At 66.0% G+C, this 52,808-nt stretch carries 48 protein-coding genes and 1 tRNA gene; 23 read left to right on the top strand and 26 right to left on the bottom strand.

Annotated elements, in window-relative coordinates; all coding sequences use genetic code 11:
* Positions 1 to 106 (bottom strand): helix-turn-helix domain-containing protein (locus ACYZGB_RS19245; RefSeq protein ID WP_462390464.1); only part of this gene is annotated, 106 nt, incomplete at its 3' end.
* 120 nt (positions 107 to 226) lie between these two features.
* Here ACYZGB_RS19245 and ACYZGB_RS19240 point away from each other — a divergent pair.
* Positions 227 to 589 (top strand): hypothetical protein, encoded by a 363-nt coding sequence (locus tag ACYZGB_RS19240; protein WP_462390463.1) that lies wholly within the window; start codon positions 227 to 229, stop codon positions 587 to 589.
* A gap of 243 nt (positions 590 to 832) precedes the next feature.
* Positions 833 to 1,669 (top strand): urease accessory protein UreD, encoded by an 837-nt coding sequence (locus tag ACYZGB_RS19235; RefSeq protein ID WP_063463087.1) that lies wholly within the window; start codon positions 833 to 835, stop codon positions 1,667 to 1,669.
* 401 nt (positions 1,670 to 2,070) lie between these two features.
* Here the strand turns inward: ACYZGB_RS19235 and ACYZGB_RS19230 are convergent, their stop codons facing one another.
* The 3 genes from ACYZGB_RS19230 to ACYZGB_RS19220 form a co-directional block, all read right to left on the bottom strand.
* On the bottom strand, positions 2,071 to 2,448 hold the full coding sequence (locus ACYZGB_RS19230; protein WP_462390462.1) for a DUF4288 domain-containing protein: 378 nt from the start codon (positions 2,446 to 2,448) through the stop codon (positions 2,071 to 2,073).
* A gap of 148 nt (positions 2,449 to 2,596) precedes the next feature.
* Positions 2,597 to 3,823 carry an alanine transaminase gene (gene alaC / locus ACYZGB_RS19225; protein ID WP_056747366.1) on the bottom strand — a complete coding sequence of 409 codons (1,227 nt, stop codon included), beginning with the start codon at positions 3,821 to 3,823 and terminating at the stop codon, positions 2,597 to 2,599.
* Between the two features lie 159 nt (positions 3,824 to 3,982).
* Complete coding sequence (locus ACYZGB_RS19220) at positions 3,983 to 5,206, bottom strand: MFS transporter (RefSeq protein ID WP_462390461.1); 1,224 nt, start codon at positions 5,204 to 5,206, stop codon at positions 3,983 to 3,985.
* A gap of 253 nt (positions 5,207 to 5,459) precedes the next feature.
* On the opposite strand from ACYZGB_RS19220, the gene ACYZGB_RS19215 reads away from it, so the two are divergent.
* Entirely contained in the window at positions 5,460 to 6,188 is a 729-nt protein-coding gene (locus ACYZGB_RS19215; protein ID WP_462390460.1) for a haloacid dehalogenase type II, read from the top strand.
* 29 nt (positions 6,189 to 6,217) lie between these two features.
* Here ACYZGB_RS19215 and ACYZGB_RS19210 read toward each other — a convergent pair whose 3' ends face one another.
* The 4 genes from ACYZGB_RS19210 to ACYZGB_RS19195 all read right to left on the bottom strand — a co-directional run bounded on the left by ACYZGB_RS19210 (position 6,218) and on the right by ACYZGB_RS19195 (position 10,471).
* Positions 6,218 to 7,300 carry an adenylate/guanylate cyclase domain-containing protein gene (locus ACYZGB_RS19210; protein WP_462390459.1) on the bottom strand — a complete coding sequence of 361 codons (1,083 nt, stop codon included), beginning with the start codon at positions 7,298 to 7,300 and terminating at the stop codon, positions 6,218 to 6,220.
* 276 nt (positions 7,301 to 7,576) lie between these two features.
* Entirely contained in the window at positions 7,577 to 8,614 is a 1,038-nt protein-coding gene (locus ACYZGB_RS19205) for a fumarylacetoacetate hydrolase family protein (RefSeq protein ID WP_462390458.1), read from the bottom strand.
* On the bottom strand, positions 8,611 to 9,444 hold the full coding sequence (locus ACYZGB_RS19200) for a cyclase family protein (protein WP_462390457.1): 834 nt from the start codon (positions 9,442 to 9,444) through the stop codon (positions 8,611 to 8,613). The genes ACYZGB_RS19205 and ACYZGB_RS19200 overlap by 4 nt, the downstream gene beginning before the upstream one ends.
* Before the next feature lie 34 nt (positions 9,445 to 9,478).
* Positions 9,479 to 10,471, bottom strand: a complete 993-nt coding sequence (locus tag ACYZGB_RS19195; RefSeq protein WP_462390456.1) for a tripartite tricarboxylate transporter substrate-binding protein — start codon at positions 10,469 to 10,471, stop codon at positions 9,479 to 9,481.
* Between the two features lie 169 nt (positions 10,472 to 10,640).
* Between ACYZGB_RS19195 and ACYZGB_RS19190 the strand changes: the two genes are divergently transcribed.
* Both ACYZGB_RS19190 and ACYZGB_RS19185 read left to right on the top strand, forming a co-directional pair.
* On the top strand, positions 10,641 to 11,384 hold the full coding sequence (locus ACYZGB_RS19190; protein WP_462390455.1) for a TetR/AcrR family transcriptional regulator: 744 nt from the start codon (positions 10,641 to 10,643) through the stop codon (positions 11,382 to 11,384).
* A gap of 298 nt (positions 11,385 to 11,682) precedes the next feature.
* The gene (locus ACYZGB_RS19185; RefSeq protein WP_462390454.1) at positions 11,683 to 12,867 is read left to right on the top strand and encodes a porin; all 1,185 of its coding nucleotides are present in this window, start codon (positions 11,683 to 11,685) and stop codon (positions 12,865 to 12,867) included.
* A gap of 80 nt (positions 12,868 to 12,947) precedes the next feature.
* Here the strand turns inward: ACYZGB_RS19185 and ACYZGB_RS19180 are convergent, their stop codons facing one another.
* A complete protein-coding gene (locus tag ACYZGB_RS19180) occupies positions 12,948 to 13,742 on the bottom strand; it encodes a metallophosphoesterase family protein (RefSeq protein ID WP_462390453.1) in 795 nt (264 codons plus the stop codon).
* Between the two features lie 12 nt (positions 13,743 to 13,754).
* Positions 13,755 to 14,819, bottom strand: coding sequence for a diacylglycerol/lipid kinase family protein (locus ACYZGB_RS19175; RefSeq protein WP_462390452.1), 1,065 nt, complete (start codon positions 14,817 to 14,819; stop codon positions 13,755 to 13,757).
* A 280-nt stretch (positions 14,820 to 15,099) separates the two neighbouring features.
* Here ACYZGB_RS19175 and ACYZGB_RS19170 point away from each other — a divergent pair, with 280 nt between their 5' ends.
* Positions 15,100 to 15,966 carry a phosphatase PAP2 family protein gene (locus ACYZGB_RS19170; protein WP_462390451.1) on the top strand — a complete coding sequence of 289 codons (867 nt, stop codon included), beginning with the start codon at positions 15,100 to 15,102 and terminating at the stop codon, positions 15,964 to 15,966.
* 13 nt (positions 15,967 to 15,979) lie between these two features.
* Here the strand turns inward: ACYZGB_RS19170 and urtE are convergent, their stop codons facing one another.
* From urtE to urtA, 5 genes are all read right to left on the bottom strand, one after another.
* Positions 15,980 to 16,672, bottom strand: a complete 693-nt coding sequence (urtE, locus tag ACYZGB_RS19165; protein WP_094286779.1) for an urea ABC transporter ATP-binding subunit UrtE — start codon at positions 16,670 to 16,672, stop codon at positions 15,980 to 15,982.
* 1,025 nt (positions 16,673 to 17,697) lie between these two features.
* Complete coding sequence (gene urtD, locus ACYZGB_RS19160) at positions 17,698 to 18,573, bottom strand: urea ABC transporter ATP-binding protein UrtD (protein ID WP_462390450.1); 876 nt, start codon at positions 18,571 to 18,573, stop codon at positions 17,698 to 17,700.
* On the bottom strand, positions 18,570 to 19,697 hold the full coding sequence (gene urtC, locus ACYZGB_RS19155) for an urea ABC transporter permease subunit UrtC (RefSeq protein WP_462390449.1): 1,128 nt from the start codon (positions 19,695 to 19,697) through the stop codon (positions 18,570 to 18,572). The genes urtD and urtC overlap by 4 nt, the downstream gene beginning before the upstream one ends.
* Positions 19,698 to 19,851: 154 nt before the next feature.
* The gene (gene urtB, locus ACYZGB_RS19150) at positions 19,852 to 21,435 is read right to left on the bottom strand and encodes an urea ABC transporter permease subunit UrtB (RefSeq protein WP_462390448.1); all 1,584 of its coding nucleotides are present in this window, start codon (positions 21,433 to 21,435) and stop codon (positions 19,852 to 19,854) included.
* Between the two features lie 101 nt (positions 21,436 to 21,536).
* Positions 21,537 to 22,799 (bottom strand): urea ABC transporter substrate-binding protein, encoded by a 1,263-nt coding sequence (gene urtA, locus ACYZGB_RS19145; protein ID WP_063463070.1) that lies wholly within the window; start codon positions 22,797 to 22,799, stop codon positions 21,537 to 21,539.
* Positions 22,800 to 23,144: 345 nt separating this feature from the next.
* On the opposite strand from urtA, the gene ACYZGB_RS19140 reads away from it, so the two are divergent.
* Together ACYZGB_RS19140 and ACYZGB_RS19135 are read left to right on the top strand one after the other, a co-directional pair.
* Positions 23,145 to 25,415: a xanthine dehydrogenase family protein molybdopterin-binding subunit gene (locus ACYZGB_RS19140; protein WP_462390447.1), complete on the top strand. Its 2,271-nt coding sequence runs from the start codon at positions 23,145 to 23,147 to the stop codon at positions 25,413 to 25,415.
* 19 nt (positions 25,416 to 25,434) lie between these two features.
* A complete protein-coding gene (locus ACYZGB_RS19135; RefSeq protein ID WP_462390446.1) occupies positions 25,435 to 25,899 on the top strand; it encodes a (2Fe-2S)-binding protein in 465 nt (154 codons plus the stop codon).
* Positions 25,900 to 25,908: 9 nt separating this feature from the next.
* Here ACYZGB_RS19135 and ACYZGB_RS19130 read toward each other — a convergent pair whose 3' ends face one another.
* Positions 25,909 to 26,949 carry a sensor domain-containing diguanylate cyclase gene (locus ACYZGB_RS19130; protein WP_462390445.1) on the bottom strand — a complete coding sequence of 347 codons (1,041 nt, stop codon included), beginning with the start codon at positions 26,947 to 26,949 and terminating at the stop codon, positions 25,909 to 25,911.
* Between the two features lie 87 nt (positions 26,950 to 27,036).
* Positions 27,037 to 28,221, bottom strand: a complete 1,185-nt coding sequence (locus ACYZGB_RS19125; protein ID WP_462390444.1) for an S-methyl thiohydantoin desulfurase domain-containing protein — start codon at positions 28,219 to 28,221, stop codon at positions 27,037 to 27,039.
* A 188-nt stretch (positions 28,222 to 28,409) separates the two neighbouring features.
* Between ACYZGB_RS19125 and ACYZGB_RS19120 the strand changes: the two genes are divergently transcribed.
* Positions 28,410 to 29,096, top strand: a complete 687-nt coding sequence (locus tag ACYZGB_RS19120) for a DUF3334 family protein (RefSeq protein WP_063463065.1) — start codon at positions 28,410 to 28,412, stop codon at positions 29,094 to 29,096.
* Between the two features lie 261 nt (positions 29,097 to 29,357).
* Here the strand turns inward: ACYZGB_RS19120 and ACYZGB_RS19115 are convergent, their stop codons facing one another.
* Together ACYZGB_RS19115 and ACYZGB_RS19110 are read right to left on the bottom strand one after the other, a co-directional pair.
* Positions 29,358 to 30,425 (bottom strand): response regulator, encoded by a 1,068-nt coding sequence (locus ACYZGB_RS19115; protein WP_462390443.1) that lies wholly within the window; start codon positions 30,423 to 30,425, stop codon positions 29,358 to 29,360.
* A 17-nt stretch (positions 30,426 to 30,442) separates the two neighbouring features.
* Positions 30,443 to 34,063: a hybrid sensor histidine kinase/response regulator gene (locus tag ACYZGB_RS19110; RefSeq protein ID WP_462390442.1), complete on the bottom strand. Its 3,621-nt coding sequence runs from the start codon at positions 34,061 to 34,063 to the stop codon at positions 30,443 to 30,445.
* Between the two features lie 414 nt (positions 34,064 to 34,477).
* Between ACYZGB_RS19110 and ACYZGB_RS19105 the strand changes: the two genes are divergently transcribed.
* The 9 genes from ACYZGB_RS19105 to ACYZGB_RS19065 all read left to right on the top strand — a co-directional run bounded on the left by ACYZGB_RS19105 (position 34,478) and on the right by ACYZGB_RS19065 (position 40,319).
* Positions 34,478 to 34,780 carry an urease subunit gamma gene (locus tag ACYZGB_RS19105; RefSeq protein WP_044397060.1) on the top strand — a complete coding sequence of 101 codons (303 nt, stop codon included), beginning with the start codon at positions 34,478 to 34,480 and terminating at the stop codon, positions 34,778 to 34,780.
* A gap of 36 nt (positions 34,781 to 34,816) precedes the next feature.
* Complete coding sequence (locus ACYZGB_RS19100) at positions 34,817 to 35,431, top strand: HupE/UreJ family protein (protein WP_462390441.1); 615 nt, start codon at positions 34,817 to 34,819, stop codon at positions 35,429 to 35,431.
* 22 nt (positions 35,432 to 35,453) lie between these two features.
* Positions 35,454 to 35,759, top strand: a complete 306-nt coding sequence (locus tag ACYZGB_RS19095) for an urease subunit beta (RefSeq protein WP_462390440.1) — start codon at positions 35,454 to 35,456, stop codon at positions 35,757 to 35,759.
* Between the two features lie 92 nt (positions 35,760 to 35,851).
* The gene (gene ureC / locus ACYZGB_RS19090) at positions 35,852 to 37,570 is read left to right on the top strand and encodes an urease subunit alpha (protein WP_462390439.1); all 1,719 of its coding nucleotides are present in this window, start codon (positions 35,852 to 35,854) and stop codon (positions 37,568 to 37,570) included.
* A 7-nt stretch (positions 37,571 to 37,577) separates the two neighbouring features.
* Positions 37,578 to 38,066 (top strand): GNAT family N-acetyltransferase, encoded by a 489-nt coding sequence (locus tag ACYZGB_RS19085; protein WP_462390438.1) that lies wholly within the window; start codon positions 37,578 to 37,580, stop codon positions 38,064 to 38,066.
* Between the two features lie 88 nt (positions 38,067 to 38,154).
* On the top strand, positions 38,155 to 38,811 hold the full coding sequence (gene ureE / locus ACYZGB_RS19080) for an urease accessory protein UreE (RefSeq protein WP_462390437.1): 657 nt from the start codon (positions 38,155 to 38,157) through the stop codon (positions 38,809 to 38,811).
* A gap of 10 nt (positions 38,812 to 38,821) precedes the next feature.
* Positions 38,822 to 39,532 carry an urease accessory protein UreF gene (locus ACYZGB_RS19075; protein WP_462390436.1) on the top strand — a complete coding sequence of 237 codons (711 nt, stop codon included), beginning with the start codon at positions 38,822 to 38,824 and terminating at the stop codon, positions 39,530 to 39,532.
* On the top strand, positions 39,529 to 40,212 hold the full coding sequence (ureG, locus tag ACYZGB_RS19070; RefSeq protein WP_462390435.1) for an urease accessory protein UreG: 684 nt from the start codon (positions 39,529 to 39,531) through the stop codon (positions 40,210 to 40,212). The genes ACYZGB_RS19075 and ureG overlap by 4 nt, the downstream gene beginning before the upstream one ends.
* A 19-nt stretch (positions 40,213 to 40,231) precedes the next feature.
* Positions 40,232 to 40,319 (top strand) — tRNA-Ser (locus ACYZGB_RS19065).
* Positions 40,320 to 40,428: 109 nt separating this feature from the next.
* Here the strand turns inward: ACYZGB_RS19065 and ACYZGB_RS19060 are convergent.
* Together ACYZGB_RS19060 and ACYZGB_RS19055 are read right to left on the bottom strand one after the other, a co-directional pair.
* Positions 40,429 to 40,617, bottom strand: coding sequence for a hypothetical protein (locus tag ACYZGB_RS19060; protein ID WP_063463045.1), 189 nt, complete (start codon positions 40,615 to 40,617; stop codon positions 40,429 to 40,431).
* Positions 40,618 to 40,921: 304 nt separating this feature from the next.
* Positions 40,922 to 42,658, bottom strand: a complete 1,737-nt coding sequence (locus ACYZGB_RS19055; protein ID WP_462390434.1) for a diguanylate cyclase domain-containing protein — start codon at positions 42,656 to 42,658, stop codon at positions 40,922 to 40,924.
* Between the two features lie 283 nt (positions 42,659 to 42,941).
* Here ACYZGB_RS19055 and ACYZGB_RS19050 point away from each other — a divergent pair, with 283 nt between their 5' ends.
* Complete coding sequence (locus ACYZGB_RS19050; protein WP_462390433.1) at positions 42,942 to 43,277, top strand: I78 family peptidase inhibitor; 336 nt, start codon at positions 42,942 to 42,944, stop codon at positions 43,275 to 43,277.
* 149 nt (positions 43,278 to 43,426) lie between these two features.
* Here the strand turns inward: ACYZGB_RS19050 and hemW are convergent, their stop codons facing one another.
* The 5 genes from hemW to ACYZGB_RS19025 all read right to left on the bottom strand — a co-directional run bounded on the left by hemW (position 43,427) and on the right by ACYZGB_RS19025 (position 48,336).
* Positions 43,427 to 44,674, bottom strand: coding sequence for a radical SAM family heme chaperone HemW (gene hemW, locus ACYZGB_RS19045; protein ID WP_462390432.1), 1,248 nt, complete (start codon positions 44,672 to 44,674; stop codon positions 43,427 to 43,429).
* Positions 44,675 to 44,822: 148 nt separating this feature from the next.
* A complete protein-coding gene (gene rdgB / locus ACYZGB_RS19040; protein WP_462390431.1) occupies positions 44,823 to 45,425 on the bottom strand; it encodes an RdgB/HAM1 family non-canonical purine NTP pyrophosphatase in 603 nt (200 codons plus the stop codon).
* 49 nt (positions 45,426 to 45,474) lie between these two features.
* Positions 45,475 to 46,209, bottom strand: coding sequence for a ribonuclease PH (gene rph, locus ACYZGB_RS19035; RefSeq protein WP_462390430.1), 735 nt, complete (start codon positions 46,207 to 46,209; stop codon positions 45,475 to 45,477).
* Positions 46,210 to 46,334: 125 nt separating this feature from the next.
* On the bottom strand, positions 46,335 to 47,237 hold the full coding sequence (locus tag ACYZGB_RS19030; protein WP_063463039.1) for a PP2C family protein-serine/threonine phosphatase: 903 nt from the start codon (positions 47,235 to 47,237) through the stop codon (positions 46,335 to 46,337).
* Positions 47,238 to 47,319: 82 nt separating this feature from the next.
* Positions 47,320 to 48,336 carry a serine/threonine protein kinase gene (locus tag ACYZGB_RS19025; RefSeq protein WP_063463038.1) on the bottom strand — a complete coding sequence of 339 codons (1,017 nt, stop codon included), beginning with the start codon at positions 48,334 to 48,336 and terminating at the stop codon, positions 47,320 to 47,322.
* A 75-nt stretch (positions 48,337 to 48,411) separates the two neighbouring features.
* Between ACYZGB_RS19025 and ACYZGB_RS19020 the strand changes: the two genes are divergently transcribed.
* The 4 genes from ACYZGB_RS19020 to ACYZGB_RS19005 all read left to right on the top strand — a co-directional run bounded on the left by ACYZGB_RS19020 (position 48,412) and on the right by ACYZGB_RS19005 (position 52,584).
* The gene (locus tag ACYZGB_RS19020) at positions 48,412 to 49,329 is read left to right on the top strand and encodes a YicC/YloC family endoribonuclease (RefSeq protein ID WP_462390429.1); all 918 of its coding nucleotides are present in this window, start codon (positions 48,412 to 48,414) and stop codon (positions 49,327 to 49,329) included.
* Between the two features lie 36 nt (positions 49,330 to 49,365).
* The gene (gene gmk, locus ACYZGB_RS19015) at positions 49,366 to 49,986 is read left to right on the top strand and encodes a guanylate kinase (protein ID WP_462390428.1); all 621 of its coding nucleotides are present in this window, start codon (positions 49,366 to 49,368) and stop codon (positions 49,984 to 49,986) included.
* Positions 49,987 to 50,002: 16 nt separating this feature from the next.
* Entirely contained in the window at positions 50,003 to 50,206 is a 204-nt protein-coding gene (gene rpoZ, locus ACYZGB_RS19010) for a DNA-directed RNA polymerase subunit omega (protein ID WP_005794722.1), read from the top strand.
* A 98-nt stretch (positions 50,207 to 50,304) separates the two neighbouring features.
* Positions 50,305 to 52,584, top strand: coding sequence for a RelA/SpoT family protein (locus tag ACYZGB_RS19005; RefSeq protein WP_462390427.1), 2,280 nt, complete (start codon positions 50,305 to 50,307; stop codon positions 52,582 to 52,584).
* Positions 52,585 to 52,808 lie beyond the last annotated feature (224 nt).

Here is a 52,808-nt window from a genome sequence, read left to right as displayed (position 1 = left end):
GCCACTTCGACACCGTGTTGCGCGACAGCCCCGTCATGCGCGCTATCTCGCGCTCCGACAGCTTGTCCCTCACGTGCAGCCGTCGGATCCTGCCAATCATGTCCATGGTGATCACTCCTCGAACCCCGCTGCTTAAATAAACAGCAGGGTAGGTTGAACACCTGGCTCATTTTTACTTCGGCCCTACCTACAAAACTGGCTCAGTTTCCGGTCGGCGCCAACACCCATGCACCGCCTCAAGCAGGTGAAGGCGCTGGAGGCTGCGCTGAAAGGCGAGGTGATGATGCACCTGGAGTTCTTGCGCACCAAGGAAGGCGCCTTCAACTGCAGCGGCCTGCAGATCATTCGCTACACCACCGAAGAGCGCCTGAACCAGATCATGCAGATCTACCGCGACCACGGCGTGCAGATCAACAACCCACACGTGTACATCGTGGAAGACGGCAAGCAGAACCAGCTGGACCCTGCCGTGGTGGGCATGAAGCGCCGCTTTGACCCCCAGGGCCTGCTCAACCCGGGCAAGCTGCGCAGCTGGTATGCGGCCATGCCTCAGGCTGCAACCCCCACACCCGCGCTCCAGACCGCCTGAGCCCTTACAGCCACGTCTCAACGCGCCCCGGTATTCCTCCCTCTCCCCTCGCGGGAGAGGGCCGGGGAGAGGGGGCAGCTCCCCAAAGTAGCGCCCCAACCCCCTCTCCCCCCGCCCTCTCCCACAAGAGGCGAGGGTGCTGCAAACCGATCCCGCCCAGCGCGAACATCGGGTCAAAAATGCCCCTTGCGCTTATCCACGGGGCATAATCAGCTACTCATTTAATAGCAAATTACCCGCACCATGCCCTGGCACGCCCGCCTTCAGCTCGACTACACGGCAGAACATAACGCCCGCACGGTAGCCCGCTACGAGCACAACGGCCCGCTGCGCATTCTGCAAAGCCTGTACCCCGAGGGTGACGCCATCTGCCACAACGTGTTGGTGCACCCCCCCGGCGGCCTGGTGGGCGGCGACACGCTGGACATCACCACCACCGTGGGCCCCGGCGCCCACGGCCTGGTCACCACGCCCGGCGCCACGCGCTTCTACCGCTCCACCGGCCCGCTGGCCTTGCAGCGCAGCCACCTCACCCTGGCCGAAGGCGCACGGCTGGAATGGCTGCCGCTCGAAGCCCTGTGCTACAGCGCCTGCCACGCCGAAAACCACCTCACGCTGAACCTCGCCCCTGGCGCCGAATGCATTGCCTGGGACGTGACGGCGCTGGGCCTTCCGCACGCGGGCCAGCCGTTTGAACAAGGCCGCTTCACCCAGCACCTGGAAGTGCCCGGCCTGTGGCTGGAGCGCGGCGTCATCGACGCCGCCGACGACCGGCTGCTGAGCAGTCCCTTGGGTTTGGCAGGCCACCGCTGCATGGCCAGCATGTTTTTTGCCGCAGGCACGCCCCTGGACCGCACCCGCCGCGACGCCGCCTTGGACGCGGCCCGCGCAGTGATGGATCAGCACCCCCAGGTCAAGGCGACCGCAGGCGCCACCAGCCCCAACGACCGCATGGTGGTGGTGCGCGTGCTGGCGCCGCAGGTGGAGCCCGCGATGAAGCTGCTCAAGGCCGTGCGGGTGGCTTGGCGGGAGGTGTTGTGGGGGTTGGAGGGGGAAGCGCCTAGGATTTGGGCGATGTAGGTGAGTGGCCTATCGCCGAGTGCACAGTTTCTCAGCCCCCTGCAAGCGATCTATTCACCAACCTTAGACACAGCCCGTCATGAGCAGAACTTGCGGATCCACGTTACATCGTGCAGCGCTCCTCACTAGCGAGGTTGCTGCGTACTACTACTGTCTGGAGACATATTCCCCCAGCACTATTTCTGAGTGGTGTGATGGCGACAATCAGGATCAAACTGCCATCTGTCCTCGGTGTGGCGTAGATGCCGTAGTTGGTTTCAACGGACCACCCGACCATGCCTGGCTGAAAGCGGCTCGCGCACGCGCCTTTGGTTCAGACTGAGCCTCAGCTTGGAGCTTGAAGGCGCGATACATTTATCTCGAAAGCTGACGGCTCGCTGCCACTTCGCCGGCGTTGGCATCTACTGCCGGAAAGAGCCCTTCGGTCTCACCATCTGTTTGAGATTTTTGAGCTTTCGAGGAGAGCGCTCTGTCCAGATGATTTCTGCCCCATCTCCCAGTTCTTCGTAGATGGGAAGGATATCGGTAATGCCTACCAACTTCCATTGAACAGGTACACCTTCAGGCCCACCCTTGTATGGTTTCGAACTCTCGCGAGCAACCGACATACCCTTTTTATAGGCTTCATCGAGAGTCGATGCGCGTACAAGTATTGTGTTTTCCCAGGACAGGAATCGAGCTTCATCATCGTCTTTCCTGTCGTCATTCAACTCCACGAAGCGCAGCAGGTAGGAAACGACGTACCAGCCCACAGGTGAAATATTCTTGTCGTATTCCATTGAAGAATTCCATGTATGGGGCCGCTGCAGCCTGTCAATTGAAATGCCCTGCAGCGGTTTATTCGGACCCCGAACGGTGGCCTCGTTCAATGCCAACCGCTCGGAGTACGTGTGTCGTGTGATCCTCAACCCGGCAGTTCTAGCTGGCTCACACCGGCGCCACAGTTGGCACCTTCAGTAAGCCATCGGCCTTGAACATCCCCCGAATCCCCCGCACCGCCTGCCGAATCCGCGCCTCGTTCTCAATCAGCGCAAAGCGCACGTACTCGTCCCCCTGGTCGCCAAACCCGATGCCCGGCGACACACACACCTTGGCCTTGTCCAGCAGTTGCCGCGCAAATTCCAGCGAACCCAGCGCGCGGTAGGGCTCGGGGATGCGGGCCCAGATGTACATGCTGGCCTTGGGGCAGTCCACGGCCCAGCCCGCTTCCGTCAGGCCTTTGTAGAGCACGTCGCGGCGGCGCTGGTACTGGGCGGCGATGTCTTTCACGCACTGCTGGTCGCCCTCCAGTGCGGCAATCGCCGCGACCTGCAGCGGCGTGAAGGTGCCGTAGTCGTGGTAGCTCTTGATGCGCGCGAGCGCGGCCACCAGGTCAGGGTTACCGACCATGAAGCCCACGCGCCAGCCCGCCATGTTGTAGCTTTTGCTCAGGGTGAAAAACTCCACCGCCACGTCCTTGGCACCGGGCACTTCCATGATGCTGGGGGCGCGGTAGCCGTCGTACACGATGTCGGCGTAAGCCAGGTCGTGCACCACCAGGATGTCGTGCTTCTTGGCCAGGGCGATCACGCGCTCGAAGAAGCTTAGGTCCACGCACTGCGCCGTGGGGTTGCTCGGGAAGCCAAAGATCATCATCTTGGGCTTGGGGTAGCTGCCGCGGATGGCCTTTTCCAGCTCGGCAAAAAAGTCCACATCGGGCGCCACGGGTACGCTGCGGATGTCGGCACCGGCAATCACCGCACCGTAGATGTGGATGGGATAGCTCGGGTCGGGCACCAGCACGGTGTCGCCCCGGTCCAGCGTGGCCAGCATCAGATGGGCCAGGCCTTCCTTGGAGCCGATGGTGACGATGGCCTCGGTGTCGGGGTTGATGTCCACCGCGTAACGGTCTTTGTACCAGTGGCTGATGGCGCGGCGCAGGCGCGGGATGCCTTTGCTGGCGCTGTAGCCATGGGTGTCGGGCCGCTGGGCCACTTCGGTGAGCTTGGCGACGATGTGCGGTGGCGTGGCCCCGTCGGGGTTGCCCATGCTCATGTCGATGATGTCTTCACCCCGGCGGCGGGCGGCGAGTTTGAGCTCGGCCGTGATGTTGAAGACGTAGGGAGGGAGGCGATCGATGCGCGCAAAACGGCGCTTGCCCTGCGATGCAGACATGCGGTGTGACTTTCACGTAAGCGCCCGGAACCGTCCGAGCGACGTGGCTGGCAGAAAGGCCAGCCCGCAGCCAATGTAACGCACAAGACAGCGCGAGCCCGCCAACCTGCGCGCGGCTGTCGCAAAGCCGCTACAGAGCGGCCGACCCGTGGGGTTGGGCTATGCGGTGGCCGAGGCGCGTGCGGCCGTTGCCTTTTCGGTGCCCATCGACCACGCAAAAATAGCCACACCACCCAGGCCCAGCACCACACCCACCCAGCCGGTAGACGTCCAGCCCATGCCTGCCGAGATCGCCACGCCACCCAGCCAAGCGCCGAGCGCGTTGGCGGCATTGAAGGCCGAGTGGTTGAGTGCAGCGGCCAGGGTCTGCGCGTCGCCCGCCACGTCCATCAGGCGGATCTGCAGCGCGGGGCCGATGGCCACCACGGTGCCCAAAAGGAACGTGGCCAGCGCGGCGCTGGCGGGGTGGTGTGCGGCGGGCACAAACAGCGCCATAACCACGATAGACCACAGCAGCACCTTGCCGATGGCGGGCATGAGCGCCTTGTCGGCCATGCGCGAGCCGACGATGTTGCCCGCCACCATGCCCAGGCCAAACAGCGACAGCACAAAGGGCATGAGTGCGGGTGGCATGCCTGCCACCTCCAGCAAGGTGGGCTTGATGTAGCTGAACACCGCAAACATGCCGCCAAAGCCGATGGCGCCAATGCCCAATGTGAACCACACCTGCTTGCGCGCCAGCGCGCCCAACTCACGCAGCGGGCTGGCGCCGTGCGATGCGGGCATGGCGGGCACCCACAGGCGCACCATGACGACGGCGGCCACGGCAATGAGCCCCACAAACACAAAGGCCGCGCGCCAGCCAAACGCCTCGCCCAGCGCGGCGGCTATGGGCACGCCCACCAGCGTGGCGGTGGTCAGCCCCAGCATGACCCAGCCCACAGCGCGTGCGCGGCGGCCGGGCGGGGCCAGCGCTGCGGCCACCAGTGCGGCCACGCCAAAGTAGGTGCCATGGGGAAGGCCGGTAAACAGCCGCATGGCAGTGAGCGAGCCATAGCCCGGCGCCAGCGCCGATGCGAAATTGCCCAGCGCATACACCACCATCAGCGCCATGAGCAGCGCGCGCCGCCCCCAGTGGGCGCACAGCACGGCCAGCACGGGTGCGCCCACCACCACGCCCAGGGCATAGGCGCTGATGACGTGGCCCGCCTGCGGAATGCTCACGCCAATGTCGCGCGCCACCTCGGGCAGCAGGCCCATGATGACGAACTCACCGGTGCCGATGGAGAAGCCGCCCACCCCCAGGGCCAGCACGGCGCGCACCAGCGTGTGGTCGTCGGTGGGGGTGGAATCGATGGACGTGGAGGGCAGGGGCGCAGTCATGGCAAGGACAACAACACGGCAAGCGGCCCCGGCAGATGACGGCGCAGCGCAAGAAACAAACAGGGTTTGGGGCGGGAACAGGCCCGAAGAAGAAACGCAGTTACGAGGGTAAACCCGAATTTGGTAACCATAACATGCCCTGCGCGGCCTTGCAGGTGCGGGGGCATGCGTCGCCTGGGGGAACCCACCAGCCGCCGGGGCTGCTAGGCTGGCACTCCCACTCGCTCCCTCCCCCTTTTTGCAAGGACGGCCAATGAGCATCAGCCCGAGCACAGCAGACACCATTGCCAGCACCGTCCAGGTGCTGGCCTTTGACATCTTTGGCACCGTGGTGGACTGGCACGGCAGCATCGTGCGCGAGATGCAGGCGCTGTACCCGGCGGTGGATGGCGATGCGTTTGCGCTGGCCTGGCGCGCGGGCTACCAACCCGCCATGGCGCAGGTGATGCGGGGCGAACGGGGCTGGACGCTGGTGGATGACCTGCACCGCAGCATCCTCGACGAGATCCTGCCGCGCTTTGGCCTGGCGCACCTGCCCGAGGCCGAGCGCTGCCACCTCAACCGCGTGTGGCACCGGCTCCATGCCTGGCCCGACAGTGTCGAAGGCCTGACGCGGCTGAAAAAACGCTTCACCATCACCTCGCTGTCGAACGGCAACATCGGCCTGCTGACCAACATGGCCAAGCACGCCGGCCTGCCGTGGGACTGTGTGCTGAGCGCCGAGGTCTTCAAGGCCTACAAGCCCCACCCCGACACCTACCTGGGTGTGGCCCGCGTGTTTGATGTGCCGCCCGAGCAGGTGGCGCTGGTGGCCACCCACCATGACGACCTGGCCGCCGCGCGGGCCTGCGGCCTGCGCACCGCCTACATCGAGCGCCCCCTGGAGCTGGGCGCCGCCCGGCCCAAGGACGGCACGCCACAGCCGGGCAATGATCTGCATGCCAAAGACCTGAACGATCTGGCGCAGATGCTGGGCTGTTGAATGTGCCCCCGGGGGCGCACCCGCGTGGGTCAGTGGGCCACCAGCAGCTGCACGAACATCTGCACCTTGGCATGGCATTCGGCGCTGATGGAGGTGAACTCCAGCCCCGCCACCCACTCGTCGCCCTCCTGCTTGAGGGTGATGACCCGCGCATACACGTCGGCCACGCGGTAGTCCACCAGCGGCAGCTCAAACTCCAGCTTGATCTCGCTGTGCGGCTCCAGCGGCTCGATCAGCTCCACCAGAAGGCCGTGGTAGCCGATGTCGCGGATGGCGCCGTGCACGATGTGGGGCACCACGATCTTGTCCTGCATGCGCTGGCACAGGCAGGGCAGGCGCGCATCCACGCGGTGGCTGCGGCGAAACTCCTGGCGCGGCACCTTGAGCTTTTGCGAGGGGATGGCGATCAGCTCGCGCAGGCTCACGGGCTGCGTGCGGCCCTTGACGTAGACCTGCATGGGCGCCGACGCCGACACCAGGCCCCAGCAGCGCTGGTACGTCGTGTCGCTGATGAGCACCTGGCCACGCAGGCTCAGCGCCTCGATGCGCGAGGCCAGGTTGACGGCCTCGCCGATCACCGTGTACTCGGAATACACGTCCGAGCCAAAACGCCCGGCCATCACCGTGCCCGTGTTCACGCCAATGCCCAGGAAGACCTCGGGCAGCCGCTCGCGCAGGTGCGCGAGGTTCAGCTCGCGCATGGCGATCTGCATCTCCACGGCGCATAGCAGTGCGCGGTCCACATCGTCGTCGCGGGCCACGGGTGCGCCAAACAGCACCATGATCGAATCGCCCATGAACTTGTCGATGCTGCCCTGGTACTTGAACACCACCTCCGACAGCCGCGCCAGGCAGCGGTTGAGCGCCGCAATGACCACGGCTGCGGGCTGAGAGCCCGACAGCGCGGTGAACCCGCGCAGGTCAGCCAGCAGGATGGTGACCTCGCGCGGCACCACGTCCAGGCCCTCGCTGGCCCCGCCATCGGGGCTTTGCATGCCGTGCAGGATGCTGGCCATCTCGGCCTGCGCCGCATCGGAAAGGGTCGTACCGGTTTCGCGCTCGATCAGCGACTGCAGCCGGCGCACGGCGTCGTGGTGGAATTCTTTGTGCATGGCGCGGGGGAGGTGGGGGAGTGTGTTGGTATAGGGGGGCCGTCACCGGCCCCTGCCAGCCAGAATAGGCGCCGCCCACCGGCTGGTCAACCAGTGAAAACACCCCGGGGCCGTGTGGCAGAAGCTGACTTGGCGCCCCATCTCCCCAACCCTCTCCCGCAGGGGGAGAGGGGAAAGACCCAGCACTACGGGCCATGGAAACAGAGGCGGCCAACCCAAGGCCGGATGGGCTGGAGCGAGAAAATTCAAGGTTTTTTGGCCTCTACCGCGCGACCATCATGCCTGAATAGCTATCAAATTTGCAGCGTCTGCAATGTTCACCCGCCCCGGGCCCGCAGCGCCGCCCGGCACCACTACCTGGTCGATCACGCCAAACGGCCCGGGATGGCCCTGCCCGTCCAGCGCCACCATGCGCACCCGCTCGCCAAAGCGCAGAAACGGCGTGTGCGGCGCGCCGTCGGCCAGGGCTTCGGCCATGCGGCGCTCGGCGATGCAGGACGAGCCCACGGCCACATCCGCATTCGACACGGTGCCCGAGCCAATCAGTGTGCCTGCCGACAGCGTGCGCGCTGCATGGGCGATCAACTGGCCGAAGTCAAAGTGCATGGCGCCGCCGTGCGGGTGGCCAAACCATTCGCCGTTGCGCTGCGTCTGCAGCCGCAGGTGCACGCGGCCGCCGTTCCACGCCGCGCCCAGTTCGTCGGGCGTGACGGCGATGGGCGCGAATGCGGTGGACGGCTTGGCCTGCACAAAGCCGAAGCCGCTTTTGGCCTCGCGCGGGCCGAAGGCACGCAGGCTCCAGTCGTTGATGAGCACGATGAGGCGCACATGCTGCAGCGCCTCTTCAGCGGTGACGCCCAGGGGGGTTTCGCTGAGCACCACGCCAAACTCGCCCTCAAAGTCGATCTGGTCGGCCTCGGACGGCAGGGCCACATCGTCGTGCGGGCCCAGAAAGTCGTCGGCCGCGCCCTGGTACATGAGCGGGATGGTCTCGAAGTCGGGCACGGGCGGCACCTTGAAGGCGCGCTCCATGAGGTGGCCGTGGTTCAGAAAGGCCGAGCCGTCCAGCCACTGCCAGGTGCGCGGCAGCGGGGCCAAACACTGGCGCGCATCAAAGGGCATGGCGCCCGGGGCGGCGGGCGCGTTCACGGTGCGGGCCAGGTCTTGCAGCGCAGGCTCCACCACACTCCAGCGCTCCAGGGCATCGAGCAGCGTGGGGGCCACGGGGCTGGCGTCGATGCAGCGGCGCGCATCCGTCGACACCACCACCAGGCGGCCATCGCGCAGGCCGTTACGCAGGGTCGCAAGCTTCATGGCGCCACTCCGGCCGCCGGCTGCAGCGGCAGCACCGGGTCGAAGATGGCGACGGCCCGTGTCCAGCCTGCCGAGGCGCCGCGCACCTTGACCGGAAAGCACGAAATATAGAAGCCGCTGGCGGGCAGCGCCTCCAGGTTGTGCAGTTTTTCGAGGTGGCAGTAGCCAATGTCGCGCCCGGCCTTGTGGCCCTCCCAGATCAGCGATGCGTCGCCGCTTTCGGCATAGCGCTGCGCGGTGTAGGCAAAGGGGGCGTCCCAGCTCCAGGCGTCGGTGCCGGTCAGGCGCACGCCGCGCTCCAGCAGGTACATGGTGGCCTCGTAGCCCATGCCGCAACCCGCGCGGGTGTAGCCCGCCGTGCCGTAGGCGCTGCCAGCGCGGGTGTTGACCACCACGATCTCCAGCGGCTGCAGCGTGTGGACGATGCGGGCGAGTTCGGCCTCCACATCGGCGGCCTGCACCACGTAGCCGTCGGGCAGGTGGCGAAAGTCCAGCTTCACGCCGGGCTGGAAGCACCAGTTCAGGTCCACCTCGTCGATGGACAGCGCGCGCTGCCCGCCGTCCATGGTGGACGCAAAGTGGTAAGGCGCATCCAGGTGCGTGCCGTTGTGGGTGTTGAGCTGCACGTCCTCCACCGCCCAGGATTCGCCGTCGGGCAGGTCTTCCTTCTGGAGGCCTGGAAAGAACTGCGCCAGGTCCGCAAAGCTCATCTGGTGGTCGATGTAGTTGATGCGCGGGCCGAGGCCCGGCGGGTCAGAGACAACATCGTTTTCAAGGTGCATCGAGATATCGACGATGCGGCGCGCAGGTGTGGCGAGCGTGGTGGTCATGGCGGGGTCGGGTGGAAAGGTCGAAACAAGGCGATCAGGATTCGGCCGTGAAGCCGGTCTGCTTGATGAGGCCGCGCCACTGGTCGGCGTCGGCCTTGAGCATCTGCGCCAGCTGCGCGGCGGTAGAGGGCTTGACCTCCAGGCCGTACTGCTTGCCGTACTCCACCACCTCGGGCTGGTTCAACGCAGCCTGCAGGGCATCGGATGCGCGCTTGATGGTCTCGGGCGTGGCCTTGCCGGGCAGAAAGAAGCCGTACCACTCGCTGACCTTGAGGGGGTAGCCCAGCTCCGTCAGCGTGGGCACCTGCGGCAGGAACGGTGAGCGCTTGCTGCCCGCAATGGCCAGCACGCGCAGCTTGCCGCCCTTGCCATGCTGCAGGTAGTCGCCAATCGGCCCCCAGAACGCAGGGATCTGCCCGCCCAGCAGGTCTTGCATGCCGGGCACCGTGCCCCGGTAGGCGATGTGGCGCATGTCGATCTTGCTGAACTGCCCCAGCAGCACGCCCACCATGTGCGGCATGGAGCCTGCGCCGGGGCTGCCGTAGTTGGCGCTGCCGGGGTTGGCGCGCAACCAGTCCAGCAGGTCGGCCAGCGTGCGCACGCTGTCGGGCACACCGGGGCCCAAGGCCAGGCCGTGGTCGAACATGGCGCCCAGTGACACGGGCGCCACATCGTCCAGCGTGTAGCGCAGCTTGGGGTAGGTGTAGGGGTAGATGGACAGCATGGACGACGGCGTGATGAGCAGGCTGGTGCCATCGGCCGGGCTGTCGCGCAGGTTGAGGATGCCGATCTGCCCACCTGCGCCGGGCTTGTTGTCCACCACCAAGGACGCTGCGTAGTGGCCGCGCATGCGGTCGCCCACACGGCGCGCCAGCGCATCGGCCGTGCCCCCGGCCGGAAAGCCCGAGATGATGCGCGCCATGTCGGGCATGGCGTCTTTGCTGGCCTGCGCCCAGGCGGCAGGAGCACCGCCCACGGTGGACAGCAGGGCGGCAGAAAGCTGGGTGAAACGGCGGCGGGTGAACATGGTGTCTGTCTCCTGTTGGAATGGATGGAAGTTGCAGCGACACCCCGCAAGCCAGATCTGACAGGGCCTGCAGCGGGTGGCATGAAAAAATTATACGAACGTACAAATTCAAATCGACTGGGGTTTGTACGAGTGCTCAATAAATTTATACAACCGTATAAACCAACCTATGCCCAAATCCCGATCCACCCCCCAGACTGCGGCCACCCGGCCCGCCGCCCCTGCCGCGAAAGTCCCGGCGCGCAAGCGTGCTGCCGCCCGCAGCGCCACCAGCGAAGAAGCGCTGGCTCCCAATCGCCAGGCCAACATCCTGCAGGCGGCTGAACGGCTGTTTGCCACGCGTGGCTTTCATGGCGTGTCGATCCGCGACATTGCCGACGAAGCCGGTGTGCCGCTGGCGCTGGTGGGCTACTACTACGGGCCCAAGCTCTCGCTGTACCACGCCATCTTTCGCGCGCATGCGGGCTACATCGATGTGCGCCTCAAGTCGCTGGCCGACGCCCAGCAGAAGGCACCGCCCGGCCAGTTGCTGGACGAAATCGTCAAGGCCTTCGTGCTGCCCGTGCTCGAAGTCGCCCGCCAGCCTGCGGGCCACCACTTTCTGCGCCTGCTGTCGCGCGGCATGAACGACCACCTGGAAGAAGACGAGCCCATCATCCGCGAGCTGTTCGACCCCCTGGCCCATGCGTTCATTGATGCGATTGCCGCCGCCCTGCCCCAGGCCACGCGCAGCCAGGCCGCGTGGTGCTACCAGTTTGCACTGGGGGCCCTGCTGCACCATGTGAACGACCAGCGCATCGAGCGCCTGTCGTACGGCCAGAACCAGCCCGGCGACGAAGCCACGGCCGGGCCACTGCTGGTGCGTTTCATCGCGCAAGGCATGCGTGGCGCCTGTGAAGGCGCGGTGCACTGACGCCGAACCGCTGACACGCCCACCCCCACCACCCGCACTGCCGCGCGAGCGCCGCATGCCAGGCTCAGCCACGCCCTTTTTTCTGGTCCCTGCCCACCGCCACCCCAGGTGGCTGGGGCCCTGCGCTGCCGCCCCACCCTGGGCATCGGCACGCCAGACCGGCGCACCCTAGCCGCACCGCTTTCGGCGCACACAACGCGCTGACGCCCTCCCCCGTTGAACTGCGTTTTCGGAACAGCCCTGGCTGCGCCGTGGACCGGTTCGCCCTCCGCTTGCCCCTCACCCATCGAAAGACACCATGAAACCTCGCACCTCTCCCGCACCCCAACCCTTCCACCCTCGGGCCAGCCTGCATTGGGCACGCGCCCTAGGCACCGCTGCAGCCCTGTCTGCCACCACACTCGCCGCACAAGCCCAACCCGCCGCAGGCCCCGGCCTGCAGCTGTATGGCCTGGTCGATGCCGCCGTAGGCCGCTTTGCGGGCCCCGCCGCCGGCATCAACGCGCAAGACCGCGCCATGACCAAGCTGGACGGTGGCGGCATGTCCACCAGCCACTGGGGCGTGCGCGGCACCGAAGACCTGGGCGGCGGGCTGTCGGCACAGTTTGAGCTGTCGTCCTTTGTGCGCAACGACTCCGGCGCCACCGGCCGCAGCGATGCGCTGCCCGCACCCGTGAACGTGGCGGCCGACCCCGTGTTCTCGCGCGCGGCCTGGGTGGGCGTGTCGCACCGCGACTGGGGCCGCGTGCGGCTGGGCAATGTCACATCGCTGCTGTTCCTGAACTCCATTACCTCCAACGCGTTTGGCGACTCCACCGTGCTGGGGCCGCTGAACCTGGTCACCTTCATCGGCAGCCCGCTCACGGGTGGCACAGCATGGGCCAACTCGGTGGTGTATGACAGCCCCAGCATTGCGGGCTTCAATGGCTCGGTGGCACACGCCATCTCTGAAGGCCAGGGCGGCGGCAACAGCGCGGCACGGCTGGCCTATGCCCAAGGCCCGTGGGCCGCATCGCTGGCGTGGCAGAGCGTGAAGAAGAACCCCGGTACCTTTGCCGACGGCACCTCGCCCAACGACACACGCGCCTGGCAGCTGGCGGCGTCGTACGACTTCGAGGTGGTCAAGCTGTTTGCCCACCTGGGCCGCATCAACAACCGGGGCACGGCCGCTGCGCCGCTCAACCTGTCGTATCGGGTGTGGGATGTGAGCGCCGCTGTGCCCGTGGGTGCAGGCCGTGTGCTGGCGGGCTACGCGGTGCGCCGCACCAGCGACACCGTGGGCCCCGTGCCCGCCACGGTGGCAGGCGGCAATGTGGAACGCAAGGTGTTCACCATGGGGTATGACTATTTCCTGTCCAAGCGCACCGACCTCTATGCCATGGTGATGCGCGACAGCACCCAGACCCGCACGCTGCCTGCGCCGCCATCGGTGGTCAGCGCTCAAGGAACCAGCTTTGCCGTGGGGTTGCGACACCGGTTCTAAGCCACATCACAACGGTTGTCTCCAAGTTTCAGGGCACCTTCGGTGCCCTTTTTTTTGGGGTGGCAGCACTGAAGACCGCTTCAACCGGGCATCACAGGCTGGCGCAGCACACAGGCGAACTCTCCGATGGTGCTGTCGTAGTCCCAGCGCTCGGCCACCCGCCGGCGCTGGCTGGGTGCCTCGCCCGACACTTCTTCGCGCAGCACCACCAGGCTGTTGGGACAACCGTGCCGCAGGCGGCGCGACACCGCCGTGCCCGCACGGCTGGCCCACAGGCCTGGCAAGGGCTGCAGCAAACCGGGGTCGTGCACATGGCCCGACAGCAGCATCTGCGCACCGGCTGCGCGCCAGCGCTGCAGGGCCTCGTCGGCACGGTGCGGGCGGTGGGCACGGTCATTGGCATCGCGCGCCACCAGGGGGTGGTGGCTGGCCACGATGCACCATGCGTCGGGCGGGGCACGCGCCAGCAGGGCCGCGACATGATCGATCTGCGCAGACGACAGGCTGCCGCGCTCGTGCCGCCAGGCGCGCGTGGTGTTCACGCCCACCACATAAAAGGGGCCCATCTGCCGCACGGGCTCCTGGTCCACGCCAAACTGCTCGGCAAACCGCTCGTAGGCCCGACCCCAGCGCAGCCACCAGGCAAACAGCGGCAGGTCGTGGTTGCCCGCCAGCACCAGGGTGCTGCGCGCATGCAGGCCCTGCACAAACCGCGCGGCCTGCGCAAACTGGCTGGCGGTGGCGCGCTGGGTGAGGTCGCCCGACACCACGGCCAGGGCCACGCCCAGCCGCTGTGCCAGGCGCTGCGCGGCCGCACACACCCCGGGGTCGTGCGCCCCGAAGTGCAGGTCGGACAGGTGCATCAAGGCGTGCATGGCGGTGGGTGGTCAGGCAGGTATCAGCCCGGGGGCAGGCGGTGCGCCGGTCTCGGCCACTGCTGCTGCCAGTGCAGGCTGCGCCGCATCATCGCGCACCAGCGGCGACGGCGCCACCAGCCAAAGCGGCCTGGTGCCGACGCGAAAGTGCAGCGGCGGCGCCATCCATTCGCGCTCGCCATCAAACGCCACCTTGACCTGCGGCGGCCGCCAGCTGGCCGGGGCCACCGTCAGCTCGGTGCAGGCAATGCTGGTCACGGCGTTGTCTTTGTCCAGCTGGCCGGTGGCGGCGTTCCACACCGTGCGGGCCGTGGCCCAGCGGCCCTGGGGCTTGAGCATCACCACCGCCAGATGCCCACCGTCGGCCACCTGCTGCGCCTGTGGCAGGCCCATGCGGTCGAGCTGCAGCGGGTTGTTGCCCACAAACAGGGTGGTGACCAAATGCTCCTCATGCCGCACCTCCGCGCCATGGTGGGTGCTCATCACCACCCTCCAGCGCCGGCCTGCTGCGGGCCGGAACAGGCTCCACACCGCCGAGGCCACCGCCACCCAGCGTGAGCGGCCAAACCGCTGGGAGGCCCGCTCGCGCTCGGCCAGCAGCTTGGGGTACAGGCCCACGCTGGCGTTGACGATGAACATGCGGCGGTTGACATGGCCCACCTGCACGGGGCGCATGTCCCCGGAGTGCAGCGCCTGCAGCAGGTCTTGCACCGCCTGCTCCGGGTCCAGCGCCAGACCGTGCTCGCGGCTGAAGTAGTTGAAGGTGCCCATGGGCACCACCCCCATGGGCACGCCCGCGTGCAGCGCGGCCGCCGCCACGGCGTTGATGGTGCCGTCGCCACCGGCGGCCACCACCAGGCCACCATCGGTGCGCGCGGCTTCAGCGGCGTCGCGGGCCAGTTGCACGATGTCGCCGCGCTGGTGGGGCACATGCCACACCACGTCGTGCGCCTGCAGCGCCGCCACGCCTTCGAGCTTGGCCCGCAGCAGGTCCAGGTCGGCCCCCGGCCGCTTGGGCACCACCAGGTGGATGGGGCCACGGGGTTTTGGAGGATGGGGGTGGTCGGAAGGAGTCATGCGAAAACTCTGCAACAAACAAGAACAGCCCCACACCACAAAGGGGCAGGAGCCGCAGGGTCGCCCATGGTCGCAGCCAGGCGCGGTGCCCGCAGCCGGTCGCAGCGCCATCGCCGTGTCAGCCTGCGCCGACACATGCCTGCACCGTGCGCGCAATACACCCACCACAGCGCGGGATGCTGGGAACTTCGGTACAACCTGCGGCTTCTTTCCATGGGTGGTGCAGGCAACTGCATCTGAAAAAAATTGGAAACCGAAAGAGAAAGGACCACTCCGCACCATGACGATGATCGTCCCTGCCGCCCCATCCACTGCATCCACCGCATCCGAGCTGGGCACCCTGCTGGCGCAGCACCCCGTGGGCTGGTGGCTGGCGGGCATGCTGGCCCTGTCGCTGCTGGGCGCCGCCGCGCTGGCGGGCCTGCGCGCACTGCGCCACCACGCAGGCCCGCCGCTGAACCGCTTCTTTCCTGCACAGGCCCCCACCCTCATGCTGGTGGCCATGGCCGCATCGGCCTGCGTGCTGGTGCTGGCGGGCGCCACGATGGCCGAACTGGCCGAGAGCGGACGCACCCAGGGCCCCTGGGGAGTGCTGGATGACACCATCGCTGCGGGCTTGCGGGCCCAGGCCGACACCGCCGTGCTGCAGGTGTTTGCCGCCCTCACCCACCTGGGCGACACCTGGGTGCTGACGGCCCTGGCGCTTGCCGTGGCTGCCGCCCTGTGGTGGCAACAGCACCGCCTGCTGGCCATGGGCTGGCTGGTGGCCATGGCGGGCAATGGCGCGCTGACCAAGGTGCTGAAAAACCTCTTCGAGCGCGTGCGGCCCGAGCACACGCATGGCCTTGCCGAGGCCAGCGGCTACAGCTTTCCCAGCGGGCACAGCAGCGCGTCGATGGTGGCGTATGCCATGCTGGCCTACCTGGCCACGCGGCTGCTGCCGCGTGGGTGGCACCTGCCCGCCGCGATGGTGGCCGGTGCGCTGGTCTTCACCACCGGCTGGAGCCGCGTGGTGCTGCAGGTGCACTACGCCAGCGACGTGCTGGCCGGGTGGCTGCTGGGTGGCACCTGGATGGTGTGCACGGTGCTGATCATGGAGAGCGTGTCGCGCTGGCGCAGTCCATCCCTCGCCACGGCGGTCCGGTAACCGCCATCGGCATTCAGATCGCCACGAGGTTGCGAATGCCCTTGGCTTCCATCTCGCTGCCCGGGCCGCGCGCGATGACTTCGCCGCGCTCCATCACCAGGTACTCATCAGCCAGCTCCTGCGCGAAGTCGTAGTACTGCTCGCACAGCAGGATGGCCATCTCGCCCTTGTCAGCCAGCATGCGGATCACGCGGCCGATGTCTTTGATGATGCTGGGCTGGATGCCTTCGGTGGGCTCGTCGAGGATGAGCAAACGTGGGCCGGGGGCCAGGGCGCGGGCGATGGCCAGTTGCTGCTGTTGCCCGCCCGACAGGTCGCCGCCCCGGCGCTTGAGCATCTGCTTGAGCACGGGAAAGAGTTCGTACAGGTGCGGCGGCACGGGCGTGGAGCCACTCTTGTAGGCCAGGCCCATGCGCAGGTTTTCTTCCACCGTCAAACGCCCGAAGATTTCGCGGCCTTGGGGGACGAAGCCGATGCCTGCGCGGGCGCGGTCGTAGGGGGTGGCCTTGTCGATGGCTTTGCCGTCGAACTGGATGCTGCCGCTTTTGATGGGCACGAGGCCCATGAGGCTTTTGAGCAAGGTCGTTTTGCCCACGCCGTTACGGCCGAGCAGGACGGTGACTTTGCCGGGGGTGGCGGTAAGGCTCACGTCGCGCAGGATGTGGGAGCCGCCGTAGTACTGGTTGATGTTTTGGACGGTGAGCATGGTGGTTTTTTGAGTTTTTTGGCCGTTTGCGCCTGTCTAGCAAGCGCTTTTAGCTATTGATTTGAGAGCATCTCTTGCCATCGCAGGAAGGGGCGTTGCGATGCTGTGGCGCGACGTGTAGCTGCTCGGGCTGAGCTTGTCGAAGCCTTGGCGTGCTGGTTTGGGAGGCGTGTTTGAGTTAGGGGCGGGAGCCGGGGTGTGCGCCCGGCGGCGCAGTAACTTTCTTTCGTCTCGCCGAAAGAAAGTCACCAAAGAAAGGGCGACCCTACGCGCTGCGTCCCTTCGCTTCGCTGCGGGCAACCTGCGGTGCTCGTGCGTGGGGCGCGCTGCGGAACTCGCTACGCGCTGCGCGCTTCGCTCGGACAACCGCAGCGAGTCAGAGCACGAAGCACGGGCGCTAAGGCGCCCGTGCCGCCCCACGCCCTGCGCTCCTCGGCACATCGTGAAGGGGACCCGCGAATCGGACATCCACACGGGCCATTGCTTCGCTCGGCCCCATCTCACGGGCGCAAGCGCCACGCGCTGCGCAGGCGGTGCCGAGCGAAGCAAAGGCCCGTGGGGTTGTTCGGCTGTTTGGGTGTTTAGGTGTTCGGCTGCCCACCCCCTGCTGGCTGCGCCTGCGGCGGGGCGGTTGTGGGGTGGCATGGGCGTCGAAGCGCCCATGCTTCGTGAACTGACTCGCCGCAGTTGTCCGAACGGAGCTGCGAAGCAGCGCAGTGAGTTCTGCGGCGCACCCCGCAACCGCCCCGCCACAGGTCTGCCCCGTAGCGCAGCGAAGGGGTCGCAGACTGGGGGTCGCCTTTTCTTTGGTGACTTTCTTTTGGCGAAGCAAAAGAAAGTTACTCGCACGCCGGGCGACTCCCGGCTCCCGCCCTGAACCCCAGCACGCCCTCCAAACCAGCACCCCCCAGCTCCGACAGGCTCAGTCCGAACGGCTCCGAGGCAGCGCCCAGCCTTCGACAAGCTCAGCCCGAACGGATAGCGGACGCTCACGAGTTCCAAACAGCTAGGGCGAAAAGACACCATCACCGCCCCAAATAAACCTCAATCACCCGCTCATCCGCCTGCACCTGATCCAGCGTGCCCTCGGCCAACACCGAGCCATCACACAACACCGTCACCTTCTCGGAAATGGTGCGGATGAACCCCATGTCATGCTCCACCACCATGAGCGAATGCTTGCCCTTCAAGGTCAGGAACAGCTCCGCCGTCCGCGCAGTCTCGTCATCCGTCATCCCCGCGACCGGCTCGTCCAACAGCAACAGCTTCGGGTCCTGCATCAGCAGCATGCCAATCTCCAGCCACTGCTTCTGCCCATGGCTCAGATTGCCCGCCTGCCGCGTCACCCCATCGGCCAGATGAATCGTGTGCAGCACCTCCGCCAGGCGGTCTGACTGCGCGGAATCAAGGCGGAAGAACATGCTCGACTTCACGCCCTTGTGCGTCTTCAACGCCAGCTCCAGGTTTTCAAACACCGTGAGCTGCTCGAACACCGTGGGCTTCTGGAACTTGCGGCCAATGCCCAAGCTGGCAATCTCGGGCTCGTTGTGGCGCAGAAGGTCAATCGTCGAGCCGAAGAACACCGTGCCTTTGTCGGGCCGCGTCTTGCCCGTGATGATGTCCATCATCGTCGTCTTGCCCGCACCGTTGGGGCCGATGATGCAGCGCAGCTCGCCGGGCGCAATGTCCAGGCTCAGGCCATTGATGGCCTTGAAGCCATCAAAACTCACATGCACGTCTTCCAGGTACAGGATGCGGCCATGGGTCACATCCACTTCGCCCGGTGTGGCAATGCGCGAAAAACCTGCAGCGCGGCCGCCGGATTCAGTTTGGCCCAGAGCAGCAGGCGCCAGCGTCTTCTGCAAACGCCGCGCGCCTTCTTCCATCAGGTCGGGCGTCATTGCGCAGCTCCCTTTTTGTTGTTGTCTTTCAACTTCTTGACCAGGCACACCACGCCGTTGGGCAGGAACAGCGTGACCGCAATGAACAGCGCACCCAGAAAGTACAGCCAGAACTCGGGCGCCGTCACCGTGAGCCAGCTCTTGGCGCCGTTGACGATGAACGCCCCGGCGATGGGCCCGATCAGCGTGGCACGCCCGCCTACGGCTGCCCACACTGCGATCTCGATGGAGTTGGCGGCGCTCATCTCGCCGGGGTTGATGATGCCGACCTGGGGCACATACAGGGCGCCCGCCACGCCGCACATCATGGCGCTGATGGTCCAGATGGTGAGCTTGTAGGGCAGCGGCGAATAGCCCGAGAACATGACACGGCTCTCGGCATCGCGCACGGCCTGCAGCACGCGGCCGAACTTGCTGCGCACCAGCCAGCGCGCCAGCAAAAAGAAGCCCAGCAGCGACAACCCCGTCAGCACAAACAGCGTCATGCGCATGTTCTGCGTGGCAATGGGCGTGCCCAGGATGCGCTTGAAGTCGGTAAAGCCGTTGTTGCCGCCAAAGCCGGTTTCGTTGCGGAAGAACAGCAGCATGGCCGCATAGGTCATGGCCTGGGTGATGATGGAGAAGTACACACCCTTGATGCGCGAGCGGAAGGCGAAGTAGCCGAACACAAACGCGATCACGCCCGGCACGGCCACGATGAGGATCAGCGTGGCGATGAAGCTGTCGGACAGCGCCCAGTGCCAGGGCAGCTCCTTCCAGTCGAGGAACACCATGAAGTCCGGCAGGTCGCTCTTGTAGTTGCCGTCGCGGCCGATCTGGCGCATGAGGTACATGCCCATCACGTAGCCGCCCAGCGCAAAGAACAGGCCGTGGCCCAGGCTCAGGATGCCGGTGTAGCCCCAGATCAGGTCCATGGCCAGCGCACAGATGGCGTAGCACATGATCTTGCCAAGCAGCGCCACGGCGTAGTCCGACAGGTGGAACATGCTGCCTGCGGGCACCCACAGGTTGAGCACGGGGGCCACGGCGCACACCACGATGAGCGCCACGATGAAGGCCGACCAGCCGCCGCGCGTGAGCAGCGGCGCGGGTGCGGGCAGTTGGAGTGAGTTTGGATTCGTCATGTTTTCTCTGCTTTACGCATGGCCAGCTTCCGTAGCAACCGTCATGGCGCGGGCCAGCGGACGCCGCGCAAGGGCCGCCCCGCCGCGCTGGCGGCGTCCCCCCTCCCGCAGGAGAGGGGGGAAGGAGCGGAGCGACACAGGGGGGTGTTCCATATCAATCGGCCGTACGCCCTTTGACCGCGAAGATGCCCTGGGGCCGCTTCTGGATGAAGATGATGATGAACACCAGCACCGCAATCTTGGCCAGCACCGCGCCCGCCCAGCCTTCGAGGAACTTGTTCAGGATGCCCAGGCCCAGCGCGGCATACACCGTGCCTGCCAGCTGACCCACGCCACCCAGCACCACGACCATGAAGGCATCGACGATGTAGCTCTGGCCCAGATCCGGCCCCACGTTGCCCACCTGGCTCAGCGCGCAGCCCGCCAGGCCCGCAATGCCCGAGCCCAGTGCAAAGGCCATGGTGTCGATGCGCGCGGTGTTCACGCCCATGCACGAGGCAATGGGGCGGTTTTGCGTCACGCCACGCACGAACAGGCCCAGGCGCGTGCGGGCAATCAGGTAGCCCATGCCCAGCAGCACGGCGATGGCAAAACCGATGATGACCAGGCGGTTGTAGGGCAGCGTGAGGTTGGAGAGCACCTGCACGCCGCCGCTCATCCACGCGGGGTTTTCCACGCCCACGTTCTGCGCGCCGAAGATGGTGCGCACCAGTTGCATCAGCACCAGGCTGATGCCCCAGGTGGCGAGCAGTGTCTCCAGCGGGCGGCCGTACAGAAAGCGCAGCACGCCGCGCTCCAGCACCGCGCCCACGGCGGCGGATGCGCCAAACGCCAGTGGCAGCGCGGCCACCAGGTACCAGTCGAACGCACCCGGAAAATACTTCTGGAAGATGCCTTGCACCACATAAGTGGCATAGGCGCCGATCATCATCAGCTCGCCATGGGCCATGTTGATCACGCCCATGAGGCCGTAGGTGATGGCCAGCCCCAGTGCGACGAGCAGCAGGATGGAGCCCAGGCTGATGCCCGAGAACGCAGCGCCCAGGCGCTCGCCCCAGGCGAGCTGGCCGTCAATGGCTTTGAGCGCGGCTTGCAGTGCGGCCTTGACCTTGGCATCTTCTTCGACGGTAACGCGTTCGTTGAGCAGCAACCGTGTGTCGGGTGTCGCGCTGAGCGACAGCGCCTGCGCGGCAGCGATGCGCTGTGCGGCATCGTCGCTGCCCAGCAGCGTGGCGGCGCGGGCCAGCTCCAGCTGGGTCTTGATCTTTTCGTTGGTCTCCTGCGCCAGCGCCTTGTCGAGCAGGGGCAGACGGCCTGCATCAGGCTCTTTGGTCAGGGCCTTGGCGGCGGCCATGCGCAGCGCTTCATCCTTGCCAAACAGCGCCAAGCTCGCCAGGGCCGTGTCGATCTCGCCGCGCATGCGGTTGTTGTTGATGATGTCTTCGGCATCGGCGGGCACGGGCACCTCGGTACCCGTCACGGGGTCGATGCCCTTGTCGCCCTTCACGATCAGCGCCTTGCCGCCCGCCACACGCACTGCGTCGTCGGCCAGGGCCTGCAAAAAGGCGGCGACCCGATCACTGGGCTCGACCACTGCCTGCTGCACGGCCGCCACACGGTCGTCGGTCTCACCCGCCGCCATGGCCAGGGCCTGCTCGGCGGTGAGGGCGTGGGCGCTGCCCGCCAGACACAGCAGGCTGACCAGGCACCAGCGCATGGCCAGAAAACATCGCAACATAAGAAGAATTCCGTTCGGCCTGCTCTCGGTGGCAGGCGGGTGTCAAAGAAAAAGGGAGGGCGCACACAGGCGCCCTCCCCTCTTGGGCACACTGCAGGTGCTTACTTCTTTTCGGGCTCGTCCTTCTTCTTGTCGTTGCCTTCGATGTAAGGGCTCCATGGCTTGGCCTTCACAGGGCCAGGCGTCTTCCACACCACGTTGAACTGGCCGTCGGCCTTGATCTCGCCGATGAACACGCTCTTGTGCAGGTGATGGTTCTTTTCGTCCATCTTGCTCACGATGCCCGAGGGTGCCTTGAAGGTCTGGCCGGCCATGGCGGCGATCACCTTGTCCACGTCGGTGCTCTTGGCTTTTTCCACGGCCTGCTTCCACATGTTGATGCCGATGTAGGTGGCTTCCATCGGGTCGTTGGTGAGTGGCTTGTCCTTGTGGCCGGCGATGTTCTTGGCCTTGGCGTAGTCCGCCCACTTCTTCATGAAGGCCGTGTTTTCGGGGCTCTTGATGGACTGGAAATAGTTCCAGGCGGCCAGGTGGCCCACCAGCGGCTTGGTGTCCACGCCGCGCAGTTCTTCTTCACCCACGGAGAACGCGACGACCGGCACGTCCTTGGCCTTCAGGCCCGCGTTGCCCAGTTCCTTGTAGAAGGGCACGTTGGAGTCGCCGTTGATGGTGGAGACCACGGCCGTCTTGCCGCCCTGGCTGAACTTCTTGATGTCGGCCACGATGGTCTGGTAGTCCGAGTGGCCGAAGGGGGTGTACTTCTCGTCGATGTCCGAATCCTTCACGCCCTTGCTCTTGAGGTAGGCGCGCAGGATCTTGTTGGTGGTGCGGGGGTACACGTAGTCGGTGCCCAGCAGCACCCAGCGCTTGGCGCTGCCGCCGTCCTTGCTCATCAGGTAGTCGACCGCGGGGATGGCCTGCTGGTTGGGCGCCGCGCCGGTGTAGAACACGTTCTTGGAGAGTTCCTCGCCCTCGTACTGCACGGGGTAGAACAGCAGGCCGTTCATTTCTTCAACCACGGGCAGCACCGACTTGCGGCTCACGCTGGTCCAGCAGCCGAAGATGACCGAGACCTTGTCCTGGCCCAGCAGCTGCTTGGTTTTTTCGGCGAACAGGGGCCAGTTGGAGGCCGGGTCCACCACCACGGGTTCGAGCTTCTTGCCCAGCACGCCGCCCTTGGCATTGATTTCGTCGATGGCCATGAGCACGGTGTCTTTCAGCACGGTCTCGGAGATGGCCATGGTGCCCGACAGGCTGTGCAGGATGCCGACCTTGATGGTCTCCTGCGCATGGGCTGGCAGTGCAGACAGGCCAGCGAGCGTAGCGACAGCCGCGAGGGCCTTGAGGGAATAACGACGTTGCATGTGTGCTTCTCCGGTAGGTAAGGGTTCAAACCGCTTCGCCCTGGCCCCGGTGAACTCCCGAGGGCTGTGTGGTGCGATGGAATGGATTCTGGAGAGCAGGGCCTGCTTGGGAAATACGCCGGGTGGCGTACGCGCTGGCGTCGCCGCTGAAGGCGCGGCCGGCAAGCAACGCCTGTGTCGGGTAGGCGAAACGCTATGCATTTAATAGCTATTAGGGCATACCCAATGCGCGGTAACGGCCAAAAATAGTCAAAATCTTCGGCAATTACAGCGCAGTGGGGGAAATGCCTGCCCCGTCTACGATGGCGGCCACAGCCCCACGCTCAGCCACAAAGGACCCGACCCATGGTGAAACGACGCACAGTGCTTCTCGGCGGTGCCGCAACAGCGGGCGCGCTGGTCATCGGCTGGGGCGTGATGCCCCCGCGCCAGCGCCTGCACCCCGCAGACCCGTTGCCCGCCACACCGGGACAGGCCGCGCTCAACGGCTGGCTCAAGGTGGGCACCGACAACACCGTGACGGTGATGATGGCCAAGTCCGAAATGGGCCAGGGCACCCACACCGGCCTGGCCGCCATCCTGGCCGAGGAGCTGGACGCCGACTGGGCCCAGGTGCGGCTTGCTATGGCGTCCATCGACGACATCTACAACAACCTGGCCACCGTGGTGGACGGCCTGCCCTTCCACCCCGACAACGACGGATCAATGAAGGCCGTTGCGGGCTGGCTCACGGCCAAGACCATGCGCGAGGTGGGCGTGATGATGACGGGCGGCTCCAGCAGCATCAAAGACCTGTGGCTGCCCATGCGCGAGGCCGGAGCCCATGCACGTGCCATGCTGGTCCGCGCCGCCGCCGCGCAGTGGAAGGTGCAGGCCGCCGAGTGCACAGCCAACGCGGGCTGGGTGGAGCATGCCGCAGGCCAGCGCGCCACGTTTGGCGAACTCGCTGCGCTGGCCGCGCAGCAGCCCATGCCAGGCAAGGTGGCACTGAAGGAGCCCGCGCAGTTCAAGCTGATCGGCAAACCCCTCACGCGCATCGAGGCGCCCAGCAAACTCGACGGTAGCGCCGTGTTCGGCATCGACGCGAACCCGCCCGGCCTGCTGCACGCCAGTGTGGTGATGTGCCCCACGCGCGGCGGCAAGGTGGCGCGCTTTGATGCAGCCGCCGCCCAGAAGCTGCCGGGCGTCAAGCAGGTGCTGGCTGTGGCGCCCTACCACGGCGGCACGGGTGGCGTGGCCGTGATTGCCGACACGCCCTGGCATGCAAAGAAGGCAGCGGCCGCCGTCACCGTGGAATGGGACCACGGCCCCGCCGCCACGCTGTCGAGCGACACCGTGATGGCACGCCTGGCGCAGGCGCTGGACGAAACCAAGGGCTTTGGCTACCACAGCGCCGGCGATGTGGACCAGGCCATGCAGGGCGCGGCCACCACCATCACCGCCGACTACCGCGCGCCCTACCTGGCCCACGCGGCGCTGGAACCCATCAACTGCACCGTGCAGGTCAAGGACGGTGCCGCCCAGGTGTGGACATCCACCCAGGTACCGGGCCTGGCGCGCATGGCAGCGGCCAAGGCGCTGGGCATTGACGAGGAGAAAGTGACCGTGCACCAGCTGCTGCTGGGCGGCGGTTTTGGGCGGCGGCTGGAGGTGGACTATGTGGCCCAGGCCGCCGCCATTGCCCAGGCCGCAGGCGGCGCGCCCGTGCAGACGCTGTGGAGCCGCGAGCAGGACACGCAGCACGACTTCTACCGCCCCGCGTGCATGGCGCGATTCAAGACGGGCTTTGATGCGCAGGGGCAACTGGTGGCATGGCACAACCTGTCGGTAGGCCAGGCCATCGTGCCGCAGGTGCTGGCGCGCACCTTCGGGCTGCCCGGCGCGGGGCCCGACAAGACGGCGTCCGAAGGCGCGTTTGACCAGCCCTACGAATGGCCCCACGCGCGCATTGCGCACGAGATCATCGACCTGCCGCTGCCCGTGGGCTTCTGGCGCTCGGTGGGGCATTCACACCAGGCGTTCTTCAAGGAAAGTTTTGTGGACGAGGCGGCCCACGCGGCCAAGAAAGACCCGGTGGCCTTCCGCGCCGCGCTGCTGCAAAAGCACCCGCGCCACCTCAAAGTGCTGCAAAAGGCCGCCGAGCTGGCGGGCTGGGGGCAGCCCCTGGCTGCCCATGCCAGTGGTGCACAACGCGCGCGCGGCGTGGCGCTGCACCAGTCGTTCGGCTCCATCGTGGCGCAGGTGGCCGAGGTATCGGTGGGTGCTGACAAGGCCATCCGTGTACACCGCGTGGTCTGTGTGATTGATTGCGGCGCGGCCATCAACCCGAACCTGATCGCGCAGCAAATGGAAAGCGCCGTGGTGTTTGGCCTGACGGCGGCGCTGCATGGCGAGGTCACGCTGAAAGATGGGCAGGTGCAGCAGAGCAATTTTCACGACCTGCCGCTGCTGCGCATGGCCGACTGCCCGCGCGTGGAGACCCACATCATCGCCAGCGCCGAGCCCCCTGAAGGCGTGGGCGAGCCCGGCGTGCCACCGATTGCACCGGCGGTGGCGAATGCCCTCTTCACGCTCACCGGCCAGCGCCTGCGCGCCCTGCCGCTGAAGCTGGCCTGAATCGATTCAAGGAACCACCATGTCCACCACCCTGCGCATCAACGGCAAAGCCGTCTCCGTCGCCGCCGAACCCGACACCCCGCTGCTGTGGGTGCTGCGCGGCGAGCTGCACATGAACGGCACCAAGTTTGGCTGCGGCATGGCGCTGTGCGGCGCCTGCACCGTGCACCTGAACGGCGAGCCCGTGCGCGCCTGCATCACGCCGCTGTCGGCCGTGGGTGGCGCCGACGTGACCACCATCGAGGGCCTGCAGGGCCCCGAAGCCACCGCCCTGCGCGCGGCGTGGACGGCGGTGGACGTGGCGCAATGTGGCTACTGCCAGAGCGGGCAGCTCATGTCGGCCTGCGCACTGCTCAAGAAGACCGCCAAACCCAGCGATGCAGACATCGATGCCGCAATGTCGGGCAATGCTTGCCGCTGCGGTACGTATCCGCGCATCCGGGCGGCCATCCACCAGGCGGCCCAGGCACCGCGCCAAGGCTAGAGATCCTCTCTAGATCCCGCCGCCCAGGTCCAGCTGCGTCGGTGCAGCCATGCTTCCGTCATCGGTCTGCGCATCCGCGACATACACGGCGTTGCGCCCTGTGCCCTTGGCCTGGTAGAGGGCCTTGTCGGCGCGGTTCACGAGTTCTTCAAAGTCGAGTCCCGAGCCTTTGTACAGGGTGGCCACCCCGATGCTGACGGTGACCGCCACATCCTGCCCCGCGTCGCCCACGGCCACCCGCAGGGCCTCAACGTCCTGGCGCAGCGTTTCGGCCACGCGCAGTGCGCTCGGGCCATCGGTCTCCGGCAGCACAATGACAAACTCCTCGCCACCAAACCGCGCCACGATGTCTACGCCGTTGCGCTTGCGCACGGCACAGGCCTGGGCCACGGCGCAGATCACGCGGTCGCCCGCGAGGTGGCCATAGGCGTCGTTGACCGCCTTGAACAGGTCGATGTCCACCACCAGCAGCGACAGCGGGTGGCCAAAACGCTCGGTGCGCTTGTACTCCTTGGCGCCCAGCTCCATCAGCGTGCGGCGGTTGGACAGGCCGGTGAGCGAGTCGTTGGCGGCCAGCCGCTCCAGCGCGGTGTTGAGCTGCTGCAGCAGGCGGTTCTGCTCGGTAAGCTGCTGGTTGATCTGGGCGATCTCGGTCTCGCGGCACTTGCGGTCGTGGATGTTGAACGTGACCCCAATCAGGCGCTTGCCCGGCGTGGCGCTGTGGCCGTCCATGATGCGGCCGTAGTTCGCAAACCAGACCCATTCACCGCTTTTGGAGCGCAGCCGAAATTCGCAGCGGTACTGCGGCGTGACGCCCGTCAAATGGTCGGCCACCGCCTGGCGCACGGCGTCGATGTCGTCGGGGTGGAACAGGCCGTAGATGTCCTGCACGCCCGAGACGATTTCCTCTTCGGTAAACCCCAGCTCCTCGAAAGTCTTGGTGGCCTTGCGCGTGACGTTGCCCGTGATGAGATCGTTCTCCCACAGGTCCAGCCCGGCAGCCTCCAGGGCCAGTTCCAGCCGCTCCTTGTTCAGGTCTACTTCACCCATACCCGTGGCCATTTTTCACAGCGTTCCGTTTCGTTCAGATATCTTGCGCCAGGCGCCAGGCTTCGGGTTTTTGTCTTGCACCCAGGTTCAGGCCGGGGGCATGCCACCTGCGTAGCCAATGTTGCGCAGCAGCGCCGCAAACGACGCCACCACGCCGGGGGTGTTGTAGAGCTGGGGAGCCGTCTGCACCGCGATCACGCTCACCATATTGCCGGTGCTGCGGCCCGAGGCGGCATCGAAATACTGGGCCAGGTCGTCGCTGGCGTTCGAGAACCCGCGCCCCGTGCTCTCGGAGTAGTAGCAGATCGAGTCGGGCGCAATGATGTCGGGGGTGGTGCTGGCCGCCGAATACATGATCAGGTTCTCGTTGAGGTTGTAGAGGTAATGCGTTTCGGTGCTCTGGGCCGGGTCCGGTGCATTGTCCAGCCGGATGATGCCCGAGTCCAGTGACGCACTGGAGGTGGACTGCGTGACCGAGGTGATGTAGAAGTTGCTGACCACGGCACGCGCGGCGCGGCCGGTGATCTCCTCTATGCCCGCCGCCACCGCCTGGGTGCTCAACGGCGTGACGGCCTGCAAGAGCTGCAGGCCCAGCTGGCGCGCCTGCTCCAGCGTGCCCGGGATGTAGCTGCCCGACAACGCAAACTGGTTGCCAGCGTTCGAAGGCCACATGGCAATGCCCGAATACCCGCCAAAACCGCCCACCACCCCACCCGCCAGTGACTCGATGCCCGACGCCGTGGCGGAGCCCAGCACCGCATATTCCGCCGCCACGAGCGTGGACGCATCGCTGGCCAGCACGGCGGGGCTGGGCGCTGGCCCGGTGGGGGCAGTGAAAGTGGTCTGGGGTAGTTCGGGCACGGCACGGCCCGCCCCGTCGCCATTGACCACCCAGATGCTGCCGCCCGACATGGCCGCACCGATCAGCGGCACCAGCGAATTGATGGGCCCGATCTCCACCGGAATGAAGGCGCCCGGCTGCATGCCGGTGTACGCCTGCATCACGGCCACGGTGTTGCTGATGGAGTTCTGCACCGCCGTGAGGGTGAGGTTGTCGGCCGCGTCGGGCGAGCCCATGATGGCCAGCACACAGGCGTTGGTGGCGCCGTCGTAGTCCTGCACCTGCACCGTGCCGGTGTAGCCCTGGTCTGCCAGCTGCTGCACGATGGCGCAGGCGTCGTGGTAGCTGCCGCCACCACCGCTGGCCAGCACGGCCGCCCCGGTGGCAATCGCCTGGAAATCGGTCAGACCATAGGAATAGACATTGCCCATCAGGCGCCCCTCTCTGTTGTTGGATGGAAAGCACGATACCCAAGCCGGGTCGAAAGTCAATTGGCGTTGTGCTACCCCCGAACCAGTTGGCGGCGCGCGCCACGGCAGGGCCAACACTCTGGTTTCCGGGGGCGTCATCGCCTATGCTGTGCAACAAGTCGTTTTCTGGCCGACCGCCACACCCCATCATGAGCACCCCCGAAAAACCCTCCGTCTACAGCACCGAAGACCTCTTGATCAGCCTGTGCAACTCCGTCACGCGCGTGCTGGGCGTGGCCACCCACAGCCAGATCCACTACTCCGGCATGGTGCAGCGCATCAGCAAGACCTGCCTGCGGCCCGAAATCGGCTGTTTTGTGCTGTTCGACGGTGGCTTCTCGGGCCTGGTGATCATCAACTTCTCGGGCCAGGCGGCCATGGAGCTGTATGCCAACTACCTGCTGAACATGGGCATGTCCAAGGACGACCTGGTCAGCTCCTATACCTCGGACGAAGTGAGCAACGTGATGGGCGAGTTGATGAACCAGGTGGTGGGCGACTTCACCGGCAAGGTGCGGCGCGAGCTGCAGACCCACATCACCCAGAACCAGCCCAAGATGCTGGTGCTGAACAAGCAGGTGCAGCTCAGCGTGGACGCCAACCTGGACAAGCCCGAAGCCCGGCGCGTGACCTTCTACACCGCCAACAACAACATCTTCTACCTCGAACTGGCGATTGACCGCACCGAGTTCATCAAGCTCTACGACTTCGAGGCCCAGGAAGCCCCGGACCCGGACGCCCTGATGGCCCAGTCGCAGGAAGGCCCCCCGGTGCCCGCGCCACCGCCCGCCGGGCAGGACGACACCGACGCGCTGCTCAAGTCGCTGGGGATGTAAAAAGCAGGAAGCACCAGCGCCAAGGTGCCGTCTATTCAAAATAGATAGCTAAAAACCTTTTACCAGCGCGCGCAGAAGGCCAAAAAAGCTTCAAAAACTCAGAAGATGCGAATGAATCCGGCGTGCCCGAGCAGGCAGCCAAAACGCGCCCGATCCAGGCGCAAAGCGCAGCCATAACTCGGGCTGTGGCGAGCATTGGCTTGCGGCGTGCGGGTGTGTTTTGGCGGGATGAGCGGGCATGGCGGGTTCGTTCACACCTTCTCAGCCCTCGAACTGCGGGTGCAGCTGGCGGATGCGGTTCATCGCCATCCCCGCTGCCGCCGTGCGCGTCTCCACCCCCAGCTTGGCAAACACGCGCTCCAGGTGTTTCTTCACCGTGGCGGGGCTGGCCCCCAAAATGTCGCCGATGTCGCGGTTGATCTTGCCCTTGACGACCCAGTACAGCACCTCGGCCTCGCGCGCGGTGAGCTTGAAGGACAGGCTCATGGATTCGATGATCTTCGCGTCGGACACCTCGCGCATCACGATCAGCCAGTCGCCACCGCCCGCGCTGTCGCCCGCCTGCTGGTGCAGGCGGAAGGTGAGCCTGCGGGCGCCCTGCTCAACCGCCAGGCGCGGGGGCTCGGCCAGCGATGCGGCCAGCAGCTCGGCGGCGTTGTCGGCCAGCACATGGCGGCGCAGCCAGGCCTGCACCGGTTCGGGCGCCCACTGGCCAAAGGCGGTGGGTGTGCCATCTGCGTCCACCTCGCCGAAGTAGCTTTGCAGCAGCTCGCGCGCCAGCGGGGTCTGCCACACGATGCGGCCGTCCACCGCGCGCACGGTGATGCTGGCGTAGCCGAAGGCATCGAGCGCGTTGCGCGCCTCACGCGCCTGGCGCGCATCCTGCCGGGCCTTGCGCGCTGCGCCCAGGTGCACCCCCATGCGCGCCATCACCTCACGCGGCTTGATGGGCTTGGTGACGTAGTCCACGCCACCCGCCTCCAGCGCAGCCACCAGATGTTCGGTTTCGGTGAGGCCGGTCATGAAGATGATGGGGATGTGCGCCGTGGCGGGCGATGCCTTCAGGCGCCGGGCGACTTCAAAGCCGTCCATGCCGGGCATCATGGCATCGAGCAAAACAATGTCGGGCAGCGCCTGCGCGGCGCGCTGCAATGCGGCCTCGCCATGCATGGCCACCAGCACGGTGTAGCCCGACTCATCGAGCGCGTCGTGCAGCACGGCCAGGTTGTCGGGCACGTCGTCCACGATCAGCACCACGTCGCTGTCGCTGCGGTCCAGTGCGGCCAGCGCGGGGGTCGCCGGGGTGGAAGGTGACAAGGTCGCGGTCATGGGGGTGGGGATGGTCGTCACGAGGGGGCCTGCTCCAGGATCTGGCCCATGGCGTCGAACTGGAACTCGCGCGCCATCTGCCGCATGGTGTGGACAAACGCCTGGTGTGCGAGCTGGCTGCGCTCGATCTCGTCCAGGGTGTTGAGGATGCCCCGGTAGTAACCCAGCGCCACGGCCTGGGCCAGCGCGGCCAGGGCCGCAGCGCTGGGGTAGCTCAACGGCTCGGCCGTGGGGAATGCCTGGTGCGGGGACTGCGGTGCTGTGGGCAGCGCCAGCGCATCCCCCTCGTACCACCACTGCAACCCAATGCGGCGCTCCAGCCAGTCCAGCAGCTCGGTGTGGCGCACAGGCTTGACGATGAAGTCCTCGGGGCGGATGTCCACGTCGTTGTCCAGCGCCTTGTCGAAGGCATTGGCGGAGACGATGGCGCACTGGACATTCGGCAGTTGCATCTGCCGCACCCGCCGCAGCGTCTCCCACCCGTCGATGCCGGGCATGGCCAGGTCCATGAAGATGGCATGCGGCCGGTAGCCGGCGGCCAGCAGGTCCAGCGCGTCGTGGCCGCTGGCGGCCTGGCGCAACTCGAAGCCCAGGGGTTCGAGCAGCTGCACCAGCAGCTCGCGGTCGGGTTCTTCGTTGTCCACCACCAGGATGCGGCGGCGCTCGCCCGCGTAGCCCTTGCGCGCCCGCCGGGCCTGCACGGCCACGGGCGCTGCGGCCTTGCCCAGGGCCTCGGCATGCACCTCGGGCAAAAACAGCTTGACCTGGAACACCGAGCCTACGCCGGGTGTGCTGCTCACCGTCAGTTCGCCGCCCATGAGCGCGGTGAGCATCTTGGCGATGGTGAGCCCCAAACCCGCACCGGGAGCCGACGGCGCACCGGCCGAGCCGCCGCGAGCAAACGGCTCGAAGATGTGTTCGATCTCGCCGGGCGTGAGGCCCGGCCCCGTGTCCTGCACCTCGATGCGCGCCATCTCGCGCGCATAGCGCACCCGCAGCGTGACGGTGCCCTGCACGGTGAACTTGACGGCATTGCCCAGCAGGTTGATGAGGATCTGGCGCAGGCGCTTGTCGTCGGCGCGCACGACTTCAGGAATCACCCCCTGCACATCGAACGTGAACGCCAGGCCCTTGGCGGCGGCCTGCAGCTCAAACAAAGCGGCCATCTCATGCAGCCCGTCGGCAAAGCGCATGGGTGCCACATCCAGCGTGAGCTTGCCCGATTCGATGCGTGCGATGTCCAGCGTGCCTTCGATGAGCGAGAGCAAATGCTCGCCACCGCGTCGTATCACATGCACCGCCTGCTTGCGGTGCGGCGGCACGCCCGCGTCCTCGCCCATGAGCTGCGCGTAGCCCAGGATGGAGTTGAGCGGCGTGCGGATCTCGTGACTGATGGCGCTGATGTAGCGGCTCTTGGCCTGGTTAGCATGGTCGGCCAGCGCACGCGCAGCCTCGGCCTGAAGGCGCGCCTGCTCGGCCACACTGCGCGCGGTTTGCAAGGCCTCGTCGGTCTGGCGGTGCAGCTCGATCTCGCGCACCAGGAGGCCCGTCTGGCGGTTGGACTCTTCCTGCGCCACCTGGCGGCTTTTGTGCGCCAGCACCAGCCACCAGGCCACGATGCCGGAGATGACGAGCAGCGCGAGATACGCCTTGAGCAGGCCCGAGCGCAACGCCACCTCCGGGGCAGCTGCCACTTCGGTGTCCGTCATGGCCTGGGCGATGGTGTTCAGCTCCTGGTGGTAGAGCAGCCCCATCACGGCTGCGAGCAGCGGCGCAATCACCAGCATCAGCAACAGAAAGTGGCCCAGGCCTGTGTCCAGGTAGCGCCAGATGGCGCGCGGCAGCACCCAGCGCAGCGCTGCAGACCATTGCACGGCCATGCTCGCATGGGGCTTGCACAGGTCGCCGCAGCGCGCGTCCAGCGTGCAGCACAGCGAGCAGATGGCGCCCCGGTAAGCCGGGCATTGGGCCATGTCGGGCGCCTCGTACTCGCGCTCGCAGATCACGCAGCGCTGCACCGTGAGGCGCTGGTAGCTGCTCAGGTCGGCCGCCCGGGCGCCGGGCACAGGGCCTTGCATGGGCACGGCCACGGGCTCGGGCACTGGATGGCTTTGGCGTGCGATGTAGTACTTGCCCCGCGTGGCCCAGGCGATCAGCGGCGCAGTCACAAAGGCCACGGCCATCGCGATCACGGCCGAGAACGCCTGCGGCAGCGGGCCGAACAGCCCCAGGTGCGCGCTGATGGACAGCACAGACGCCAGCGCCATCGCCCCCACGCCCACCGGGTTGATGTCGTACAGGTGCGCGCGCTTGAACTCGATGCCCTTGGGCGACAGGCCCAGCGGCTTGTTGATGACCAGGTCGGCCACCACCGACATGATCCAGGCGATGGCGATGTTGGAGTACAGCCCCAGCACCTCGCCCATGGCGCGAAACACGTTCATCTCCATCAGCATGAAGGCGATGAGCGTGTTGAACACCACCCACACCACGCGCCCCGGGTGGCTGTGCGTGAGGCGCGAGAAGAAGTTGGACCAGGCCAGCGAGCCTGCGTAAGCGTTGGTCACGTTGATCTTCATCTGCGACACCACCACAAACAGCGCCGTTGCCGCCACCGCCCAGCCGTAGTGCGGGAACACATATTCGTAGGCCACCAGGTACATCTGGTTCGGGTCCACCGCGCGGTCCACCGGCACCATGTGCTTGAGGGCCAGCCAGGCCAGCAGCGCACCGCCCAGCATCTTGAGCACGCCCAGCACCACCCAGCCCGGACCGCCCACCAGCACACCCAGCCACCAGCGCCCGCGCGTGGCAGGCGTGCGGGCGGGCATGAAGCGCAGGTAGTCGGCCTGCTCCCCCATCTGGGTAATGAGCGCAATGCCCACGGTGAGTGCCGCACCAAACAAGGGCAGTTGAAACGTGGCGCCGCGCATCGATTCACCACCATAGTGCACAACCCCATAAAACGCACCAGGATCGCGCATCAGCACGTACACAAACGGCACCACCAGCATCACCAGCCACAGCGGCTGCGTCCACACCTGCAGGCGGCTGATGGCCGACACGCCATGGGTGACCAGCGGAATCACCACAATGGCGCAGATGAGGTAGCCCCAGGTGAGCGGGATGTCGAGCGCCAGCTCCAGCGCGTAGGCCATCACCGCAGCCTCCAGCGCGAAGAAGATGAAGGTGAAGCTCGCGTAGATCAGCGAGGTGAGCGTGGAGCCGATGTAGCCAAAGCCCGCGCCGCGCGTGAGCAGGTCCATGTCCACCCCGTAGCGCGCGGCATACACGCTGATGGGCAGCCCTGCCAGAAAGATGATGAGCCCCGTGGCCACGATGGCCCAGAAGGCGTTGATGAAACCGTACTGCACCAGCAGCGTGGCGCCCACGGCTTCGAGGATCAGGAACGAGGCCGCACCAAACGCGGTGTTCGCCACCCGCCACTCGGACCATTTGCGAAAGCGCTGGGGCGTGTAGCGCAGCGCGTAGTCCTCCATGGTCTCGGTGGCCACCCAGCTGTTGTAGTCGCGCCGGACCTTCACCACCTGCTGCGGTGCCTGGGCGCCGGCATCCGGCCCCAACGCGGGCGCCGATGCCACATCGGGCGGGGCAAGGGAGGCGTTGGAGGGTGGCATGGGCAAAGGGGATGGAAGCCCTTGCAAGTGCAGTTTCCATGCCACCGGCGCCTTCCGCGCCCCGCCAGTGTTCGCCCTCTGGCGTATGGCGGGCACGGGGCTTGCTGCCTATGATGAATCCGTTGCCCTCAGGACCGCCCGGTCAGGACAACCTGCCACACGAGCCCATCCAGCCTTGAATTGAGTAGAACGACATGGAACTGACCCCTCGCGTTCGACCGCCTCGGCGGTCGCGCGAGCTATTGACCCCAGCTTTGAGTGAAACGAAATGGAATTAACTCCTCGCGTTCGACCGCACTGCGGTCGCGCGAGCCATTTACCCCAGCATTGAGTGCAACGATATGGAACTGACCCCTCGCGTTCGGCCGCATCGCGGTCGCGCGAGCCAATGACCCCAGCATTGAGTGAAACGAAATGGAACTGACTCCTCGCGAAAAAGACAAGCTGCTGATCTTCACCGCCGCCCTGCTGGCCGAGCGCCGCAAGGCCCGGGGGCTGAAGCTCAACTACCCCGAGGCCGTGGCCCTGATCAGCGCCGCCGTGATGGAAGGCGCCCGCGACGGCAAGACCGTGGCGCAGCTCATGAGCGAGGGCCGCACCGTGCTGACCCGCGCCGATGTGATGGAGGGCATCGCCGAGATGATCCCGGACATCCAGGTGGAGGCCACCTTCCCCGACGGCACCAAGCTGGTCACCGTGCACCAGCCGATCGTCTGACCCCTTTTCTCCCCCTCTTCTCTCCGTGGAGCCCCCATGCGCATCGCCCTCTCACACCGCCACACAGCCGCTCTTCTTTTCATAGCTGCCAGCGCAATCAGCACAGGCGCCAGCGCCCATACAGGCGCTGAATCCCATATCCACAACAGTTTACTGAGCGGCTTGGCCCACCCGTTGTTCGGCCTGGACCACCTGGCCGCCATGGTGGCCGTGGGGCTGTGGAGCGCCCTGGCCGCGCGCAACGCCGGGCGCGACCTGCTGTGGGGCCCCGTGGGCTTTGCGGCCATGCTGCTGGTGGGCGCCGTGCTGGGCCTGCAAGGTGTGGCGCTGCCTGCGGTGGAGCCGATGATTGCCGCGTCGCTGCTGGTCACGGGCCTGCTGGTCGTGTCGCGCCTGCGTGTGCCCGGCCTGGTGGCGGCGCTGGGTGTAGGCGTGTTCGCCGTGTTCCATGGCGTGGCCCACGGCCATGAGCTGGCGGGCAGCGACAGTGCCTGGCAGACCCTGGCAGGCATGCTGACCGCCACCGTGCTGCTTCACAGCGCGGGCCTCGCGGCAGGCTGGGCACTGCGCCACCGCCATGTGTGGCTGGCCCGCGCTGCAGGTGCAGGTGTTGCGGCGTTTGGTGGCGTGCTGCTGGCGCAAATGGCCTGAGCCTTCCCTCCAAGGAGCCTTCATGATCCCCGGCGAACTCATCACCGAACCCGGCGAGCACGCGCTCAACACCGGCCGCCGCACGCTCACCCTCGTCATGCGCAACACGGGCGACCGCCCCATCCAGGTCGGCTCGCACTACCACTTTGCCGAGACCAACAACGCGCTGGGCTTTGACCGCGCGGCCGCGCGCGGCATGCGGCTGAACATCGCGTCGGGCACGGCGGTGCGCTTCGAGCCCGGCCAGGAGCGCACCGTGGAGCTGGTGGACTATGCGGGCGACCGCCAGGTGTTCGGGTTCCAGGGCCTGACGCAGGGCGCGCTGTAAAAAATCAAGCAAAAACAGCCTCTTGCGCGCGTCCCATAAGCGCCAGAAGCTATCAAAAACAGAGTAACCAGTTCTCGCGGAGCACCCCTCACATGGCAACCATTGGACGACGCGCCTACGCCGAAATGTTCGGCCCCACGGTGGGTGACCGCCTACGCCTGGCCGACACCGACCTCATCCTGGAGGTAGAGGCTGACTACACCCTGCGCGCGGGCAGCTACGGCGAAGAGGTGAAGTTTGGCGGCGGCAAGACCATCCGCGACGGCATGGCGCAAAGCCAGCGCACCAATACGCAGGGCGCAGTGGACACCGTGCTCACCAACGCCCTCATCATCGACCACACCGGCATCGTCAAGGCCGACATTGGCCTGCGCGCGGGCCGCATCGCGGCCATCGGCAAAGCGGGCAACCCCGACGTGCAGCCCGGCGTGGACATCGTCATCGGCCCCGGCACCGAGGTCATCAGCTGCGAAGGCAACATCGTCACCGCCGGCGGCATCGACAGCCACATCCACTTCATCTGCCCGCAGCAGATCGAAGAGGCCCTGGCGAGCGGCGTGACCACCATGCTGGGCGGCGGCACCGGCCCCGCCACGGGCACGCTGGCCACCACCTGCACCTCGGGCCCCTTCAATATGGAGCGCATGCTGCAGGCGGCCGACGCCTTCCCCATGAACCTGGGTTTTCTCGGCAAGGGCAATGCCAGCCTGCCGGACGCGCTGCACGAACAGATCAACGCGGGCGCGATTGGCCTCAAGCTGCACGAAGACTGGGGCACCACGCCGGCAGCCATCAGCAACTGCCTGGACGTGGCCGAGGCCACCGACACACAGGTCGCCATCCACTCCGACACGCTCAACGAATCGGGCTTTGTGGAGAACACCATCGCCGCCGTGGGCGGGCGCGGCATCTGCGCCTTCCACACCGAAGGCGCGGGCGGCGGCCATGCCCCCGACATCCTGCGCGTGGTGGGCGAAGACAACTTCTTGCCATCGTCCACCAACCCCACCATGCCCTACACGCACAACACGCTGGACGAGCATGTGGACATGCTGATGGTGTGCCACCACCTGGACGCGAGCATCGCCGAAGACCTGGCCTTCGCCGAAAGCCGCATCCGCAAGGAGACCATCGCCGCCGAAGACATCCTGCACGACCTGGGCGCCATCAGCATGATGTCCAGCGACAGCCAGGCCATGGGCCGCGTGGGCGAAGTCATCCTGCGCACCTGGCAGACCGCGCACAAGATGAAGGTGCAGCGCGGCAGCCTGCAGGGCGACACGGCCCGCAATGACAACACGCGCATCAAACGATACGTGGCCAAATACACCATCAACCCCGCCATTGCGCACGGCATCGCTCACGAGGTGGGCTCGCTCGAAGTCGGCAAATGGGCCGATATCGTGATCTGGAAGCCCGCGTTCTTCGGCGTGAAGCCCGCGCTCATCCTCAAGGGCGGCCTGATCGCCATGGCGGCGATGGGCGACCCGAACGCCTCCATCCCCACGCCGCAGCCTGTGCACTACCGCCCCATGTTCGGCGCGTTTGGCGGAGCCATTGCCAAGACCTCGCTCACCTTTGTGTCGCAGGCCGGGCTGAACGCAGGCGTTGGCGAACGTTTTGGCCTGCACAAGCAGCTCAGTGCGGTGCGCAACATCCGTGGCGTGCGCAAGCAGCACATGGTGCACAACAGCTACACGCCCAGGATGGAGGTGGACGCACAAACCTACACCGTGCGCGCCGACGGCCAGCTGCTCACCTGCGAGCCCGCCACCGTGCTGCCCATGGCGCAGCGCTACTTCCTGTTCTGAGCAACGCATGGCCGCTATTCCAACCACGCTGCAGATCCGCCTAGACGACCTGAGCGACCCGCGCATCGAAGCCTTCATGCAGGAGCACCTGCAGGACATGTATGCGGTGTCGCCGCCCGAAAGCGTGCACGCGCTGGACATGGACCAGCTGCGCCAGCCCGACATCGCCTTCTGGTCCGCCTGGCTGCCGGGGGCGGATGGCGACATGCTGGTGGGCACAGGCGCGCTCAAGCGGCTGGATGCAGGCCATGCCGAACTCAAGTCTATGCGCACCAGCGCCCGCCACCGGGGGCAAGGCATCGCACGCCAGGTGCTGGACCACCTGCTGCAGGAAGCCCGCGCACGCGGCTTCACCCGCGTGAGCCTGGAGACGGGCCCCCAACCTTTCTTTGAACCCGCGCGCCAGCTGTACTTTCAGCATGACTTTGTCGAATGCGGGCCCTTTGCGGACTACGGCCCGGACCCTTACAGCTTCTTCATGACCCGCCCCGTGTGAGCAGCCCCGTGTGAGCAGCCCCTTGTGAGTAACCCCGCGCTGCCCCACCCGGGCCACAATGCGCGTTTTGCTGACCGAACAGACCTCCATGCTCCAAGCCTCCAAACTCCTCCCCCAGGGCCAAGGCCTGGCCCCCGTGCTGCTCAAGCGCGCCACCACGGTTGAACTGGACTGGGACGTGCGCCAGAAAAGCCGCTTTGCCGCCACCGACTCCGCTGGCCGCGAACTGGGCATCTTCCTGCCGCGCGGCACGCTGGTGCGCGGCGGCGATGTGCTGGTGGCCGAAGACGGCTCCATGGTCCGCGTGATTGCGGCGCCGCAGCCGGTGCTGGTCATCACGCACTGCCAAAGCCACGGCACACCGTTCGACCTGACGCGCGCCGCCTACCACCTGGGCAACCGCCATGTGCCCATCGAGCTGCAGCCCGACCACTTGAAGATCGAGCCCGACCACGTGCTGGCCGACATGCTGCGCGCCATGCACCTGATCGTGACCGAGCAGAACTTGCCCTTTGAGCCCGAAGGTGGGGCCTATGCGGCGGGACACGGCGGGGGGCACCACCACCATGGTGGGCATGACCACGGACATGACCATGGGCACGATCACAGCCACGAGCACAGCCATTCGCACGCACAAACTCCAGCGGTTGCTGCGGCTTCAGCACCCGCCCGGGGCCGCACCGTGTCCATCCCCGTAGTGGCCCAGGGGCATGTGCACGGCCCCCACTGCAACCACGACCACTGAGCCCCGCTCCATGCGCCTGGACCGCCCCGCGCCCCTGCCCGCCGCCAGCTTCCTGCAGCTGATGTGGCTGGCCTCCCCCGCGCTACCCGTGGGCGGTTTTTCATACTCCGAAGGGCTCGAAAGCGCCATTGAAAACGCGGGCCTGGCCAGCGAAACCGCCGTGGGCGACTGGCTGCTGGACCAGCTCCACATCACCCAGGCGCGCGGTGACATGGCCCTGATCGCCAAAGCCGTTGGCGCCTGGCGTCGCGCCGACTGGGCGCATGTGCGCGAACTCAACGACTGGGTGCAACACACCCGCGAGACCAGCGAGCTGCGCCTTCAGACCGAACAGATGGGCCGATCGATGGCCGACTGGCTGCGCAATCAGCACCAGGGCGACGAAACCCTGATGCCCGCCGTGCGCCACCTGGCCGCCCTGCCCCCCACCTACCCCGTGGCCTTTGCGCTGGCTGCCTCCACCACCCAGGCCCCCGTGCGCGACGTGCTGCTGGCCTACGCCTTTGGCTGGGCCGAAAACATGGTGCAGGCCGCGCTCAAATCCATGCAGCTGGGCCAAAGCGCTGGCCAGCGCATCCTGGCGCGCCTGGCCGACGCTATTCCCCCTGCTGCAGACCATGCCATCAGCCTCATGGACAGCGAGCGCCAGGCCTTTTCGCCCATGCTCGCCATCCTGTCAGCCCAGCACGAAACCCAATACTCCCGCCTCTTCCGATCATGACCACCAGCACCCTGCACCACATCCCGAACCGCACCAAACCACTGCCCCCTCTGCGCGTCGGCATCGGCGGCCCCGTGGGCTCCGGCAAGACCACCTTGCTCGAAATGCTGTGCAAGGCCATGCGGGATGACTACGACCTGGTGGCCATCACCAACGACATCTACACCAAGGAAGACCAGCGCCTGCTCACCGTGAGCGGCGCGCTGCCCGCCGAGCGCATCCTGGGCGTGGAAACCGGCGGCTGCCCCCACACCGCCATCCGCGAGGACTGCTCCATCAACCTCGAAGCCATCGACCGCATGCTGGGCGAGTTCCCCAACGCCGACATCGTTTTTGTGGAAAGCGGCGGCGACAACCTGGCCGCCACCTTCAGCCCCGAGCTGAGCGACCTCACCATCTACGTGATCGACGTGGCCGCCGGTGAAAAAATCCCGCGCAAGGGCGGCCCCGGCATCACCAAAAGCGACCTGTTCGTCATCAACAAGACCGACCTGGCCCCCCACGTAGGCGCCAACCTGGATGTGATGCACGCCGACACCACCCGCATGCGCACCAATGCCCAGGGCTTGCTCAAGCCGTTTGTGATGACCAATCTGAAGAGCCTGAGCGGGCTGAGCGAGGTGATCCAGTTCATCGAGACGCGGGGCATGCTGAAAAAATCAGCGCCTGCAGTCGGCTAGAATCCGCGCTTCCGTGCCCGGAGACGTGGGTGAGCGGTTTAAACCAGCAGTCTTGAAAACTGCCGACGGGCAACCGTCCGTGAGTTCGAATCTCACCGTCTCCGCCACCACACCAAATTGAAACGGGCCCGCGCGGCCCGTTTTTTCTTTCCCCCCTCCAGCCGCCCTCCCGGTGGAAGCCGCCCCGCACAGCAGCAGGCACCGGGGCACACGCCATCAAGTGCGGCCCGCGCTCTCCGCCAGGTCCGAGCCCTGCGGCGCAATCGGCGTCAGGTCCTCAGGGCGGCACACATCCTCGCTGTGTGCCAGGCGGATCCACAGGCCGGTGCGGCGGATGATGATGTAGTCCACGGTGACCCGTCGGCCTTTGTAGATGAATGGGGTGCCGGGTTTGTACAGGATCATTCTTGTTTTGTAGCGAGCGGCCGTTGCCTCGCCGTGACACCCAGGCTGGCAACCGATGATGGACCGATGGTGCCGCCACTTCATGTGGCGTGCATGGAGCAGGGTCAAAAGGCCCAGAGATAGGCCGACTTTTTTCAGGCAAGCATGCGATGTGCCAGGCAAAAAAAAGCCCGCAAGGTGCGGGCTGAACACTTGCTTGGAGCAAGCGGGAGGGATGTCGAAGGGGTATCGACGGCGTGATCGTAAAACGCACCAGCGCGCGCGTGTGTAGGACAGCGCCGATTGTGCGGCGCCCACCCCGCCCTCACATGCCGTAGATGCGCGCGCAGCCACGGCCGGAGGCCTTGGCCAGGTACATGGCAGAGTCGGCCTTGCGCAGGAGTTCTTCGGCGTCGGCCGCGTCCGCAGAGGCTATGACGATGCCCACCGAGGCGCCGATCTGGATGAAGTGGGATTCGATTTCGGTGGGCTGGCCGATGGCCTGCACCAGCCGCTCGGCCAGACGGTAGGCGCTGTCGGGGTCCGAGACGCCGCGCTGCAGCAGGGCGAATTCATCGCCGCCCAGGCGGGCCACCACGTCGTCGCCACGCGCGGCCTGCGTAAGCTGCTGGGCCACCCAGATGAGCAACTGGTCGCCCACCGCGTGGCCATAGCGGTCGTTCACGGGCTTGAAGCCGTCCAGGTCCACATACAGCACGGCAAAACCCCGGCCCGGGCGCCGCGCATCGGCCACGGCGGCCTGCAGGCTGTGCAGAAAGGCCGTGCGGTTGAGCAGCCCGGTGAGCCCGTCGTGCTCGGCCACATGGCGGATGCGCAACTCGGCCTCCTTGCGCTGGGTCACGTCGGTGAAGGTGCGCAGCGCGCCGCCGCCTTTGATGGGCACGGTCTGCACCTCCAGAATGCGCCCGTCGGGCCGGGGGCGGTCGTACACCTGCTGCTGATCCACGCCGCCATCGCTGTGCAACAGCAGTTCCTGCACTGCTTGCGGGGCGCCGTCGAGTTCGCCGCGCGCACGCAGGTAGGCGAGCACATTCACGAGGGATGGCTTGGCGGCCATCAGCTCGGCGGGCAGTTCCAGCAGCTCCAGCGCGCGGCGGTTGCACAGCTCCACGATGCCGGTGGCGCTGATCTTGGCCACGCCCTGGTCCATGTGCTCCAGCGTGGCCTCCAGCAGGATGGATTTCTCGCGCAGCTGGGCCTCGCTGTCCCGGGCGCTGCGTTCGGCCTGGGCCAGCAGGTGCTGCTGGCGCTTGAACTCGGTGATGTCCACATGCGCGTAGAACACGGTCCCGTCCGCCCCCTGCTTCGCGATCACACGGCTCCAGCGGTTGTGGGGCAAGGGCACTTCGAACGGCACACCGGCAAAACGCATGCCATCCTGCAGGATCGAAAGGCCGTCAAAAAACGGCGCCATGCCACCCGGGCCGTCGGCTGCCCAGGCGTGGCGGTAGGCCTCGTCAAACGTGAGGCCGGTGGCGGCCGCCCGGTCGGTGAGGCTGTACATCTGCATGAAGGGCTCATTGACCCACTGGATGCGCTGGTCCTCGCCGCAGATCATCAGGCCGTCGGGGATGCGGTCAAACAGCTCGGTGCTTTCGATCAGGGGGCTGCGCAGGTAACCGGGCTCGTGGATGTCGGGAGCGTCTGCCGCACCGGGCGCGTTGTGCAGGGCCTGGGCACGCCACACACGTACCCGGCCCACGCCCGCAACGGGCAGCGACGCGACCTGCACGCGCAGGCCCCTGTGCTCGAAGCTGTAGGGGCGCGTCTGCGCGCGGTGGCGGTCTACACCTGCGGCGATGTAGCGCTCGATGTTGGGCAGCTCCTGCGCATCCAGCCGCCCGGTGTAGAACCGCCGCAGGTTGGCGTGGTACGGCTCGCCCACATACACGTGGCCCTCGTGTTCGGGGAAGAATTTGAAGAAAGTGCGGTTCCAGGCGATGGTGGAGTCGCCCTCGTCAAAGGCGCACAAGGCCACATCCAGGCCATCCAGGGTGTCGCCCAAGGAGTGGATGAGGCGAAGAACGGGGTCGTCGGACATGGAGAACAGGGCTGCGGAAAAAACACGGAAGCCAGAGGCCCACGCGGCGCGCTGATCTTGGCGCCTTCGATTTTGCAGGGCAGGCCTCACATCAACCCATCCCCCCGCCAGCACAGGCACCGGACTGCGTGATTGCGTTGCGGTCAGCCCACAGTGTCTTGACCGACATCAAGCCCCGGCCACGCCCGGCGGTCTGCGCACGGTACCGGCGGTTACGCAGCGACACCCCTTAGGCGCGCACCTTCCGGTATGGTCTGGCCCTGTTTTTGATGGAGATGGTTTCATGACAAACACCGCTTTGGCCGCTGCGGCTGCCAGCCTGGGTATGGCCGCACTAGTGGCGGGTTGTGCCAGCCACGGGCCCACCCCGGCGCCAGCCCCCACCCAGTCACAGGCGCAAGCACCCGCCCCGGAAGCACTGTGCAACGCGCAACCGGCCCAGGCGGCAGTGGGGCAGAACAGCACGGCGTCGGTGGTCGAATCGGCGCGGGCCCGGTCGGGCGCGCGGATGGTGCGCATCCTGCGGCCGGGCCAGATGGTCACCAAGGAGTTCGACACCCAACGGCTGAACCTGGAGGTGGATGCCAACGGGCGCATTCTGACGGTGCGCTGCGGCTGATCGGCGCACAGGCCCGACACCCGATACGGCGGCCATCAATAGCTATCATTTTTATAGCTACAAACATTTATCCATCGCGCGCAGACGGCCTTTTTTCTTTGAATCTACGCACCCCATCCGACTCAATCGACTCAATCGACTCAATCGACTCAATCGACCAGGAACATCTCCTGCAGGTCACTGAGGAAGTCAAAGCCCCGCTCGGTCGGACGCACATGGGCCAGGTCGCGCTCGATCAGGCCCTTGCTCTCGGCCTCCTTCAGCCCCTTGGCAATGGCGGTGAGGGGCAGGCCCGTGCGGGCCATGAAGTCCTGCAGCGCAAAGCCGTCACGCAGGCGCAGGGCGTTGAGCATGTATTCAAACGGCAGGTCGGCCCGGCGCACCTCGTCGTCCTGCGCCACGGCGCGGCCCGCCAGGGCGTTGTCCATGTAGCGCGCCGGGTCGCGAAAGCGCACCTGCCGCACCACGCGGTGGGCAAAGCTGAGCTTGCTGTGCGCGCCCGCGCCAATGCCCAGGTAGTCGCCAAACTGCCAGTAGTTGGTGTTGTGAAAACACTGGTGCCCCGGCTGCGCGTAGGCCGATATTTCGTAGCGCGCCATGCCCGCCTGGCCCGTCAGCTCGGTGATGCGGTCGAGCATGGCGTAGGCCTGGTCGTCCTCGGGGATGGCCGGGGGGAACTTGGCGAAGTAGGTGTTGGGCTCGATGGTGAGGTGGTAGATGGAGATATGCGGCGGCTTGAAGGCCAGCGCCGTGCGCAGATCCTGCTCCAGCTCCTGCAGCGTCTGGCCCGGCAGCGCATACATGATGTCGAGGTTGAAGGTGTCGAACGACGCGGCGGCCTCCTCCACCGCCGCCATCGCCTGGGCGCGGTCATGCACACGGCCCAGGGCCTTGAGGTGCTGGTCGTTGAAGCTCTGCACCCCCACCGACAGGCGCGTGACGCCCGCTGCGCGGAAAGCGCGGAAGCGGTCTTTCTCGAAGGTACCGGGGTTGGCCTCCAGCGTGATCTCGCAGTCCGGCTCCAGCCGCAGGCGGGCACGGATGTCGCCAATCAGCCGGTCGATGGCCGCTGCCGAAAACAGGCTGGGCGTGCCACCGCCGATGAAGATGCTGTGCACGGTGCGGCCCCAGATGAGCGGTAGCGCAGCCTCCAGGTCGGCCATCAGGGCGTCGATGTAGCGCTGCTCGGGCACCCCGTTGTCACCCGCCCCATCGCCACGGGCCTCGTGCGAGTTGAAGTCGCAGTACGGGCATTTCTTGAGGCACCAGGGCAGGTGCACATACAGCGACAGCGGCGGCAGGCTGGGCAGCTGCAGCAGGCCCGGGCGCATGTAGTGCTGGATGTCGCGCACCACGGCGGGCGCATCGTCAGCAGCAGGGATGATAGGAATAGCCATTGCAAGCATCAAAGGTTCATAGCGCTCGCGCCGCAGTAGCCGCTTGCAGCGGGAGCTGTCGCGCGCACGACCGCCGCGCAAGGGCCGCCCCGCCGCGCTGGCGGTGTCCCCCCTTGGGGGGAAGGCGCGAAGCGACTCAGGGGGGATTTCATGCCAACCAGCGTTCGCGAATCAGCGCCAGCATCTGCGCGGCAGAGCGGCCCCGGTGGCTGTGGGCGTTTTTGACCTCCACGGGCAGCTCAGCGAAGGTCTGGCCGAATTCGGGGATGAACATCACGGGGTCGAAACCAAAACCGTTGGCGCCCCGGGGTTCGGTGGTGATCTCGCCCACGACCCGGCCCACGGCAATCAGCGGCTCGGGGTCTTGCGGGCTGCGCACGGCGACCAGGGTGCTGACCATGGCGGCGCGGCGGTTGGCCACGCCCTGCAGTTGCTCCAGCAGGGCGCGCACGTTGTTGTCGTCGCTTTTCTCGTAGCCGAACTGGGTGCAGTAATACGCCGTGTCCACGCCCGGCAGGCCGCCAAAGGCATCGACGCACATGCCGGCATCGTCGGCCAGCGCGGGCAGGCCGGTGTGGGCGGACGCAAACCGCGCCTTGGCCAGGGCGTTTTCGACAAAGGTGCGGAAGGGCTCCTCGGCCTCGCCCACGCCCAGGTCGGCCTGGCGCACCAGCTCCACGCCCAGCGGGGCGAACATGGCCTGCAGCTCGGCCAGCTTGCCACGGTTGTTGGATGCAAGAACAATTTTCATAGTCAAAATGGCCTCTACCGCGCGACCAGTAAGCCCGAGCAGCTATTAATTAGTGAGTATCCTGAAGGGCTTGCTGCTGCAGCAGTACCAGTTGGGCGATGCCTTTTTCGGCCAGACCCAGCAGCTGGTCCATCTCGGCGCGGGTAAAGGCCACGCCCTCGGCCGTGCCCTGCACCTCCACATAGTGGCCCGCGCCGGTCATCACCACGTTCATGTCGGTGTCGCAATCCACGTCTTCCACATATTCCAGGTCCAGCAGCGGCGTGCCCTGCACGATGCCCACCGAGATCGCGGCCACGGGCTGCAGCAGGGGCGACTGGGTGATCTTGCCGCTGGCCAGCAGCTGGTTGACCGCATCCTGCGCAGCCACCCAGGCACCGGTGATGGCGGCGGTGCGAGTGCCGCCGTCGGCCTGGATCACATCGCAGTCGAGCTGAATGGTGCGCTCACCCAGCAGCTTGAGGTCAAACACAGCGCGCAGGCTGCGGCCGATGAGGCGCTGGATCTCTTGCGTGCGGCCGGTTTGTTTGCCCCGCGCGGCCTCGCGGTCGCTGCGGCTGTGGGTGGCGCGCGGCAGCATGCCGTATTCGGCCGTCACCCAGCCTTCGCCGCTGCCGCGCTTGTGGGGAGGCACGCGTTCTTCCACCGAGGCGGTGCAGAGCACCTTGGTGTTGCCGAATTCGATCAGCACCGAGCCCTCGGCATGCATGGTGTAGTGGCGGGTGATGCGCACGGGGCGCAGCTGGTCGGCGGCGCGGTCGCCGGTGCGAAGGAATGTGGTCATGGTTCTTGGGTGTCCAGAAAATGCCTTCCATGCGCCGCCCAAGGCGCACGCCAGAAAACGATACGGGTCAGATCGCAGGCCTGCGCCCGCTGCACGAGGCCGCGCAGCCGAGGCAGGTCAGTCAGTCAGGCTTTTCGAGCAGCGGAGCGGCGAATCGCCTCGTTGATTTCGGCAATCGAGCGCTCGATGGCCGCGTCGTCCAGGTCGTCCACCAGCCCATCGAGCGGGCCCGCCTGGATGGTGGATGCAAACACGTCTTCGCTGATGCTGTCGGTGGACACGCCCTGGGTGGACTCGAACGCATCGGGCGTCTCCCACTCCAGCGCCACCACGGTCACGTTGTCGCTGCTGTCGCCCGCTTTGCGCAGGGCGTCTTCGACCAGGTCGGGGACGGCGTGCGACACCGTGTTGCGCGAGAGCTGCTTGGCGATCTCATCGTCGCTGAGCGTGCCCCACAGGCCGTCGGAGCACAGCAGGATGCGGTCGCCCTGCTCCAGGTACACGGGGCCGGTGATGTCGTAGATGGGCTTGGTGGGCGAGCCCAGGCAGGTGAACAGCACGTTGCGGTTGATGCGCTCCAGGCCCGGCGGCGGGTTGTTGCGCAGCTCCATGTACGAGTGGTCGCGCGTGCGGGTCAGCAGGTCGCCGTCACGCACCATGTACAGGCGCGAGTCGCCGCAGTGGATCCAGGTGGCGGTGCCCGCCTGCAGCACGGCCGCCACCAGTGTGGTGCGCGGCGTGTCGAGCATGCCCTTGTCGGTGGCGTAGCGCAGGATCTGGTGGTGCGCCGCCAGCAGCGCGCCCGACAGGAACTCCTGCACATCCTTGAGCTGGGGCTTGGCCTCGCGCTGAAACAGTGCCGAGACGGTCTGCAACGCAATCTGCGCCGCGACCTCGCCCTCGGGGTGTCCCCCCATGCCATCGGCCAGCACAAACAGGCCCGATTCGCGCGTGTAGCAATAGCCCATGCGGTCTTCGTTCTTCTCGCGGCCACCGCGGCGGCTGATCTGGAATACGGAGAACTTCATAGTGATCCACGCAAACAAGGATGCACCAATGCATCGTTACTGAAACTGCGCCCTGCCCGAACCCGCTTTGCGTGGGTCGTTTTCATTTGGGCTTGGCTCCGATGCCGGTGGCTTCACCCACCTTTTGCACATTTTTCTTGGTGTCGGACACCAGGGTATCGAGTTGCAGCCGCATCTTCTCGGCCACCGACAGCTTGGTGTAGCGGCGCTCGCCTTCGCGGCTCAACTCCTTTTGCAGCGCAAACACCGACTGCGGGCGCGACAGCGGGTCGAGCGCCATGCACCATTCCACCACCTCGATCAGGTTGTCGGAGTACACGCCACGCAGCTTGGTCAGCGCCAGCGAGAGGCGGTCTTTGTCGATGCGCTGGGGCGCCTCGTTGGGTGGAAAGCCCTGCATGCAGGCGTAGATGCAGGCGCCGATGGCGTAGATGTCGGTCCACGGGCCCATGGACGAATCGCGCCGGTACATCTCGGGCGCGGCAAAACCGGGGGTGTACATGGGGCGGATGAAGTTGCCCTCTTTGGACAGCACCTCGCGCGCGGCGCCAAAGTCAATCATCACGGCCTTGTTGTCGTCGGTGATGAAGATGTTGGCGGGCTTGATGTCCAGGTGCAGCATCTTGTGCTGGTGCACGATGCGCAGCCCGCGCAGCACCTCGTCGAACAGCGAGCGGATGGTGGATTCGCGGAAGACCTTCTGCGTTTTCAGGTCGCGCGCGGTGATGATGAAATCCTGCAGGGTTGCACCCTCCAGGTAATTCATCACCATGTAGACGGTTTCGTTCTCGCGGAAGAAGTTGAGCACGCTCACCACCGAGGCGTGCGAGATCTGCGCGAGTGCGCGGCCTTCTTCAAAAAAGCTCTTGAGGCCCAGGCGGTAGAGCGAGAGCTTTTCGGACGGAACCTTGGGCAGCAGCTCGCCGGGCGCGCGGGTGGCCAGCGACGAGGGCAGGTATTCCTTGATGGCGACTTGCTGGCCTTCGGCATCCAGGGCCAGATAGACCACACCAAAACCGCCGGAAGACAACCGGCGCACCACGCGGTAACCGCCAATTGCGGTATCGGGCGGCAAGGGTGCCGGCTTGATTTTTGACATATTTTGCGAAGATGATTCGGGGGCAAGGCGGAACCCGGATAATCGCCGGATCGCAAGCAACCATCAAAAAGTCCAATGCCAGTTTACAGCATGACCGGATACGCCAGCGCACAGCATGGCGCATCTGCCGCCGGCGCTGAAACCGACGCCCGCGCACCCCAATCGCGCCGGCTGGGACTGGAAATCCGCTCGGTCAACAGCCGCTTTCTGGACCTCTCGTTCCGCTTGCCCGACGAACTGCGCGCCCTGGAGCCCACGCTGCGCAGCCTGCTCACGGCACGTCTCAAACGCGGCAAGGTCGAGGTGCGCGCCGCCCTGGACACCGACGACAGCAACACCCTGCAGGACCCGCCCGCGCGGCTGCTGCAGCGACTCAACTCCCTGCAAGATTCCGTGCGCGCCTGGCTGCCCAGCGCGGCCCCGCTCACGGTGGCCGACGCCCTGCGCCTGTGCGCCAACGCCCATTCCGGTACGGAAGACTGGAGCGAAGCCGTCCCCGTGCTGGCCGAAGAGGCGCTCACCGCCCTGCTGGCCGCCCGGGAGCGCGAAGGCAAACGCCTGGCGACCATGCTGCTGGACCGGGTCAAGCAGCTGCGCACCCTGGCCCAGCAGGCGGTGCCCATGGTGCCCTTGCTCGTTGAACAGCAGCGCCAGCGCTTCATGGAGCGCTGGAAGGAAGCCATGGCCCTGACTGACGGCGCCACCCTGCCCGAGGCCGCCCGTGACCGCGCCCTGACCGAAGCCACCGCCTTCGCCATCCGCATCGACGTGGCCGAGGAAATCACCCGGCTCGACTCCCACCTGGACGAGATCGAACGCCTGCTCAAAAAAGGCGGCGAAGTGGGCAAGCGCCTGGATTTCCTCATCCAGGAGCTGCACCGCGAAGCCAACACGCTGGGCTCCAAATCGGCGGCTCTCGATCTGACGCGCATCAGCGTGGACATGAAGGTGCTGATCGAGCAGATGCGCGAGCAAGTGCAAAATATCGAATAACACTCATTTTTTGATAGCGCATAGCGCACATCAACTATGGACTATCCCGGAAATCTCATCGTAGTGGCGGCGCCCAGCGGCGCAGGCAAATCCAGTCTGGTCAAGGCGCTGCTGGAGCTGGACTCGCACGTTCACCTCTCGGTATCCCACACCACCCGCGCCCCGCGCGGCCAGGAGAAACACGGCCGCGACTACTACTTCGCGTCGCAATCCGAGTTTGACGCGATGGTGCAGAGCAATGCCTTTGTGGAATGGGCACATGTGCATGGCAACCGCTACGGCACCTCCAAGAAGGCGATCGAGGAGCGCATCACACAGGGGTCGGACGTGATCCTGGAAATCGACTTTCAGGGCGCCCTGCAGATCAAGGAGGCCTTCGCCAACGCCGTGCTGGTCTTCATCCTGCCCCCCAGCTGGGAAGAACTGCGCTCACGCCTGGAGCGGCGCGGGGAAGACACGCCAGAGGTGATCGCAGTCCGCCTCAAGAATGCGGCCGAAGAGATGGCGCAGGTCAGCAAATTCGACTTCGTTATAATTAACGAATTGTTTGAGCGCGCGCTTTTCGATCTGAAGGCCGTTGTTCACGCCCAGCGACTCAAGTACGTCGCCCAGCGCCGCGCACGCGCTGACACCTTCCAGTCGCTCAATATCACCTGAATCCCGGAGTAAAACGATGGCACGCATCACTGTAGAAGACTGTCTGGAAAAGATCCCCAACCGCTTCCAGCTTGTGTTGGCCGCCACGTACCGTGCCCGCATGCTGAGCCAGGGCCATGCCCCCCGCATCGAAAGCCGCAACAAGCCTGCCGTGACCGCCCTGCGCGAAATCGCCGAAGGCAAGGTTGGCCTGGAAATGCTCAAGAAGGTTCCTGGTTGAACCGTTTTCTGGGCAACGCCCCCCGAAAGAGCACCGCGACAGCGGTGCTTTTTTTTTCCCGGAATTCGTCTGATGCGCTCCCGCGCTACATTTAAGGCATGAACGCGGTGCTCAACTCACCTTCTGCAACGCAGCCCCGGCTTGGCGATCTGCCGACAGCAGGCAACCTCTCGGCTGCAGCAGCCGCCGCCAACGCAGCGGCGGCCAGCTTTGCCGCGCTGACGGACAGTCTCGACTATCTGGATGCTTCCAGCATTGAGCAAGTACGCCAGGCGTACCGCTTTGCCGACGAAGCGCACTTGGGCCAGCTGCGCAACAGCGGCGAGCCCTACATCACGCACCCGATTGCCGTGGCGGCCCAATGCGCTACCTGGAAGCTCGACGCCCAGGCCCTGATGGCCGCCCTGCTGCACGACGCCATGGAAGACTGCGGCGTCACCAAGGCCGACCTGATTGACCGCTTTGGCGCGCCCGTGGCAGAACTGGTGGACGGCCTGACGAAGCTGGACAAGCTGCAGTTCAACACCCGCGAGGAAAACCAGGCCGAGTCCTTCCGCAAGATGCTGCTGGCCATGGCGCGCGACGTGCGCGTCATCCTCATCAAGCTGGCTGACCGCACGCACAACATGCGCACGCTGTCGGACATGCCGCGCAGCAAATGGGGCCGCATCTCGTCGGAAACACTGGAGATCTACGCCCCCATCGCCCACCGCCTGGGGCTGAACCAGACCTACCGCGAACTGCAGGACCTGGCGTTCAGGCACCTGCACCCCTGGCGCTATGCCACGCTGTCGAAGGCCGTCAACAAGTCGCGCAACCGCCGCCGCGATCTGGTGCAGAAGGTGCAGACCGAAGTGGATGCGGCCTTCTCCAAGATCGGCATGAAGGTACGCCTGGCAGGCCGTGAAAAAACCCTGTACGCCATCTACCAGAAGATGGACCTCAAGCACCTGAGCTTTGCGCAGGTCACAGATATCTATGGCTTTCGGGTGATCGTCCCCACCGTGACGGATTGCTATACGGCACTCGGGGTTCTGCACCAGATGTACAAGCCGGTGCCCGGCAAGTTCAAGGACCATATCGCCATTGCCAAGCTCAATGGCTATCAGTCGCTGCACACCACGCTGGTCGGCCCCTCGGGCGTGAACATCGAGTTCCAGATGCGCACCGATGAAATGCACGTCATTGCCGAGGCTGGCGTGGCCGCGCACTGGCTGTACAAGGCGCAGGACGGTGACGGGACTTCGGCCGAACGCCTGGGCACCAAGTGGCTGCAGTCGCTGCTGGACATCCAGAACGAAACGCGCGACGCCGCCGAGTTCTGGGACCACGTGAAGGTGGACCTGTTCCCTGATGCGGTCTATGTGTTTACCCCCAAGAGCCAGATCATGGCCCTGCCCCGGGGCGCGACCGTGGTGGACTTTGCCTACGCCATCCACAGCAATGTGGGCGACCGCACCACGGCGGCCAAGATCAACAACGAGCAGGTGCCGCTGCGCACCGAACTCAAGAACGGCGACGTGGTCGAGATCATCACGGCGCCTGTCTCTACCCCCAATCCAGCGTGGCTGGGGTTCGTACGCACCGGGCGCGCCCGCTCGAAGATTCGCCACTACCTCAAGACCCTGGCGCAGACGGAGTCAGAGGGCCTGGGCGAAAAACTGCTGACGCAAGCCATTCGCGCCGAAGGTCTGGAACAACTCCCACCTCTGAACGCGGAAACCCAGCCCCTGTGGGACAAGCTGCTCCGCTTTACGGGCAACCGCAGCCGCAGCGAACTCATGACCGATCTGGGCCTGGGCAAGCGCATCGCCAGCATCGTGGCCAAGCGGCTGATGGTATTGATGTCTGAGCACGGCCATCGCCCCGATGCCCTGCTCATGACCCGCGAGCGCTATACCTCGCACGAAACCCTGTCGCAAGGTGCCGTCACGCTCGACGGCAGCGAGAACGCCTCGGTGCAGTACGCGTCCTGCTGCCGTCCAGTCCCCGGCGACAGCATCGTGGGCTACCTGGGCCGAGGTGAAGGCCTGGTTGTGCACAACGTACATTGCAGCGTAGCCAAGCGCTTGCAGCACAAGGACAGCGAGCGCTTCATTGCGGTGGACTGGTCGGACGAGCCCACACGCATGTTTGAAACTGGCGTGGTGGTCACCGTCACCAACGGCAAGGGCGTGCTGGCGCGCGTGGCCGCAGAACTGGCGAATTCCGAAGCAGACATCACCCATGTCGATATGGACGACGAAGCAGCGCTGGACACCACCGACCTGCGCTTCATCGTCGCAGTGCGCGACCAGGCACATCTGGAGTCAGCGCTGCGCAACCTGCGCCGCACCCAGGCAGTCATTCGCGCGGCCCGCATAACACCCCAGGCCTGAGAGTCGAGCGCAAAGCGCTCGGCACAGGGAAAGGCCGTGGCAACGGCCACCTTCTGTGCCCAACGGCTATGCCGAAAGGCGTGGCGGTGGGTAGCGGGGGCCTGTCCGAGTTTCCGTGTGTGAGGCTCATTGAACCTTCACCGATTTCGTGAAGCTGATTGAGGATCTTACGTGCTCGATTTGGTGAACCGGTCTTCGTAGAGGATCGCGAATTGGTTCATTGC

The organism is Acidovorax sp. Q11, assembly GCF_054950075.1.
The sequence above is the reverse complement of the archived record's forward strand: the minus strand, read 5'-3'. Positions and strand labels throughout refer to the sequence as shown.

Excerpts from the sequence above, each read along its gene's own strand:
- ureG (WP_462390435.1), top strand. The coding sequence starts at position 39,529 with ATGACCACCAGCACCCTGCACCACATCCCGAACCGCACCAAACCACTG.
- hemW (WP_462390432.1), bottom strand. The coding sequence starts at position 44,674 with ATGGCTATTCCTATCATCCCTGCTGCTGACGATGCGCCCGCCGTGGTG.
- ureE (WP_462390437.1), top strand. The coding sequence starts at position 38,155 with ATGCTCCAAGCCTCCAAACTCCTCCCCCAGGGCCAAGGCCTGGCCCCC.
- ACYZGB_RS19210 (WP_462390459.1), bottom strand. The coding sequence starts at position 7,300 with ATGCACAAAGAATTCCACCACGACGCCGTGCGCCGGCTGCAGTCGCTG.
- ACYZGB_RS19060 (WP_063463045.1), bottom strand. The coding sequence starts at position 40,617 with ATGATCCTGTACAAACCCGGCACCCCATTCATCTACAAAGGCCGACGG.
- ACYZGB_RS19140 (WP_462390447.1), top strand. The coding sequence starts at position 23,145 with ATGGTGAAACGACGCACAGTGCTTCTCGGCGGTGCCGCAACAGCGGGC.
- urtE (WP_094286779.1), bottom strand. The coding sequence starts at position 16,672 with ATGCTCACCGTCCAAAACATCAACCAGTACTACGGCGGCTCCCACATC.
- ACYZGB_RS19135 (WP_462390446.1), top strand. The coding sequence starts at position 25,435 with ATGTCCACCACCCTGCGCATCAACGGCAAAGCCGTCTCCGTCGCCGCC.
- ACYZGB_RS19120 (WP_063463065.1), top strand. The coding sequence starts at position 28,410 with ATGAGCACCCCCGAAAAACCCTCCGTCTACAGCACCGAAGACCTCTTG.
- urtB (WP_462390448.1), bottom strand. The coding sequence starts at position 21,435 with ATGTTGCGATGTTTTCTGGCCATGCGCTGGTGCCTGGTCAGCCTGCTG.
- ACYZGB_RS19095 (WP_462390440.1), top strand. The coding sequence starts at position 35,454 with ATGATCCCCGGCGAACTCATCACCGAACCCGGCGAGCACGCGCTCAAC.
- ACYZGB_RS19215 (WP_462390460.1), top strand. The coding sequence starts at position 5,460 with ATGAGCATCAGCCCGAGCACAGCAGACACCATTGCCAGCACCGTCCAG.
- urtA (WP_063463070.1), bottom strand. The coding sequence starts at position 22,799 with ATGCAACGTCGTTATTCCCTCAAGGCCCTCGCGGCTGTCGCTACGCTC.
- alaC (WP_056747366.1), bottom strand. The coding sequence starts at position 3,823 with ATGTCTGCATCGCAGGGCAAGCGCCGTTTTGCGCGCATCGATCGCCTC.
- rph (WP_462390430.1), bottom strand. The coding sequence starts at position 46,209 with ATGACCACATTCCTTCGCACCGGCGACCGCGCCGCCGACCAGCTGCGC.
- ACYZGB_RS19005 (WP_462390427.1), top strand. The coding sequence starts at position 50,305 with ATGAACGCGGTGCTCAACTCACCTTCTGCAACGCAGCCCCGGCTTGGC.
- ACYZGB_RS19025 (WP_063463038.1), bottom strand. The coding sequence starts at position 48,336 with ATGTCAAAAATCAAGCCGGCACCCTTGCCGCCCGATACCGCAATTGGC.
- ACYZGB_RS19240 (WP_462390463.1), top strand. The coding sequence starts at position 227 with ATGCACCGCCTCAAGCAGGTGAAGGCGCTGGAGGCTGCGCTGAAAGGC.
- ACYZGB_RS19130 (WP_462390445.1), bottom strand. The coding sequence starts at position 26,949 with ATGGGTGAAGTAGACCTGAACAAGGAGCGGCTGGAACTGGCCCTGGAG.
- ACYZGB_RS19020 (WP_462390429.1), top strand. The coding sequence starts at position 48,412 with ATGCCAGTTTACAGCATGACCGGATACGCCAGCGCACAGCATGGCGCA.
- ACYZGB_RS19055 (WP_462390434.1), bottom strand. The coding sequence starts at position 42,658 with ATGTCCGACGACCCCGTTCTTCGCCTCATCCACTCCTTGGGCGACACC.
- ACYZGB_RS19115 (WP_462390443.1), bottom strand. The coding sequence starts at position 30,425 with ATGACCGCGACCTTGTCACCTTCCACCCCGGCGACCCCCGCGCTGGCC.
- ACYZGB_RS19195 (WP_462390456.1), bottom strand. The coding sequence starts at position 10,471 with ATGTTCACCCGCCGCCGTTTCACCCAGCTTTCTGCCGCCCTGCTGTCC.
- urtC (WP_462390449.1), bottom strand. The coding sequence starts at position 19,697 with ATGACGAATCCAAACTCACTCCAACTGCCCGCACCCGCGCCGCTGCTC.
- ACYZGB_RS19075 (WP_462390436.1), top strand. The coding sequence starts at position 38,822 with ATGCGCCTGGACCGCCCCGCGCCCCTGCCCGCCGCCAGCTTCCTGCAG.
- ACYZGB_RS19030 (WP_063463039.1), bottom strand. The coding sequence starts at position 47,237 with ATGAAGTTCTCCGTATTCCAGATCAGCCGCCGCGGTGGCCGCGAGAAG.
- ACYZGB_RS19200 (WP_462390457.1), bottom strand. The coding sequence starts at position 9,444 with ATGACCACCACGCTCGCCACACCTGCGCGCCGCATCGTCGATATCTCG.
- ACYZGB_RS19205 (WP_462390458.1), bottom strand. The coding sequence starts at position 8,614 with ATGAAGCTTGCGACCCTGCGTAACGGCCTGCGCGATGGCCGCCTGGTG.
- urtD (WP_462390450.1), bottom strand. The coding sequence starts at position 18,573 with ATGACGCCCGACCTGATGGAAGAAGGCGCGCGGCGTTTGCAGAAGACG.
- ACYZGB_RS19175 (WP_462390452.1), bottom strand. The coding sequence starts at position 14,819 with ATGACTCCTTCCGACCACCCCCATCCTCCAAAACCCCGTGGCCCCATC.
- ACYZGB_RS19110 (WP_462390442.1), bottom strand. The coding sequence starts at position 34,063 with ATGCCACCCTCCAACGCCTCCCTTGCCCCGCCCGATGTGGCATCGGCG.
- ACYZGB_RS19235 (WP_063463087.1), top strand. The coding sequence starts at position 833 with ATGCCCTGGCACGCCCGCCTTCAGCTCGACTACACGGCAGAACATAAC.
- ACYZGB_RS19180 (WP_462390453.1), bottom strand. The coding sequence starts at position 13,742 with ATGCACGCCTTGATGCACCTGTCCGACCTGCACTTCGGGGCGCACGAC.
- ACYZGB_RS19085 (WP_462390438.1), top strand. The coding sequence starts at position 37,578 with ATGGCCGCTATTCCAACCACGCTGCAGATCCGCCTAGACGACCTGAGC.
- ACYZGB_RS19170 (WP_462390451.1), top strand. The coding sequence starts at position 15,100 with ATGACGATGATCGTCCCTGCCGCCCCATCCACTGCATCCACCGCATCC.
- rdgB (WP_462390431.1), bottom strand. The coding sequence starts at position 45,425 with ATGAAAATTGTTCTTGCATCCAACAACCGTGGCAAGCTGGCCGAGCTG.
- ACYZGB_RS19125 (WP_462390444.1), bottom strand. The coding sequence starts at position 28,221 with ATGGGCAATGTCTATTCCTATGGTCTGACCGATTTCCAGGCGATTGCC.
- gmk (WP_462390428.1), top strand. The coding sequence starts at position 49,366 with ATGGACTATCCCGGAAATCTCATCGTAGTGGCGGCGCCCAGCGGCGCA.
- ACYZGB_RS19050 (WP_462390433.1), top strand. The coding sequence starts at position 42,942 with ATGACAAACACCGCTTTGGCCGCTGCGGCTGCCAGCCTGGGTATGGCC.
- ACYZGB_RS19230 (WP_462390462.1), bottom strand. The coding sequence starts at position 2,448 with ATGGAATACGACAAGAATATTTCACCTGTGGGCTGGTACGTCGTTTCC.
- ACYZGB_RS19100 (WP_462390441.1), top strand. The coding sequence starts at position 34,817 with ATGCGCATCGCCCTCTCACACCGCCACACAGCCGCTCTTCTTTTCATA.
- ureC (WP_462390439.1), top strand. The coding sequence starts at position 35,852 with ATGGCAACCATTGGACGACGCGCCTACGCCGAAATGTTCGGCCCCACG.
- ACYZGB_RS19105 (WP_044397060.1), top strand. The coding sequence starts at position 34,478 with ATGGAACTGACTCCTCGCGAAAAAGACAAGCTGCTGATCTTCACCGCC.
- ACYZGB_RS19220 (WP_462390461.1), bottom strand. The coding sequence starts at position 5,206 with ATGACTGCGCCCCTGCCCTCCACGTCCATCGATTCCACCCCCACCGAC.
- rpoZ (WP_005794722.1), top strand. The coding sequence starts at position 50,003 with ATGGCACGCATCACTGTAGAAGACTGTCTGGAAAAGATCCCCAACCGC.
- ACYZGB_RS19185 (WP_462390454.1), top strand. The coding sequence starts at position 11,683 with ATGAAACCTCGCACCTCTCCCGCACCCCAACCCTTCCACCCTCGGGCC.
- ACYZGB_RS19190 (WP_462390455.1), top strand. The coding sequence starts at position 10,641 with ATGCCCAAATCCCGATCCACCCCCCAGACTGCGGCCACCCGGCCCGCC.